At 74.6% G+C, this 52,960-nt stretch carries 39 protein-coding genes, 1 tRNA gene and 2 pseudogenes; 11 read left to right on the top strand and 31 right to left on the bottom strand.

Annotated elements, in window-relative coordinates:
• Together IE332_RS37355 and IE332_RS37350 are read left to right on the top strand one after the other, a co-directional pair.
• The coding region (locus IE332_RS37355; protein ID WP_189925539.1) for a type I polyketide synthase at nt 1-3,278 on the top strand (3,278 nt) is incomplete at its 5' end.
• A 555-nt stretch (nt 3,279-3,833) separates the two neighbouring features.
• Nucleotides 3,834-4,028: a hypothetical protein gene (locus IE332_RS37350; RefSeq protein ID WP_189925537.1), complete on the top strand. Its 195-nt coding sequence runs from the start codon at nt 3,834-3,836 to the stop codon at nt 4,026-4,028.
• A gap of 205 nt (nt 4,029-4,233) precedes the next feature.
• Here the strand turns inward: IE332_RS37350 and IE332_RS37345 are convergent.
• The 7 genes from IE332_RS37345 to IE332_RS37315 form a co-directional block, all read right to left on the bottom strand.
• Nucleotides 4,234-4,307 (bottom strand) — tRNA-Pro (locus IE332_RS37345).
• Between the two features lie 136 nt (nt 4,308-4,443).
• On the bottom strand, nt 4,444-5,802 hold the full coding sequence (locus IE332_RS37340; protein WP_189925535.1) for an MFS transporter: 1,359 nt from the start codon (nt 5,800-5,802) through the stop codon (nt 4,444-4,446).
• Between the two features lie 82 nt (nt 5,803-5,884).
• Nucleotides 5,885-6,673 (bottom strand): DUF1684 domain-containing protein, encoded by a 789-nt coding sequence (locus IE332_RS37335; RefSeq protein ID WP_189925533.1) that lies wholly within the window; start codon nt 6,671-6,673, stop codon nt 5,885-5,887.
• A 182-nt stretch (nt 6,674-6,855) separates the two neighbouring features.
• Nucleotides 6,856-7,725, bottom strand: a complete 870-nt coding sequence (locus IE332_RS37330) for an acyl-CoA thioesterase (protein ID WP_189925531.1) — start codon at nt 7,723-7,725, stop codon at nt 6,856-6,858.
• 239 nt (nt 7,726-7,964) lie between these two features.
• The gene (locus tag IE332_RS37325) at nt 7,965-8,576 is read right to left on the bottom strand and encodes an alpha-ketoglutarate-dependent dioxygenase AlkB (protein ID WP_229929223.1); all 612 of its coding nucleotides are present in this window, start codon (nt 8,574-8,576) and stop codon (nt 7,965-7,967) included.
• Between the two features lie 150 nt (nt 8,577-8,726).
• Nucleotides 8,727-9,164 (bottom strand): transglycosylase family protein, encoded by a 438-nt coding sequence (locus IE332_RS37320; protein WP_189925529.1) that lies wholly within the window; start codon nt 9,162-9,164, stop codon nt 8,727-8,729.
• Nucleotides 9,165-9,391: 227 nt separating this feature from the next.
• Nucleotides 9,392-10,183: a LysM peptidoglycan-binding domain-containing protein gene (locus tag IE332_RS37315; RefSeq protein WP_189925527.1), complete on the bottom strand. Its 792-nt coding sequence runs from the start codon at nt 10,181-10,183 to the stop codon at nt 9,392-9,394.
• Nucleotides 10,184-10,776: 593 nt separating this feature from the next.
• Between IE332_RS37315 and IE332_RS37310 the strand changes: the two genes are divergently transcribed.
• Nucleotides 10,777-11,622 carry a DUF8842 C-terminal domain-containing protein gene (locus IE332_RS37310; protein ID WP_189925524.1) on the top strand — a complete coding sequence of 282 codons (846 nt, stop codon included), beginning with the start codon at nt 10,777-10,779 and terminating at the stop codon, nt 11,620-11,622.
• A 271-nt stretch (nt 11,623-11,893) separates the two neighbouring features.
• Nucleotides 11,894-12,778: a hypothetical protein gene (locus tag IE332_RS42540; protein WP_189925566.1), complete on the top strand. Its 885-nt coding sequence runs from the start codon at nt 11,894-11,896 to the stop codon at nt 12,776-12,778.
• Nucleotides 12,779-12,947: 169 nt separating this feature from the next.
• Here the strand turns inward: IE332_RS42540 and der are convergent, their stop codons facing one another.
• The 3 genes from der to IE332_RS37290 form a co-directional block, all read right to left on the bottom strand.
• A complete protein-coding gene (gene der, locus IE332_RS37300; protein ID WP_189925523.1) occupies nt 12,948-14,399 on the bottom strand; it encodes a ribosome biogenesis GTPase Der in 1,452 nt (483 codons plus the stop codon).
• A 272-nt stretch (nt 14,400-14,671) separates the two neighbouring features.
• Nucleotides 14,672-15,385, bottom strand: a complete 714-nt coding sequence (cmk, locus tag IE332_RS37295) for a (d)CMP kinase (protein WP_229929220.1) — start codon at nt 15,383-15,385, stop codon at nt 14,672-14,674.
• A gap of 196 nt (nt 15,386-15,581) precedes the next feature.
• Nucleotides 15,582-16,667, bottom strand: coding sequence for a prephenate dehydrogenase (locus IE332_RS37290; protein WP_189925519.1), 1,086 nt, complete (start codon nt 16,665-16,667; stop codon nt 15,582-15,584).
• Between the two features lie 430 nt (nt 16,668-17,097).
• On the opposite strand from IE332_RS37290, the gene IE332_RS37285 reads away from it, so the two are divergent.
• From IE332_RS37285 to IE332_RS37275, 3 genes are all read left to right on the top strand, one after another.
• Nucleotides 17,098-19,398 carry a DUF4139 domain-containing protein gene (locus IE332_RS37285; RefSeq protein WP_189925517.1) on the top strand — a complete coding sequence of 767 codons (2,301 nt, stop codon included), beginning with the start codon at nt 17,098-17,100 and terminating at the stop codon, nt 19,396-19,398.
• Between the two features lie 2 nt (nt 19,399-19,400).
• Nucleotides 19,401-21,032 (top strand): DUF4139 domain-containing protein, encoded by a 1,632-nt coding sequence (locus IE332_RS37280; protein ID WP_229929219.1) that lies wholly within the window; start codon nt 19,401-19,403, stop codon nt 21,030-21,032.
• Between the two features lie 119 nt (nt 21,033-21,151).
• Entirely contained in the window at nt 21,152-21,514 is a 363-nt protein-coding gene (locus tag IE332_RS37275) for a DUF952 domain-containing protein (RefSeq protein ID WP_097235696.1), read from the top strand.
• Nucleotides 21,515-21,543: 29 nt separating this feature from the next.
• Here IE332_RS37275 and IE332_RS37270 read toward each other — a convergent pair whose 3' ends face one another.
• From IE332_RS37270 to pyrG, 10 genes are all read right to left on the bottom strand, one after another.
• Nucleotides 21,544-22,551: a helix-turn-helix domain-containing protein gene (locus tag IE332_RS37270; protein WP_189925515.1), complete on the bottom strand. Its 1,008-nt coding sequence runs from the start codon at nt 22,549-22,551 to the stop codon at nt 21,544-21,546.
• 318 nt (nt 22,552-22,869) lie between these two features.
• Nucleotides 22,870-24,159: a pseudouridine synthase gene (locus tag IE332_RS37265; RefSeq protein ID WP_189925513.1), complete on the bottom strand. Its 1,290-nt coding sequence runs from the start codon at nt 24,157-24,159 to the stop codon at nt 22,870-22,872.
• Between the two features lie 62 nt (nt 24,160-24,221).
• Nucleotides 24,222-24,815, bottom strand: a complete 594-nt coding sequence (gene scpB, locus IE332_RS37260) for an SMC-Scp complex subunit ScpB (RefSeq protein ID WP_229929222.1) — start codon at nt 24,813-24,815, stop codon at nt 24,222-24,224.
• 302 nt (nt 24,816-25,117) lie between these two features.
• Nucleotides 25,118-25,999, bottom strand: coding sequence for a segregation and condensation protein A (locus IE332_RS37255; protein WP_189925511.1), 882 nt, complete (start codon nt 25,997-25,999; stop codon nt 25,118-25,120).
• A 689-nt stretch (nt 26,000-26,688) separates the two neighbouring features.
• A complete protein-coding gene (locus IE332_RS37250; protein WP_189925502.1) occupies nt 26,689-27,234 on the bottom strand; it encodes a hypothetical protein in 546 nt (181 codons plus the stop codon).
• A gap of 41 nt (nt 27,235-27,275) precedes the next feature.
• Nucleotides 27,276-28,343 (bottom strand): ParA family protein, encoded by a 1,068-nt coding sequence (locus IE332_RS37245; protein ID WP_030245868.1) that lies wholly within the window; start codon nt 28,341-28,343, stop codon nt 27,276-27,278.
• 441 nt (nt 28,344-28,784) lie between these two features.
• On the bottom strand, nt 28,785-29,900 hold the full coding sequence (gene ald, locus IE332_RS37240; RefSeq protein WP_189925500.1) for an alanine dehydrogenase: 1,116 nt from the start codon (nt 29,898-29,900) through the stop codon (nt 28,785-28,787).
• Between the two features lie 259 nt (nt 29,901-30,159).
• Nucleotides 30,160-32,340 carry a tetratricopeptide repeat protein gene (locus IE332_RS37235; RefSeq protein ID WP_189925498.1) on the bottom strand — a complete coding sequence of 727 codons (2,181 nt, stop codon included), beginning with the start codon at nt 32,338-32,340 and terminating at the stop codon, nt 30,160-30,162.
• Nucleotides 32,341-32,686: 346 nt separating this feature from the next.
• Nucleotides 32,687-33,334: an NUDIX domain-containing protein gene (locus tag IE332_RS37230; protein ID WP_189925496.1), complete on the bottom strand. Its 648-nt coding sequence runs from the start codon at nt 33,332-33,334 to the stop codon at nt 32,687-32,689.
• 124 nt (nt 33,335-33,458) lie between these two features.
• Nucleotides 33,459-35,138: a CTP synthase gene (gene pyrG / locus IE332_RS37225; RefSeq protein ID WP_373313945.1), complete on the bottom strand. Its 1,680-nt coding sequence runs from the start codon at nt 35,136-35,138 to the stop codon at nt 33,459-33,461.
• 721 nt (nt 35,139-35,859) lie between these two features.
• Between pyrG and IE332_RS37220 the strand changes: the two genes are divergently transcribed.
• A complete protein-coding gene (locus tag IE332_RS37220) occupies nt 35,860-37,872 on the top strand; it encodes a glycoside hydrolase family 15 protein (protein WP_229929217.1) in 2,013 nt (670 codons plus the stop codon).
• A 15-nt stretch (nt 37,873-37,887) separates the two neighbouring features.
• Here IE332_RS37220 and IE332_RS37215 read toward each other — a convergent pair whose 3' ends face one another.
• The 3 genes from IE332_RS37215 to yczE all read right to left on the bottom strand — a co-directional run bounded on the left by IE332_RS37215 (nt 37,888) and on the right by yczE (nt 41,647).
• Entirely contained in the window at nt 37,888-39,066 is a 1,179-nt protein-coding gene (locus IE332_RS37215) for a glycosyltransferase family 4 protein (protein ID WP_189925494.1), read from the bottom strand.
• Nucleotides 39,067-39,279: 213 nt separating this feature from the next.
• Entirely contained in the window at nt 39,280-41,013 is a 1,734-nt protein-coding gene (gene recN / locus IE332_RS37210; RefSeq protein WP_189925549.1) for a DNA repair protein RecN, read from the bottom strand.
• A gap of 88 nt (nt 41,014-41,101) precedes the next feature.
• On the bottom strand, nt 41,102-41,647 hold the full coding sequence (gene yczE / locus IE332_RS37205; RefSeq protein ID WP_229929221.1) for a membrane protein YczE: 546 nt from the start codon (nt 41,645-41,647) through the stop codon (nt 41,102-41,104).
• A 294-nt stretch (nt 41,648-41,941) separates the two neighbouring features.
• Here yczE and yczR point away from each other — a divergent pair, with 294 nt between their 5' ends.
• Nucleotides 41,942-43,468: a MocR-like transcription factor YczR gene (gene yczR / locus IE332_RS37200; protein ID WP_189925492.1), complete on the top strand. Its 1,527-nt coding sequence runs from the start codon at nt 41,942-41,944 to the stop codon at nt 43,466-43,468.
• A gap of 53 nt (nt 43,469-43,521) precedes the next feature.
• On the opposite strand, the gene IE332_RS37195 is transcribed toward yczR, so the two are convergent.
• From IE332_RS37195 to IE332_RS37180, 4 genes are all read right to left on the bottom strand, one after another.
• Entirely contained in the window at nt 43,522-44,427 is a 906-nt protein-coding gene (locus tag IE332_RS37195) for an NAD kinase (protein ID WP_189925490.1), read from the bottom strand.
• 92 nt (nt 44,428-44,519) lie between these two features.
• Nucleotides 44,520-45,326 carry a TlyA family RNA methyltransferase gene (locus tag IE332_RS37190; RefSeq protein WP_189925545.1) on the bottom strand — a complete coding sequence of 269 codons (807 nt, stop codon included), beginning with the start codon at nt 45,324-45,326 and terminating at the stop codon, nt 44,520-44,522.
• Nucleotides 45,327-45,362: 36 nt separating this feature from the next.
• The gene (locus tag IE332_RS37185) at nt 45,363-45,587 is read right to left on the bottom strand and encodes a hypothetical protein (RefSeq protein WP_189925487.1); all 225 of its coding nucleotides are present in this window, start codon (nt 45,585-45,587) and stop codon (nt 45,363-45,365) included.
• Nucleotides 45,571-46,461: a hypothetical protein gene (locus tag IE332_RS37180; RefSeq protein WP_189925564.1), complete on the bottom strand. Its 891-nt coding sequence runs from the start codon at nt 46,459-46,461 to the stop codon at nt 45,571-45,573. The genes IE332_RS37185 and IE332_RS37180 overlap by 17 nt, the downstream gene beginning before the upstream one ends.
• Nucleotides 46,462-46,641: 180 nt before the next feature.
• Between IE332_RS37180 and IE332_RS37175 the strand changes: the two genes are divergently transcribed.
• Nucleotides 46,642-46,989: an SCP2 sterol-binding domain-containing protein gene (locus IE332_RS37175; protein WP_189925485.1), complete on the top strand. Its 348-nt coding sequence runs from the start codon at nt 46,642-46,644 to the stop codon at nt 46,987-46,989.
• A gap of 54 nt (nt 46,990-47,043) precedes the next feature.
• Here IE332_RS37175 and IE332_RS37170 read toward each other — a convergent pair whose 3' ends face one another.
• Together IE332_RS37170 and IE332_RS37165 are read right to left on the bottom strand one after the other, a co-directional pair.
• Nucleotides 47,044-48,081, bottom strand: a complete 1,038-nt coding sequence (locus tag IE332_RS37170) for an HAD-IIA family hydrolase (protein WP_189925483.1) — start codon at nt 48,079-48,081, stop codon at nt 47,044-47,046.
• A gap of 12 nt (nt 48,082-48,093) precedes the next feature.
• A complete protein-coding gene (locus IE332_RS37165) occupies nt 48,094-48,696 on the bottom strand; it encodes a tetratricopeptide repeat protein (RefSeq protein ID WP_229929216.1) in 603 nt (200 codons plus the stop codon).
• Nucleotides 48,697-48,787: 91 nt separating this feature from the next.
• Between IE332_RS37165 and IE332_RS37160 the strand changes: the two genes are divergently transcribed.
• Entirely contained in the window at nt 48,788-50,158 is a 1,371-nt protein-coding gene (locus IE332_RS37160; protein ID WP_189925475.1) for a DUF1015 family protein, read from the top strand.
• A gap of 370 nt (nt 50,159-50,528) precedes the next feature.
• Here IE332_RS37160 and IE332_RS37155 read toward each other — a convergent pair.
• A pseudogene (locus tag IE332_RS37155) lies at nt 50,529-51,246 on the bottom strand (tetratricopeptide repeat protein); the annotation flags it as partial.
• A gap of 288 nt (nt 51,247-51,534) precedes the next feature.
• A pseudogene (locus IE332_RS42535) lies at nt 51,535-52,410 on the bottom strand (tetratricopeptide repeat protein); the annotation flags it as partial.
• Nucleotides 52,411-52,960: the final 550 nt, after the last annotated feature.

The following is a 52,960-nucleotide window of genomic DNA, read 5'->3' as shown; positions in this document are numbered from 1 at the left end:
CCGAACAGCACAACCACCTCCTCACCCTCGTCCGCACCACCGCCGCCACCGTCCTCGGACACACGTCCGCCGACGCGATCGGCGCCCAGCAGTCCTTCACCGAAGTCGGGTTCGACTCCCTCACCTCCGTCGAACTCCGCAACCACCTCGGCACCGCCACCGGCCTACGCCTCCCGGCCACCCTGACCTTCGACTACCCGAACCCGACCGCGCTCGCCGGCTACCTCCAAGAGACGGCGCTCGGCGGCGCCCGTCCGGCGGCCGACGCCCCGGCGGCCACCGCCACCGCGGTCCCCGCCGAGGAGGCGATCGCCATCGTCGGCATGGCCTGCCGCTACCCCGGCGGCGTCCGCACCCCGGACGACCTCTGGCAGCTGGTCAGCGACGGCGTCGACGCCATCGGCCCCTTCCCGGCCGACCGCGGCTGGGACGTCGAGAACCTGTACCACCCCGACCCGGACCGCACCGGCACCACGTACGCACGCGAAGGCGGATTCCTCTACGAGGCGGGCCAGTTCGACCCGGCCTTCTTCGGCATCAGCCCGCGCGAGGCCGGCGCGATGGACCCGCAGCAGCGCCTGCTGCTGGAGACCTCCTGGGAAGCCCTGGAGCACGCCGGCATCGACCCGACCGCCCTGCGCGGCAGCAACACCGGCGTCTTCACCGGCATCATGTACGGCGACTACGGTGCCCGACTCGGCGGCGGTGACGCGGAGCTGGAGGGGTACATGGCCACGTCGATGTCCGGGAGCGTCGCCTCCGGCCGGGTCTCCTACACGCTCGGCTTCGAGGGCCCGGCGATGACCATCGACACCGCCTGCTCCTCCTCCCTGGTCGCCCTGCACCTCGCCTGCCAGGCCCTGCGCAACGGCGAGTCCGACCTCGCACTGGCCGGCGGCGTCACCGTCATGGCCAACCCGGGCGCCTTCGTCACCTTCTCCCGCCAGCGCGGACTCTCCGCCGACGGCCGCTGCCGGGCCTTCTCCGCCCAGGCCGACGGCACCAGCTGGGGCGAGGGCGTCGGCATGCTGCTCGTCGAGCGCCTCTCCGACGCCCAGCGCAACGGGCACCCCGTCCTCGCCATCGTGCGTGGCACGGCGATCAACCAGGACGGCGCCAGCAACGGCCTCACCGCCCCCAACGGCCCCGCCCAGCAGCGCGTCATCCGCCAGGCCCTCGCCAACGCCGGCCTCGGCACCGGCGACGTCCAGGCCATCGAGGCGCACGGCACCGGCACCACCCTCGGCGACCCGATCGAGGCACAGGCCCTGCTGGCGACCTACGGCCAGGACCGCGAACTCCCGCTCTTCCTGGGCTCCGTCAAGTCGAACATCGGCCACACCCAGGCGGCAGCCGGCGCGGCGGGCATCATCAAGATGGTCCAGGCCCTGCGCCACGCGGAACTCCCCCCGACCCTGCACGCCGAGGAGCCCACCGGGCACATCGACTGGGAGGCCTCCCCACTGCGGCTGGTAGGCGAGCGGACCCCCTGGCCGGAGACCGGCACCCCGCGCCGGGCCGCCGTCTCCTCCTTCGGCCTGTCCGGCACCAACTCGCACGTCATCCTGGAGCAGCCGCCGGCGGCCCCGACGACGGACGCGACCACGACCGCCCGGCCGACCGGTCCGCTGCCGTACCCGCTGTCGTACCCGCTGTCCGCGAAGACCGAGCCCGCCCTGCGCGAACAGGCCGCCCGCCTCCGCGCCCACCTGCTCACCCACCCCGACACCGACCTGGCCGACACGGCGTACACCCTCGCCGGCCGCACCGGCTTCGAGCGCCGAGCCGTCCTGCTCGCCGGCGACCGCGACCAACTCCTCGACCAGCTCGCCCGCCTGGCCCGGGGCGAGGACGTGCCGCCGGCCCCCGACCTCTCCCGCCCGGAGAAGCTGGCCTTCCTCTTCACCGGCCAGGGCGCCCAACACCTCGGCATGGGACAGGAGTTGTACGAGGCGTTCCCCGTCTTCGCCTCCGCCCTGGACGACGTCCTCGCACTCTTCGACGCCCCCGTCCGGGAGGTCATGTGGGGCGAGGACCCCGACGCGCTCAACCAGACCGGCACCGCCCAACTCGCCCTCTTCGCCTTCGAAACCGCCCTCTACCGACTCCTCGAATCACTCGGCGTACGCCCGGACTACCTCGCCGGACACTCCCTCGGCGAGATCACCGCCGCCCACGCCTCCGGCATCCTCACCCTCGACGACGCCTGCACCCTCGTCTCCGCCCGCGCCCGCCTCATGCAATCCCTCCCCACCGGCGGAGCCATGGCCGCCCTGCGCGCCACCGAGGACGAAGTCATCCCGCACCTGACCGACGACGTCACCATCGCCGCCGTCAACTCCGCCGACAGCGTCGTCATCTCAGGAACCGAAGCCGCCGTCGAAGCCGTGCTCGCCCACTTCTCCGACCGCAAGCACACCCGCCTGAACGTCTCCCACGCCTTCCACTCCCCCCTCATGGACCCGATCCTCGAAGACTTCAGGACGGCCGCCAAGAGCATCACCCACCACACCCCGACCATCCCGGTCATCTCCAACCTCACCGGCCAGCCCCTCACCGACGCCAACGCCGACTACTGGGTCAACCACCTCCGCGGCACCGTCCGCTACCACCACACCATCACCCACCTCACCACCCAAGGCGTCACCACCCACCTCGAAATAGGCCCCGACGCCGCCCTCACCCCCCTCACCGACAACACCACCCCCACCACCCGACGCAACCACCCCGAACCCCGCCAACTCACCACCGCCCTCGCCACCCTCCACACCCAGGGCATCCCCGTCACCTGGCGCGCCCTGCTCCCCGCAGACGTGCACCACACGACCCTTCCCACCTACGCCTTCCAGCACCAGCGCCTCTGGCTCGACCCCACCCCGGACGCCGCCGACCCCACCGCCCTCGGCCTCGCCCGCGACACCCACCCGATCCTCGCGACGTCCACCGCGCTCCCCAGCGGCGAGCACCTCTTCACCGGCACGGTCTCCCTCGACACCCACCCCTGGCTCGCCGACCACCAGGTCATGGACTCCGTCCTCCTGCCCGGCACCGCCGTCCTGGAACTCGCCCTCCACGCCGCCGCCACCACCGGCTGCACCGAGATCAGCGAACTCCTCCTGCTCGCCCCGATCTTCCTCACCCCCGACCAGCCCCTCACCCTCCACGTCCTCGTCGGCCTCCCCAGCCCCACCGGCCACCGCGACATCAACATCCACACCCGCCCCACCCCCCACTCCCCCTGGACCCACCACGCCACCGGCACCCTCGCCACCCCCTGACCCACCCCGCCCTGGGCCGGTCCCCCACCAGGGGCCCGGCCCAGGCCCCCAGTAGCTCCAGCACCCGCCGCCGGTGGTCAACCCGGTCGAACTCGGTCTCCGCCGCCGCCTTGTACTCGACCGCCTCGGTGCGCTGCCGCTCGGCCGGCGAGCGCGGAACCGTCCTCCCGGCGGTGCGTGGTGCGCCGACCAGGTCGAGATCGAGCTCGGTGATGATGTCCCGCAGCGCGTCGATGATCTGCAGCAACGTGCCCATCAGCGCCTGGGTGTCGCTCAGCTCCCGGCGGAGGCGGTCCCCGGTGCGATGCGCCCGTTCGAGGTCGAGCTGCGCCTGCAGCGTGGCGATGGCCGCCGCTGCGCTGGGCGGCTCCGGCTGGGAACGTGGTTGCAGCAGCGCCGCCGGGCGGGTCTTCAGCCGGCGGGCGATTGCCCCGAGCGGTCCTGGCCTGCCTCAGGTCGTCCCAGCGCGGGTTGGGGACAACGCCCACGCCGAGCACGCTGGCTGCGCGGTCGACGGCGGCCGTGAGGTGTTCCGAGCGGTGGAGGCGTACTGCGATGTCGACAGAGATCAGCGAGTCAGTCCAGGCGATCGGCGAGGAATGCGCCGGCCATCTGGGCGGCGTTCCGGAGTTGCTGGTGGCCGCAGTGCCGGAGTTCCTCGGCGGACTCGCGGTGGCGCTGGTCACCGCGCTGGCGGCCTGGGGCCTGCGCCGACGACGCGCCCGCCGGTCGCCCAACGACGCGCACTGACTCGGCACGATCCGAGAGGCCCTCGCGCCCACGCGATCCCAGGCCCGCGGTAAGCCGCAGCGGGGCCGCCGGCTCTCCGGTCCCCAGCTGGTCCCTGGCAAGATCACGGACCGGCCGCTCCAGCGCCGTGGACCACCTGTCGACCCATCAACAAAAAGGCCGCTGACCTGGGATTTCTCCCGGCCAACGGCCTTCCGACACAATGTCGGGACGACAGGATTTGAACCTGCGACCCCTTGACCCCCAGTCAAGTGCGCTACCAAGCTGCGCCACGTCCCGTGGTCTCGGTGCCTTCAGCGAGGGCCTGGGGGGCTCTGCTGTGGGCTTCTCGACCTTGTCTCCGGTTGTCCCGGCGACGTGGAAAACAATACAGCACGTCGGGGGGTGCTCGCTGCCAGGTTCGGGAGTGGTGGGGTCAGGGGGTGGGGTGGCGGGCGTCGTAGGCGAGGAAGGCGGGGCGGCGGGCGGCGAGGAGGAGGACGGCGGCGACGCAGGCGATGCCGCCGCTGATCACGGAGGTGGCGGGGTTGGTGAGGGCGGCGACGGTGCCGGACTCGAAGTCGCCGAGGCGGGGGCCGCCGGCGACGACGACGATGAAGATCCCTTGGAGGCGGCCGCGCATCTCGTCGGGGGCCGCGACCTGCATCATCGTGTTGCGGAAGATCATGCTGACGGTGTCGGCGCAGCCCGCGACCGCGAGCAGCAGGAGGCCTAGCCAGAGGTTGTGGAGGGCGCCGAAGGCGGCGATGGCGAGGCCCCAGGCGGCGACGGCGGCGAGGACGGCGACGCCCTGGCGGTGCACCCGGCTGACCCAGCCGGAGAAGAGCGCGCCGATCAGGGCGCCCACGGCCGGGGCGGAGACCAGGAGGCCGACGGTGCCGGCGTCGCCGCCGTAGAAGGTGACCGCGATGGCGGGGAAGAGGGCGCGCGGCATGCCGAAGACCATGGCGGCGAGGTCGGCGAGGAAGCTGGTGCGCAGGTTGGGCTGCTCGCGCAGGAAGCGGAGGCCGTCCAGGACGGAGGCGCGGCCCTTGCGTTCGCCGAGCGGGCGCATGGCGGGCAGGCGCCACATCGCGTAGAGGGTGCCGGTGAAGGCGACGGTGTCGAGCAGGTAGGCGGCCTGGGCGCCGTACGCGCCGATGAGGACGCCGCCGAGCATGGGGCCGACGGTGAGGCCGAGGTTCATGCTGACGGTGTTCAGGGCGTTGGCCGCCGGGAGCTGGTGGCCGGGCACCAGTCGCGGGATCATCGCGGAGCGGGCGGGTGAGCTGAGGGCGAAGAAGCCGGCTTGGACGGCGACGGCGACGTACAGGATGGCGACCGTGCCGAGGCCGGCCAGGGCCTGGGCGGCCAGCACGGCGGAGACGGCCGCCAGGCCGCCCGAGCCGATCAGGCCCAGTCGGCGCCGGTCGACGGTGTCGGCGATGGCGCCGCCGTAGAGGCCGAAGGCGACCAGCGGGACGAGGGAGAAGATGCCGACCAGGCCGGTGGCGAAGGCGGAGCCGGTCAGGTCGTAGACCTGGACGGAGACGGCGACGGCCGTCATCTGCTGGCCTATGGAGGAGACGGCCTGGCCGAACCAGACGCGGCGGTAGTCGGCGTTGTCGCGCAGCGGGCTGAGGTCGGCGAAGGCCTTCCGGTACCACGGTGCGGCGGTGGCCACCGGGTCCTCGGGTAGGGGGCCGGTGGATTCGCCCGCGGGGTCGGGTGCGGGCTCGGCGGCGGGTGGGGTGTCCGCCGACGCGGCGGAGGCGGAATGTTGATCGTTCGACATAGTTCCCCATGCTCCGCCCCGCCCCCGGCCGTCCCCGCACCGGGGGCCCGCACCCGCACTTGCCCGCCCGCCCCCGCGCCCGCTACCGGGTCAGCACCTGCTTCTCCCCCGCCTCCACCGCGAAGTCCAGCCGGTTGCCCGGCGGCGGGAACGGGCAGATGAAGTGGTCCGAGAAGGCGCACGGCGGCAGGTAGGCCCGGTTGAGGTCGAGGACCGTACGGCCGTCGGCGTCCGGCGCCGGCAGGGTGATGAAGCGGAAGCGGTAGGTGTCGATGCCGCTGCTCGCGTCCGCGATCACGCCGCTCAGGCGGTCGCCCGACCGGCTGACGGTGAGCGTGCGGTGCTCGCCGGCCACGGTGAAGGCGATCTGCCCGGTGACGGCCAGCGGGCGCTCCTTGCCGTCGGCGTTCGGGACCACGACCGACCGGGCCTCGCCGTCGAACGGGGTGAAGACGGCGGGCACGGCCCACTCGGGGGCGTACGGGTGGGCGGAGATGCCCGCGAAGGCCGTCCGGCGCTCCGAGGCCGGGTCGAAGACCCGCAGGGCCAGCTCGCCCTCCCGCTCGATGGGGACGAGCAACAGGTCGCCCAGGGTGGCGGTGTCGGCGGCCGGGTCGCTGTCCGGGCGGAGCAGCACCTCGCCGTCCACCGGCCCGTCGGCGCCGGCCACGGTGATGCCGTCGCCCGCGGTCGCCCGGACCCGGACGCCCTCGGCGTCGGCCCACCACTGCCCGGGCAGGCCGGGGATCCCGGCGGGCCCGGGCTCCAGCCAGTGCGTACCGGTGAGTGCGAGCTGGCCGTGCAGCGCGCTCACGGACGCCGCCCGCCCGTCGCTCCAGTGCTTCCAGTCCTCCGCGGCCGTCGCCGTCATCGGTCACCCTCCCGGTCGGTCCGCGGACGGCCCGCCGTTCGGGCCGCCCGTCTTGGTCATCCACAACACCGCCCGCTGGGACGGATCATTCCCGCCGGTCCGGAACCGCCGGAACCGCAATGCGGCGGCAACGCGCCGACACACCACTCAACACGGAGCACACACCACGGATAGCCCGGCGGCTACCCGTCCTGGCGCTTCAGCGGCCGGAACAGCCCCTCCTGCACCACGGAGACCACCAGCTGCCCGTGGCGGTCGAAGATCTGCCCCCGGGCCAGGCCGCGGGCGCCGTGCGCGATCGGGGACTCCTGCTGGTACAGCAGCCACTCGTCGGTCCGGAACGGCTGGTGGAACCACATCGCGTGGTCCAGCGAGGCCATGTCGAAGTGCCGGTCGCCCCACAGCGGCTCGACGGGGGCGCGGACGGCGTCGAGCAGCGTCATGTCGCTGGCGTAGGTGAGGGCGCAGACGTGGATCAGCGGGTCGTCCGGCAGCCGGCCGTTGGTGCGCAGCCAGACGCCGCTGCGCGCCTCGACACCGGCGAGCTCCTCCTTGGTCCAGCGCAGCCGGTCGACGTAGCGGATGTCGAAGGGCTGGCGGCGGCTGATGAACGGGGGCAGTTCGCCGAGGCGGGACCCGACCTCGTCCAGGGCGCTGGGCAGCTCCTCGGGGGCGGCGACCTCCGGCATCGGGTGCTGGTGCTCGATGCCGCCCTCCTCGGGTCTGTGGAAGTCGGCCGTGAGGGCGAAGATCGACCGGCCGCCCTGGATGGCGAGCACGCGGCGGGTGGTGAAGGAGCGGCCGTCACGGATCCGGTCGACCTGGTAGACGATCGGCACGCCCGGCACGCCGGGGCGCAGGAAGTAGGCGTGCAGCGAGTGGACGGGGCGCTGGTCGTCCACCGTGCGGCCCGCCGCGACCAGTGCCTGCCCGGCGACCTGGCCGCCGAACGTCCGCTGCAGCGCCTCCTCGGGGCTGCGCCCGCGGAAGATGTTCAGTTCGATCTGCTCGAGGTCGAGCAGATCGACAAGGTCGTCGACGGGGGTACCCATGAGCACGCTTCCTCTCCGGACTCCGCGCCTTCCGGGTGCGGACTCCGATCGAATTCTCCAGCTCACTCGAATTCTCCGGCGACCCGGGACATTCCCGCTCCTCGTGCCCGAGCACCCGGTTCACTCGAACGAGTGCTCGGGCGACGAGCGGACGAGCCAGTGAGTCAGCGAGTGGACAAGTCAGCGAGTGGACGAGTGGACGAGTGAGCGTGTCGACGGGTGAACGATCCGCCGACCGCTCACGCGCCCAGCCCGGACTCCCGCACCGTGATGTTGAGCCGCCCCACCAGCCCCAGCTCCGGCTCCGCCGTCCCCGGCAGCGTGCGCACCACCCCGTGGTACGCGAACCGGGCCGGACCGCCGAACACCAGCAGGTCCCCGCTGCGCAGCTCCAGGTCGGTCCACGGCCGGGTACGGGTCTCGGTGTTCCCGAGCCGGAAGACGCAGCGGTCGCCGAGCGAGAACGAGACCACGGGCGCGTCCGTCCGCTCGTCGCGGTCCTGGTGGAGGCCCATCCTGGCGCCGTGCGGGTAGTGGTTGACGATCGCGACGTCCGGCTCGTACGAGGCCGCGCCCGCGATCTCCGGCAACGCGTCCCCGTACGCCTCCGCGACGGCCCGCCGGGCGAGGCGGCCCAGCTCGGGCGGGAAGGGCTTGACGGGAGAGCCGTCCTCGGCGACCCGCCGGTACCCGTACGGGTACCAGTGCCGGCCCAGGCTGACCATCCGTACGGACATCGTCCCGCCGGTGGGCATCCGCACCGTGTGCAGGCCGGCCGGCGGCCGGGCCCACTCCCGGCAGGCCGCGATCAGGCGCAGTTGCGCGTCGAGGTCCAGCCAGCCGGGGAGCAGGACGGCGCCGGGGGCCGGCTCCTGGCGCCCTCGCGTACCCGCCCCGGGACTCCCGGAAGCGCCGGAGGCCTCGGCCGGATCGCCGAAGAGTTCGCCCTGGATCACCCCACCATCCTCCCGCACCACCCCGGCGCGGGACCCGTCGGAGGCTCACCCCGGACCTGCCGGGCCCTGCCCGAGCCCGGCCCGGTGTCCACCGGCCGCGCCGGACCCACCACCGAGAAGCCCCAACTCCCGGGCGCAGGACGGCCAGGCCTCCCACCCCTGCCGCCGGACGATCGCCTCGCCGACGGTGGTCTGCTCCCGTCGGCTCGCCCGGTCCGGGCGGTCGGCGAAGCGCAGGCCGTCGGACTCCGCCCAGGTGGACGGCTGGATCTGCAGCCCGCCGTAGTAGCCGTTGCCGGTGTCCGCCTGCCAGTCACCGCCGCTCTCGCAGTCGGCGAGTTCGTCCCACACCATGTCCGCGACCCGGGCGGCCGCGCCGGCCCGGCCCCCGCCCCCGCCCGTGGCAACGGCCAGCACCAGCACCACGGCGGTACAGGCCCGGACCACGACCCGGCGCCCGCCTTCATCACACGCATGCGGCATGGCAGCCGACCCTAGGCACGCCACGCGCCGGCCGCCACGGAACGCCGACGGCCGCTCCGCCACTCGGCGGAGGACCCGCGCGAGGGGAGGAGCGGCCGTGGAAGCCGGAGCCGGCGAGGACCCGAGCGGCCGTTGTCGGCCACTCGCGGGCCCGGCCGGCCCCAGGTGCTCAAGAGCTCAGGTGCTCAGGAGCTCAGGAGCTCAGGTGCTCAGCGAACTCGGGGGGTTCAGATGCTGAGGGTCTGACCCGGGAAGATCAGGTCCGGGTTGCCACCGATGACCTTGGTGTTGTTCTTGTACAGGTCGTGCCAGTCCAGGCCCTGCGCGGCGGCGATGGAGCTCAGGGTGTCACCGGACTTGACGGTGTAGTCGCCCTTGGCCGGCTTGGCGTCGTTCGAGCCGGTCCAGGTGTTGGCACCCTTGTCGGCCTTGGGAGCGTCGGCCTTCGGCGCGGCGGCGGCCTTGGGGGCGGCGTCGGCCTTGGGGGCGGCGGGCTTCGGGGCCTGCGCCGGCTTGGCGGCCGGGGCGGCCGGCTTCGCGGCGGGCGCCGCCGGGGCGGCGGGCTTCGCGGCCGGGGCGGCCGGCTTGGCGGCGGCCGAGGTGTCGACGGCGGCCGGGGCGCCGCCCTTGGTCAGGCCGGCCTTGACGGAGCAGACGGGCCAGGCGCCCGGGCCCTGCGAGGCGAGGACCTTCTCGGCGACGGCGATCTGCTGCGCCTTGGTCGCCAGGTTGGCCTGCGAGGCGTAGGCGGTGCCACCGAAGGCGGCCCAGGTGCTGGAGGTGAACTGCAGACCGCCGTAGAAACCGTTGCCGGTGTTGATGGCCCAGTTGCCACCGCTCTCGCACTGGGCGACGGCGTCCCAGGTGGAGACGGAGGCGGCGGAGGCCGAGGTGGCCGTGACGAGGCCGGCCACCGGCAGGGCCGCGACAGCGGCGCCCGCCACGACAGCCATCCGGACGCGGTTGCGCTTGGTGGCGGTGGAGGTGGTGGCAGCGGCGGTCTCGTTACGGAAAGTCATGAGGTTCCTCTCGACAGCCCCGGGGCGGGCATGCGGAACCAGACCCCGTGAGGGGCCGCTTTCGCCTGCCGCGTCCGTCGGACGGCCGTGCACGTATCGGACGTGCCGCTGCCGCCCCGGTCACCCAGCCACTCGCCGACGACCTGTTCGAGCGGTCGCGTCGGCGGGCACCTGCCACGCCCGGCGGACCGGGGGGCTGTGCGTCGGGGGTGAACCCGGGTGGCGCTGTTTGCGCCGACCAAGAAGCTACGAGCCGGTCGGCGGGGATTCCAAAACCCGGACGGTCTGCCCAGCTCAGCCAAGGGTTACCGGCGGTAAGGCCCGCACAATCTTGTCCGAAATGTCGGATTTAACCGTTGATTCCTAGATCAAACATCGTCGCCGCGTGACCCACCTCACGGTTTCATTCCGGCAGTCCCGTCACCGACATCGACAGATTGCGACCAGGAGAACACGCGGCGCGGTCGGATCCGGGGCAATTCCCGTCAGCCTCGACGAGCACCCGTGACGCCTGACACAAGGGCCCGTTGGTCATGTCGACCTCCCCGTGTCCGCCCCCGAAGACTCACCCGCACCCATCCGAGGAGACCCCTGTGCCGCGCATGCTCGACGTCAGCGACGAGGTCCGGTCCGAGATCGGCGACGACGAGGCCGACCGCCTACTGGGCGGCGACCGCGCCCCCGACAGCTACGAGTGCACCTCTTGCCGCACCCCCGGCGACACCCACGTGGAGCCGACCAGCACCGTGCTGTTCGTGGGCGACGAGACCGCCGTACTCGCCTTCGCCCACGCCCGCTGCATCCCCTCCCAGGTGGTGCCGGTCTCCGAGGAGCAGCTGGCCGGCGCCGTCCGCAGCATCAGCCAGTCCCAGACGGGTGCCCCGGACCTCGCCGTCCCCGCCCCCGCGCCGACCTTCCCGGCGCCCGCCCCGGCCGCCGGCTCCGTGACCCAGCCGACCGCCCCCGGCCAGGCCGCCATCCTCGGCATCACCTGCGGGCTGGTCCTGCACGGCAAGGTCGGTCACGCCTCGCTGGTGGTCGAGCCCACCGGGCCGGTCGGCCGTCCCGGCAGCACCTCGGGCGAGGACGAGTTCCTCGACCTCCTCCAGGACGCCGGCTTCCAGCCGGTCACCGACCTGGACGAGACCCCGGAGCAGCTGCCCGGCTGGTCCGTCCTGGTCGCGATGGGCAAACTGCACGCGATCCTGCAGCCCGCCGCGGCCGGCGGCAGCACCGGCTGGTGGCAGGCGCACCAGCCGCTCCAGGTCACCGACGCCTGGCGGATGGCCGCCAGCCAGCTCTCCGAGGTGACGATGTACGCCGTCCCGGCCGGCATGGTCGGCCGCCAGCCCCGCGAGGACCTGCTGCGCCAGGCGCTCGAACGGGCCGTGGCGCTCGGCCAGGTGGTCGCCGCCTCCCTCCCGCTCGCCGGCACCTGATCCGCGCTCCCCGCCCGTACGCGCCGGAAGGCGGCCTCCCCTCCACCCCGGGGGCCGCTTCCGGCTCGGGCCGGCACCTCACCGGCGGCCGACATGAGCCCCGCTCATGGGCACCGACCGATGAGCGCGGCTCATGAGACCCGCTCATGAGACCCGCTCATGAGCAGCACCCATGAGCTCCTCTCATGACGCCGCCCATGAGTCCCTCTCATGACCACCACCATGAGCCCCGCTCATGACCACGCCCATGAGTTCCTCTCATACCCCCGTCATGAGCCCCACGCATGGGCGCGCCCCCGTGAGCGCCCCGCATCCCCCGTCCCTCTCGCTCGTTGGCCCCTACGTGTACAGCTACGACGTCTCTGCGTCCCCCGGCCGCTCCGCCACCGCTCCCCGCTCCATCCCGGGCATGCGCCCGTCGTACGACGCCGAGCACCCGCACTCCACCACGCCGATCTACGACGAGCTGTACTCCGAGTACCGGCGCCTCTTCCGTGCCCTGCCCGGCGACCGCTCGGGCGAGGAGGACCTGGTGTTCACCGGCTTCGCGGTCCGTGACAACTACCCCCTGCTGGGCGAGCAGCGCTCGTACCCGCCCCAGCACCAGGCCTTCCACACCCTCGCGGGCCAGACGCCGGGCCTGCCCCAGTTCATGTCGTCCCAGCCGCACGGCACCGGCTCGGCCCCCGGCCACCCGCACGGGCACCACACAGGCCATCCCGGACACACCAGTCACACCGGCCATGCGGGCCACACCCCTCAAACGGGCAGCCACCAGCACGGCCACCCCCACCACACCGGCGCCCACCACCACCCCGTCCACCACACGGCCGGCCACCACACGCCCCACCCCGGCAGCCACCCCGAGCCCACCGCCGTCGCCAGCGACGGTCACGGCCACTCCGCCTCCGTCCCGCCCCCGGCCCAGCCCGTGGGTGCCGGAGCCCAGTTCACCAACGGCCAGGGCTGGGTGGCGGCCGGCTACCTCGGCGCGGTGCCGCAGGCGATGTCCGTGCCCGCGCCCGCCCCGCCCGCGCCACCCGCCCCGTCCCCGGTGATGGGTACGGCCACCGGTCTCGCCACCGCCCCGTCCACCGGCGGCCGCCACCGCCAGATGCTCTCCCTCCCCCCGGGCCGCAACGGCGACCTCCACTGACGCCCACCGAACATCCGCCCCACCGAACATCCGCCCCACCGAACACCCCACCACCCGCGCACCCGCGCACCCGCCCGGCGGAAACGCCGGAGGGCCCCGCCACCACCGTGACGAGGCCCTCCGACCGTGAGCCGGTCGCCCGGCTCCTCCTTACTACTACGTCCCGCGACTACTTCTTCTTGCGCTTCTCCCGGACCCGCACCGAGATCGAGATCGGCGTCCCGACGAACCCGAACTCCTCGCGCAGACGGCGCTCGATGAAGCGCCGGTAGCCGGCCTCCAGGAAGCCCGAGGCGAAGAGCACGAAGCGCGGCGGACGGATGCCGGCCTGGGTGCCGAACAGGATGCGCGGCTGCTTGCCACCCCGGATCGGGTGCGGGTGGGCGGCCACCAGCTCGCCGAGGAAGGCGTTCAGGCGCGCGGTCGTGACCCGGGTCTCCCAGCCCGCCAGCGCGGTCTCGATCGCCGGGACGAGCTTCTCCATGTGCCGGCCGGTCTTGGCCGACACGTTGACCCGCGGGGCCCACTGCACCTGGACGAGGTCGCGCTCGATCTCGCGCTCCAGGTAGTAGCGGCGCTCCTCGTCCAGCTGGTCCCACTTGTTGTAGGCGACGACGACGGCGCGCCCGGAGTCGACGGCCATCGAGATGATCCGGGTGTCCTGCTCGGCGAGGGTCTCGCTGGCGTCGATCAGGACGACCGCGACCTCGGCCTTCTCCAGGGCGGCGGAGGTACGCAGCGAGGCGTAGAAGTCGGCGCCGGCGGTCAGGTGGACGCGGCGGCGGATACCGGCGGTGTCCACGAACTTCCAGGTCTTGCCGCCGAGTTCGATCATCTCGTCGACCGGGTCACGGGTGGTGCCGGCCAGCTCGTTGACGACCACCCGCTCCTCGCCGGCGACCTTGTTCAGCAGGCTGGACTTGCCGACGTTCGGCCGGCCGATCAGCGCGATCCGGCGCGGGCCGCCGGGGGCGGCGTCGCCGAAGGTCTGCGGCGGGGCCTCGGGCAGCGCGTCCATGACGGCGTCCAGCAGGTCGCCCGAGCCGCGGCCGTGCAGGGCGGAGACCGGGTAGGGCTCGCCCAGGCCCAGCGACCACAGGTAGGCGGCCTCGGCCTCGGTGGACGGGCCGTCGACCTTGTTGGCGCACAGGACGGTCGGCTTGCCCGCCCGGCGGATGATCTTGATCAGGGCCTCGTCGGTGTCAGTGGCACCGACCGTGGCGTCCACGACGAACAGCACCGCGTCGGCCTGCTCGATGCCCAGCTCAGCCTGGGCGGCGACCATGGCGTCGATGCCGAGGACGTCGATCTCCCAGCCGCCGGTGTCGACCACCTTGAAGCGGCGGCCGTTCCAGCTGGCCTCGTAGGTGACCCGGTCGCGGGTGACGCCGGGCTTGTCCTCGACGACGGCCTCGCGGCGGCCGATGATGCGGTTCACGAGGGTCGACTTGCCGACGTTCGGGCGGCCGACCACGGCCAGCACCGGCAGTCGGACGAGCTCGGTGCCGTCCTCGGCGTCGAAGCCGTCGACGTCGAAGCCCTCTTCGGCAGCGAGGGCCATGAACTCGGCGTAGTCGGCGGCGTCCAGCCCACCGTGCTCGGCGGAGTGCTCTGCGGTCATGTTCGTCTGTTCCGTTTCCCGGCCCGGCCCTTCCCAGGGGCGTGCCGTGCGTACCTGCCCCGCTCGGGGCAGCGCGATGGTTGTCTCCGCGGCGCCTCGGCGGCCCGCGGTTCACTCAATAGTGGCCGGTCCCGGCGCCAGCCGGACCGACCAGGGCCGACCAGCCGCAGCCGTACAGCCACGCCCGCCCGACCAGCCACGGCCGGACCGACCAGGACCGACCGGCCACACCGGCCGACAGCAGCCATGCCGCCGGTCAGCCGGTCAGCCGGTCAGACCGACGACAGCCCGGCCCGGTCCTCCACCAGCCCGGCGATCCGGTCGATCACCTGCTCCAGGGTGAGCTCGCTGGTGTCCACCAGGACGGCGTCCGCGGCCTGGGCCAGCGGGTCCGTCTCCCGGGAGGAGTCGGCGGCGTCCCGGCGGGCGAGGTCGGCGGCCATCGCGGTGATGGTCGCCTCGTCGACGCCCTTGGCGCGCAGCTCGGCCGCCCGACGGGCGGAGCGGGCCTGCTCGGAGGCGGTCAGGAAGACCTTGACGGTGGCGTCCGGGAAGACCACGGTCCCCATGTCCCGGCCCTCGGCGACGATGCCGCGCTCGGCGACCTCGCCGCAGCCGCGCTGCAGCTCCACCAGCCGGGCCCGTACCGCCGGCACCGCGGCCACGGCGCTGACCTGCGCCGTCACCTCGGGGCCGCGGATCGGTCCGGAGACGTCCTGGCCGTCCACCGTGATGGTGGGGCCGTCGGCGTCCGTGCCCGACACGATCACCGGCTTGCCGCAGGCGACGGCGACGGCTTCCGGGTCGGTGACGTCGACGTCGTTGGCCAGCATCCACCAGGTCATCGCCCGGTACATGGCACCGGTGTCCAGGAAGCTCAGGCCCAGTCGGGCGGCGACCGCCCGCGAGACGGTCGACTTGCCGGAGCCGGAGGGTCCGTCGATGGCGACGACGACCGGGGCGTGCGCTCGGTCGGCAGTGTCCACGGGAGCGAACCTCTCTCTGAGCATGGGAGCCGAAGCCTGCGCAGGCGGACGGCCGGGGATTGTCTCCCTCAAGGTTAATGGACCGCCGCCGTCCCGGACTCCGCCGGACGCCAGGCCCCGCCCCCGCCCCTCCCCCGCCCCGCGGCGGGCCCGCCCCCGTGCTCGGCGACGGGCCCGCTCCCAGGGCCCCGAAACCTCAGTCCCGCACGCTCCACCCACTCGCCCGCAGCGCCTTCACCAGCCGCTTGACGGCCGTCGGCGCCACCGACAGCTGGACGAAGCCGACCTGCTGCCCGGTGGAGTGCTCGATCACGACGTCCTCGATGTTGACCCCCGCGTCGCCGACCTCCCCGAAGAGCCGGCCCAGCTCACCGGGCTGGTCGCCGAGGACGACCGCGACCGTCTCGTACCGGGTGGGCGGGGCGCCGTGCTTGCCGGGGATCCGGGCCTGGCCGGTGTTGCCGCGCCGCATGACCGCCGCGATCCCGGCCGCGCCGGCCCGTCGCTCGCCCTCCTCGGCGGCCTCCATGGCGCGCAGCGCGGTGACCGTACGGCCGAGGTCGACGGCGACCTCGTCCAGGATGTCGGCGACCGCGCCCGCGTTGGCGGAGAGGATGTCGACCCACATGCCGGGGTTGGAGGCGGCGATCCTGGTGACGTCGCGCACGCCCTGGCCGGAGAGCCTTATGGCGGTGTCGTCGGCCTTCTCCAGCCGGGCCGCGACCAGCGAGGACACCAGCTGCGGGGCGTGCGAGACGAGGGCGACGGCCCGGTCGTGCTCGGCGGCGTCCATCACGATCGGCATGGCGCCGCAGAGCGCGACCAGCTCCAGGGCGGCGTTGAGCGTCTCGGTGTCGGTGTCGGCGGTCGGGGTGAGCACCCAGGGGCGGCCCTCGAAGATGTCGGCGCGGGCGGCCAGCGGGCCGGAGCGCTCGCGGCCGGCCATCGGGTGGCTGCCGATGTAGTGGGCGGTGTCGCAGCCGAGCGCGGCGATCTCGCTGCCGGGGCCGGCCTTCACGCTGGCGACGTCGGTGTACCAGTGCGCGAGGTTGCGGCGCTGGCAGTCGGCGAGCACCTTGCCGACCAGAGCCGGCGGGACGGCGATGATCGCCAGGTCCACCGGGCCGTCGACCGGGTCGGTGGTGCCCGCGCCGAGCGACTCGGCGGTGCGGGCGGCGTCCGGGTCGGCGTCCTCCAGATGGACGGTCAGGCCGCGAGCGGTCAGGGCGAGCGCGGCGGAGGTGCCGATCAGTCCGGTGCCGACGACGACGGCAGTGCGCATGGCGGGTCGCTCTCCTCATCACGATTGCTCGACAGGTGCCGGGAACCGTCCGGGAGCACCCGCGCCCCATCCTCCCTCATCGGCGGTGCCGAAGTCCCCACCTGCCACCCGGCAACCACGAGGGCAGCTTCCGGCAGCTCCCGGCACCGGCAACCGCGAAGGCCCCGCCCCCGTCCCCTCCAGTGCACACGCCGTACCCGGGAAATCCGGCGACGCCCGCACCGAAGCCGGGCAGACTGGCCGCCCGGGGAAGGCACGACGAGCAGCCGAGCGGGTACGGGCGGCGCGGACGTCCGAACCGCCGGCACAACAGGCCGAGCGGGCCGGACAGGGCCGAGCGGAGTCGAGCGGATCCGAGCGGCCGAGCGGGCGATCCGCGTGCCACGAAGAGCGGCACGCGGCAGGCAACACGCGAACGAAGGGGTTGCGCATGGACGATCAGCACAGCGGCCGGAGCGGGCAGGCGAAACCGCCGGCCGTACCGGCTCACCCGTCGGTCCTGGACTCCGTGGTGGTGTACGCGGAGGGTGCGGTGTGCCGCCGCCGGGCCACCGTCCCGGTTCCGCCCGGCGGGCGGCTTCGGCTGACCGGCCTGCCGGTGTCCCTGGACGGCCGTTCGCTGCGCGCCCGGGTGCTCTCCGGGCCGGCCGGCACCGCGGTCACCGAGGCCCGGCTGGAGCAGCTCGCCGAACTCCGCGCCCCCGAGGAACTCCCCGATCTCCAGCGGGAGTTGGACGAGGCGACGGAGCACCGCAGCATGCTCGCCGAGCGTCGCCGGCTGGTGCTCGCCGCGATCGCCGACACCGCCGCGCTGCGTGCCGTACCGCCGCAGCACCGGCCCGAGGAGCCGCTGCGGCGTACACCCGCGGACGCCTGGCTGGAGCTCGCCGACTTCGTCGACGAGCGGCTGGCCCGGCTCCAGCAGCGCGCCGAGGAGCTCAACCAGGAGATCGAACTCGCCGACCATGAACGGGACTTGGCCGCCGACCGACTGGACCGGGCGTCCACCGCCGTACGGGCCGAGCCGGTCGCGACCGCCGCCACCGTGCTGCTCACCCTCACCACGGCCCACCCCGAGCACCCCACCGCCACCCCCACCGCCGAACCCACCACCCTCGACCTGGAGCTGGAGCTGGAGTACGGCGTCCCCGCCGCCCGCTGGGTGCCCGCCTACCGCCTGTCGTACCGCACCGGCTCCGACTCCGGTCACCTCGTCCTGCGGGCGAGCGTCGCCCAGCGCACCGGCGAGGACTGGACGGGCGTGCGCCTCGCCCTCTCCACCGCCGACCTCGACCGCCGCACCGACCTGCCCAAGCTGGCCTCGCTGCGGATCGGCCGCAGCCAGCCCGCCCCGCCGCCCTCCGGCTGGCGCGAGCCCCCGGCCGGGCTGTCGGACCTCTTCACCGGCTACGACGCGGCCGGAGCCGACGCCCCGGCCACCCGCCGCCGGGGCGTCGGCGGGGAGCCCCGCAGGGCCGCCGTCCCGCCTGCGGTCCCGCCTCCGGTGCCGCCGGGCGCCGCCCGGCTGGCCGGGCCCGGATCGATCGGTCCCTCCCGTCTCGGCGGTGCCCGCCCGGCCGGCCCGCGCCCGGCCGGCCCGCGCCCCGAGGCCTTCGCCGCGGCGGAGGACGCCGCTCCGGCCTCCGGAGCCCCGTTCGGTGGCGGCGGCAGCCTGAGCGCCGACGAACCGGTGTCCGCGTCCCCGCCCGCCCCCGGAGCCCCGGGCGGCTTCGCCGGCTACGGCGGCCCGCCGCAGCCCGCCATCACCACCGCCCCGGTGGCCCCGCTCCCGAAGGCCCCGGGCGGCCAGGCCCCGGGCGGCGCTCCGCGCGAGGCCTTCCGGGCCCGCCGGAGCCGGCTCGCCGCCCCGCCGCAGGCCGTCGGCATGGCGCCGGACGCCACCCTGCTCGACTACCCCGACCTCGTCCTGACCGGCCCCGACGGCCCCAGCACCCGGCGCGGCACCCTGCGCCCCCGCCCCGAGCGGATCGAGCGCGAGGAGCTGGACTGGACCCTGCCGGGCGGCAACCCGGGCGAGCAGATCCGCCGCCTCGTCCTCCCCCGCCACGCCGTCCCGCCCCGCGAGTCGGCCGGCTCCTTCGACCACCGCTTCGACGCCGTCGCCCCCGCCGACATCCCGTCCGACGGCACCTGGCACACCGTCACGGTGGACGGGATCCCGCTCACCGTCCGCCCCGAGTACGTCACCGTCCCCGCCGTCGAGGAGAAGGTGTACGCGACCCTGGTGCTCGCCAACCGCACCGACCGCGCCGTGCTGGCGGGCCCGGTGGAGGTCACCGTGGACGACGAGTTCCTGCTGACGGCCGCCCTGCCGACGCTGGCGCCCGGCGGCGTGCGGCGCCTGGGCATCGGCGTCACCGAGAGCATCGAGGTGGCGCGCCGCACCGAGCTGCGCGAGTCCGCCACGGGCATGCTGAAGGGCAACAGCACCGTGCTCGACCACCGGGTGCACGTCCGGCTCGCGAACCGGCTCGGCCGTGCCGTCACGGTGGAGGTCCGCGAACGCGTACCGGTCACCTCCGACGCCGAGATCCGGATCGAGGAGCGGGCCGACTGGCAGGCCCCGACCGTCTCCACGCCGGAGTGCCCGCCCAGCACCCGGCTCTGGCGGGTCGACCTGCCGCCGGGCGGCCGGACCGAGCTGGACGGCGGCTACCTGATCAAGATCCCGGCGGGTAAGGCCGTCGTCGGCGGAAACCGGAGGAACTGACCATGACCGGAGACATGACCGGGCCCGCATCCGCACCGGGGACCGCAGCCGCAGCCACAGCCACGACCACACCCACCACCGGAGACCGGACCGGGACCACCACGGCCCTCCCCGTCACCGCCGTCACCTGCCTGGAGGACCGCAGCCAGGTCGAGCGCACGACGACGGTCGGACTCACCGCGGGTGTCCAGCGGCTGCGCCTCGGCCCGCTCACCGCCCTCGCGGTCGACCGCACCCTGCGCGCCGAGTCCGCCACCCCCGGGGTCCGCGTGCTGGACGCCCGGCTGGTGCGCTCCTGGGCCCCGCGCGCCCCGCTGCCGCCCGGCCCGGACGACTCCGGGCTGCGCCACCGGCTGCACCGGCTGGACACCGAGACCCGCCTGGCCGACCAGACCCGCGCCCGCCTGGAGGCCCGGCTGGCCCTGCTCGCCCAGCTCTCCGCCGACCTGCTGCGCGAGATCGGCGAGGGCGCCGGCGTCGGCGAGCTGGAACGCACCCGCTGGGCCCGCGAGCTGAACCGGGTGGACGCCGAGCGCGAGCGCTACGGCGAGGAGCTGCGCACCACCCACTCCCGGCTTCGCCGCCTGGAGCAGGAGCGCTCACAGGCCCTGATCGCCCTGGACCAGGCCGAGGAGGACCCGGCCGAGCTGACCGCCCACCTGGACCTGACCGTCGAGGCCGCGCAGGCCGGTCCGGCCGAACTGACCGTCTCCCACCTGGTCCCCTGCGCGCTCTGGCGCCCGTCCTACCGGGCGACCCTGGACGGCGGCGACCTGCGCCTGGAGTCGGAGGCGGTGGTCTGGCAGCGCACCGGCGAGGACTGGAGCGGCGCCCGGCTCACCTTCTCCACCGCCCGGTCCGCACTCGCCACCGACCCGCCGGCCGTGGCCGAGGACGTCCTGATGCTGCGCGAGCGCACCGACGAGGAGCGCCGCACGGTCGAGGTCGAGCTGCGCGAGGAGGCGATCAGCGAGCTCGGCCCGGGCGCCGGGGTCCCGGGCGTGGACGACGGCGGCGAGGTCCGGGTGCTGCCCGCCCCCGCCCCGGCGACCGTGCCCTCCGACGGCCGGGCGCACCGGGTGCCGCTGGGCGCCTTCACCGGGCCGGCGAGCAGCGAGTACGCCTGCGCCCCGGAGCTGTCCCCGCTGGTCACCCAGGTGGTCCGCTTCCGCAACGCGGCCGGGCACCCGCTGCTGGCCGGCCCGGTCGAGCTGGTCCGCGGCAGCGGCTTCACCGGCCGCGGCGAGCTGCGCTTCACCGCCACCGGCGCCGACGCCGAACTCTCCTTCGGCAGCTCGGACGGCTACCGGGTGGTCCGCGAGACCGAGCAGCGCCAGGCCACCGCCGGCCTCACCGGCCGGCAGACCACCACCCGCACGGTGCGGCTGCACCTGTCCCGGTTCTCCGGCCCGGAGGAGCACGACGAGCGGATCGTCACGGTGCGCGAGCGGGTGCCGGTCTCCGAGGTGTCGGCGGTCGAGGTCCGGCTGCGCAAGGAGGAGTGCTCCCCGGCGCCGGACGCCTTCGACGCCGAGGGCATCGTCCGCTGGGACGTCCCGCTCGGCCCGGGCGCCCGCCGCACCCTCACCCTGGTGTACGAGATCTCCGCCTCCGCCAAGGTGGCCGGGCTCTGAAAGCCCAGGGGCCTCAACGGCCCCGAAGGCCCCACCGACCCCAACGGCCCCGGACACCGACCGCCCGTCGATGACGACCGCTCAGCACCAAACCGGAGACAACGGGTAGAAAAGGAAACATGATCCTCCACCTCGCCCCCCTGGACGACTGGCTGGCCGACCCCGGCCGCCCGTACGCCACCGCCTCGCTGCTCACCGACGGGTTCATCCACTGCTCGGCGGACGAGCAGACGGCGCTCGCGGTGGCCAACGCCTTCTTCGCCGACACCCCCGACCCGCTGATGGTGCTGCTGATCGAGGAGTCGCTGGTGGAGCCGATGGTCAAGTGGGAGGCCCCGCACGGCGCACCGCCGCCCGGGGCCACCCCCGACGTCCTGTTCCCGCACATCTACGGGCGGCTGAACCGCTCGGCCGTGGTCGGCCTGGAGAAGGTCGAGCGCGGCCCGGACGGCCGGTGGGCCTCCCTCACCCCCTGGAGCTGACCCACCGGGCTCACCGGGCTCACCGGCGCCTACAGCCACCCCCGCTCCCGGGCCGCCATGCCGGCCTGGAAGCGGGTGGTGGCGCCCAGTGAGCGCATCAGGCTCTGCAGCCGCCGCTGGGTGGTCCGGGCGCTCCAGCCGAGCGAGCGGGCGATCGACTCGTCGGTGAGCCCGGCCGCCAGCAGGCCCAGCAGCTTGCGGTGGTCGGCCTCCGGTCCCAGGGACGCGTCCCCGGTGCCGATCGCCGCCTGCAGCTGCACGGCCCGCTCCCACTCCGCCTCGAACAGCGTGTCCAGCGCCTGGAGCAGCGCCGAGGGGTGGATCACGTAGGCGGCGTCCAGCACGCTGTCGCCGACGCTGATCGGAATGATCGCCATCCGGTCGTCCGAGATGATCATCTTCATCGGCAGCGTCGGCCGGACCCGCGCCTCCTCGCCGTCCGCGACCCCGACCAGGATGTTCTTCTCCAGCCGCCCGGGCCAGGCCACCGCCTCCCGGTCGTAGACCGTCCGGAACTTCACGCCCTCCCGCAGCCGCCGGCGCTGCAGCGCCATCGGCGCCACCGGGTCCTGGATGTACGGCGGGCGGTCGAAGCCGCGCACCTGGTACCGGCTGGTCTCGGTGATGTGCTCCAGCCGCTGGGCGATCGCCTCGCCGCCGGTCAGCACCTCCACCGAGTGCGCCGGGTCGGTGTAGCGCGAAGCCTCCCGGAAGGCGTCCATCAGCCGGTGCATCTCGGCCCGGGCCTGCCGCAGCTCGGACTCCCGGTGGCCTATCAGGGAGCCGATCGCGACGTCCGGGGCGACCGCCAGGAAGCGCTGGCGGTCCACCGGCGCCCGGGTGGCCATGCCTTGCTGGGCCAGCCGTTCCAGGGCGCGCACGCCCTGCTGGAGGGTCAGGCCGCAGGCTTCCGCCAGCTCCTCCGCGGTGGACTGCGGATGGGCCACCAGCGCCGCGTACAGCTGCCCGTCCGGCTCGGCCAGCCCCAGTGTGCCCAGGGCCTGTCCGCTGGCCCGTCCCAGTGGTGCATCGGACACGACGCCGTCTCCCCCTGTTCGCCCCTGATCCGGCCACCGGCACTCCGCACTGGCGCGGTCCCGCCACCCGGCGGGGTGGTGGCCAGGTGGCCATCCTCGGCCACGGATCATGGCACTGACAAGGCCGTGACCAGCGGTTGCGTCCCGGGTCACAGGACCCGCACACCCCGTACACCCCGCACGGCGTCGGGCCCCGCCCGGCGTCGGGCCCCGCCCGGCTACGCGCGCCGCCCGGCGAAAGGCCCGACACGGCGAAGGGCCCCCGGCCGCACCACGGCGACCGGGGGCCCTTCAACGGGACGGGCGGACGAGCACGGCCTACAGGCCGACCTCGCGCATCAGCTGGCCGACCTCCGGGTTGGTCAGGCGGCGCAGCCAGCCCGACTTCTGGTCGCCCAGGGCGATCGGGCCGAAGTGGGTGCGCACCAGCTTCTCGACCGGGAAGCCGGCCTCGGCCAGCATCCGGCGGACGATGTGCTTGCGACCCTCGTGCAGGGTCACCTCGACCAGGTAGTTCTTGCCGACGTTGGAGATGACCTTGAAGCTGTCGGCACGGGCGTAGCCGTCCTCCAGCTCCACGCCCTTGGCCAGCTGCTTGCCCAGGTCGCGCGGGATCGGGCCCTGGATGGCGGCCAGGTAGGTCTTGGTCACGCCGTAGCGCGGGTGGGTGAGGCGGTGGGCCAGCTCACCGTGGTTGGTGAGCAGGATGATGCCCTCGGTCTCGGTGTCCAGCCGGCCGACGTGGAACAGCCGGGTCTCCCGGTTGGTCACGTAGTCGCCCAGGCACTGGCGGCCGTCCGGGTCCTCCATGGTGGAGACCACGCCGGCCGGCTTGTTCAGCGCGAAGAACAGGTAGGACTGGGTGGCGACGGTCAGGCCGTCCACCTTGATCTCGTCGTTCTGCGGGTCGACCCGCTTGCCCTGCTCGGTGACGCGCTTGCCGTTGACCTCGACGCGGCCCTGCTCGATCAGCTCCTCGCAGGCGCGGCGGCTGCCGACGCCGGCCCGGGCCAGCACCTTCTGCAGACGCTCGCCCTCGGGCTCGCCGAAGGTCTTGGGCAGCTTGACGGCCGGCTTGTCGTGCCGGGCGAGGACGGCGTCCTCGATCTTGGCCTGCAGCTCGCGCGAGCGCTGCGGCTGGCGGCGCGGGTCGCCCGGGGCGGGCTGGCCCTCCCGGCGCGGACGCGGGGCCGGGCCGGGGCGCCGGCCGGAGTAGCCGCCGCGGGCCGGGGTGGCGTTGGGGCCGCCGCCGTACTCGGGGCGGTCGTACTTGCGCTCCTCGGGCCGCAGCGGGCGGTCCGGGTAGCGACGGTCGTCCCGGCGGTCGTCGCGCCGGTCGTCCCGGCGGCCGCCGTCCCGGCCGTACGAGCCGGAGCCGCCGCGCGAGCCCGCACCCGAACCCGAGCCCGAGCCGCCACGGCCGCCGCCGCCCCCGTAGGAGCCGCCGCCGTACGAACCACCGCGCGAGCCGGAGCCCGAGCCGGAGCCCGAGCCGCCGCGACCGCCTCCGCTGCCGCCGCCGTAGGAGCCGCCGCCCCGGCCCCCGCCCTGTCCGCCTCGACCGCTCCCGCCGCCGCTGCTGTTCCTGCCGTTGCCACTGCTACGCATCAAAGTGTCCGTACGTCGTTCCGTCTGGGATGTGCGGTCGTTTCGGCCGACCTCACCGCCCCCTACCGATCGGGCCCGGCCCGACCGGCCTCGCCACTGCCGTCCGCGGCCTGCGCGGCAGCGGCGGCGACCGCCTCCGCGATCATCGTGCCCTCCAGGGACTCCGCTTCCACGTCGTCGACCTCGGGCAGGAAGGGAGCGAGCTCCGGCAGCTCGTCCAGGCCGCGGAGCCCCATCCGTTCCAGGAAGTAGTTCGTCGTCCGATACAGGATCGCACCTGTTTCGGGCTCGGATCCGGCCTCTTCCACCAGTCCTCGCTGTACCAGGGTACGCATCACGCCGTCACAGTTCACACCGCGGACGGCGGAAACCCGGGATCTGGACACCGGCTGCCGGTAGGCGACCACCGCCAGGGTCTCCAGTGCGGCCTGGGTGAGCCGGGTCTGCTGGCCGTCCAGGAGGAACCGGTCGACGGCCGCGGAACAGGTCTCCCGGCTGTAGAACCGCCAGCCGCCGGCCACCAGCCGCAGGTCGAAACCGCGCCCCTGGGCGGTGTACTCGGCGGACAGCTCGCCGAGCGCGGCGGCCACCTCGGCCCGGGGCCGCTCCAGCACCCCGGCCAGCCGCTCCTCCGGCACCGGTTCGTCGACGACCATCAGGACCGCCTCCAGCTCGGCCCGGAGCACGGCGTCCGCCGGAGCGTGGGCGCCGGAAGTCGGCGGGGCCGACTTCTGGTGCACCACCCGGGCCTCCGCCCGCACCGGCTCGACCGGCCGTACGGGCTCCGCCGGGTCCACGGGCCCTACCGGCTCCACGAGCACCACCGGGTCCACGGGCACCACGGGCTCCACCGGGTCCGGCAGCAGCTCGAAGGCCGGCTCCAGCCACTCCTCGGCCCGCGGCCGCCCTGGCAGCCCCAGCGGGCGCCGGACCGGCCGGCCGCCCTCGTTCCCGCCGCTCATCGCCGCTCCTCCCGCTCCTCCGCCTCGCCCGGGGCCTCTCCCGCCGGCCGGTCGAACTCGTCCGTCACCTCGACCGCACCCCGGCCCTCCTCCGCCACCCAGCGCACCCGCAGCTCACCGAGCGCCTCCGGCTGTTCGAAGTCGAGCACCCGCTCCCGGTACAGCTCCAGCAGCGCCAGGAAGCGGGCGACCACCACCAGGGTGTCCGGGGCGTCCGCCACCAGCCGCTGGAACGAGGCCTCGCCCAGCTCGCTGAGCAGCCCGACCACCAGCCCGGCCTGCTCCCGCACGCTGACCGGCGGGGAGTGGATGTGGTCCACGTACACCACCGGCTTCGGCTTGGGCTCCATCGCCTTGGCCGCCAGCTCGGCCAGCCGCTGCGGACCGACGGTGATCACCACCTCCGGCAGCAGCTCCGCGTGCCGGGGCTCCAGCCCGACGGTCCGGGGGCGCCGCAGCAGCTCGGCGGCCCAGCGTTCGCCGAACAGCGCCGCGGCCCGCTTGTACGCCCGGTACTGCAGCAACCGTGCGAACAGCAGGTCACGGGCCTCCAGCAGGGCCAGGTCCTCCTCGTCCTCCACCTCCGCCGCGGGCAGCAGCCGGGCGGCCTTGAGGTCGAGCAGGGTGGCGGCCACCACCAGGAACTCCGTCGCCGCGTCCAGGTCCCAGTCCGGGCCCATCGCCCGGATGTGCGCCATGAACTCGTCCGTGACGGTGGCCAGCGCCACCTCGGTGACGTCCATCTTGTGCTTGGCGATCAGGCTGAGCAGCAGGTCGAAGGGGCCCTCGAAGTTGTCCAGCCGCACCCGGAAGCCGCCCCGCGACCCGTTCTCGGTCGCGTTCGCGGCGGTTTCTGCTGGTTCGGCGGTGCTCGGCATGACGGTCCATCTTCACCCGTCCCCGCCGCCCGCCCCGTCCCGGGCCCCCCGACACGCCGCCTGCTGGGCTGCGCGGCGGCCTCGCCGCCCGTCGGACCCCCGGGTACGGCCCCACCACCCCGGGAACGGCCCTCCAGCGCCCGTCACGGCCCGACCTCCCGCCCGAGGGCCCGGGACCCACCCGGATCGACGATCGGCCCCACAACGGCCGACAACGCGCCTCGCCCGAGATGCCCCCTCATGAGCGCGGCTCATACCCCTCGACCCGGGGCGGCCACCCCATGAGTTCACCTCATGACCCTCGGTACCGGACCCCACGGCCCGCGCCCCGGGGCGACGCCCCCATGAGCGCGGCTCATACCCCTCGACCCGCGGCGGGGCCCTCATGAGTCCACCTCATGAGCTCGCCTCATGAGCCGCCCATGAGCTCACCTCATGAGCGAACCCATGAGCCCGCCTCATGTCCGTCTGCACCCGAGCGCCCACCGGCCGGTCCACCGGCCACCCGCCGGCTCCCCCGGACGCCGGGCCCGAAGGCCTCACGACGCCCCTGCCGGGCTCCCCCGGCCGTCTTCCGACCGCCTGGCCACACCCGGCCGCCTCACCCCGCCCGGCAGCCTCACCCCGCCCGGCAGCCCCGGCAGTCCACCCACCCGGCGAACCACCCGGCGGTCCAGCCGCCGACCGTCCTACCGTCCGCGCAGGCGCCGGACCAGGATGGAGGCCTCGCCCCGCTGCTCCAGGTCCGCCAGGACGACCGCGATGGCCTCCCGGACGATCCGGCCGCGGTCCACGGCCAGGCCGTGCTCGCCGCGCAGCACCAGCCGGGTGTGCTCCAGGTCCATGAGCTCCTCGGCGGACACGTACACGGTGATCTTCTCGTCGTGCCGCTCGCGCCCGCTGGGCCGGCGCGGCGCGCGGCCGCGCGGCCGGGCGCGCCCGGCGGCACCGGCCTGCTCCTCGGCGGCGCCGGCGTGCGTCCGGGCCGCCGGCGCGGTGGCGGCGCCCCGGCCGGCGGGCACGGTCTGGGCCCCGCCCGGCCGCTGGACGGGCGGCTGCGCGGGCGCCGGCACGGCGGCGGTCCCCTGCTGCTCCGACGTCAGCTGCCGGTCGTCCTGGGCGCTCTGGGCGGACTCGGCACCCTCGGCGCCGTCCGAGCCGTTGACGGCCCGCGAGGTCTCCGGTCTGGATGCCTCGGCGGCCGGACGCGACGCGAGGGAGGGCGACAGCGCCATCCCTCCCGTGGTCCGGAACAGCTCGTCGGCACCCGGGAGACTCACTCGGCGGGGCGGCACCGGTCGAGCACCTCCCTGGCGAGCTGGCGGTAGGCGGCGGCGCCGACCGAGTTGGTCGCGTACGTGGTGATGGGCTCGCCGGCGACGGTGGTCTCCGGGAAGCGCACGGTACGGCCGATGACGGTGTGGAAGACGTGCTCGCCGAACGCCTCGACGACCCGTGCGAGCACCTCGCGGCTGTGCACGGTGCGCGAGTCGTACATGGTCGCGAGGATGCCGTCCAGGCGCAGCTCGGGGTTGAGCCGCTCGCACACCTTCTCGATGGTCTCGGTCAGCAGAGCGACACCGCGCAGCGCGAAGAACTCGCACTCCAGCGGCACGATCACGCTGTGAGCGGCCGTCAGCGCATTGACCGTCAGCAGGCCCAGCGAGGGCTGGCAGTCGATGATGACGTAGTCGTAGTCGGGCAGCAGCGGCTTCAGGGCGCGCGCCAGCGCGGACTCCCGGGCCACCTCGCTGACCAGCTGCACCTCGGCGGCGGAGAGGTCGATGTTGGACGGCAGCAGGTCCATCCCGGGGACGGCCGTCTTGAGGAGCACCTCATCGGCCGTCAGCCCCCGCTCCATGAGCAGGTTGTAGACGGTGACGTCGAGCTCCATCGGGTTGACGCCGAGGCCGACCGAGAGCGCGCCCTGCGGGTCGAAGTCGACGAGCAGCACCCGGCGGCCGTACTCGGCCAGCGCCGCGCCCAGGTTGATGGTCGACGTGGTCTTGCCGACGCCGCCCTTCTGGTTGCACATGGCGATGATCTGGGCGGGGCCGTGCTCGGCGACCGGCGCGGGGATCGGGAAGTACGGCAGCGGACGGCCGGTCGGGCCGACCCGCTCGCGGCGCTGGCGCGCGGCGTCGGGGGCCAGCGTGGCGGCGTACTCCGGGTCCGGCTCGTACTCGGCGTCCGGGTCGTCGTAGGCGCCGTAGGCGAACTCGCCGTAGGCCAGGCCGTAGGCCGCCAAGTCGGCGTCGTGATCGGTCACCGTGGTCACCTGTGCTGTGTTCTGGCGTGCTTCGAAGGTGCGGAGCGCGACCGAGCCGACCTCGGCCGAACCCACGGAGGGCTGCCGGGCCCCGGGCTCCACACTCGGCTGGCCGGCGATGTGCTCCGCCAGTCCTGGCTGACCACCCCCGGGAGCAATTGTCGACTCATTCACAAGTCGTCTTACCTCCTTGGGCATCCAGGACTCTATGTCGATTCGTCAGCGTGGCAGCATGCCGACGGTTTGCGACTCTAGGCCGTTCAAGGCGTTCGCAGCAACACAATCCACGGTAGTCGGCAGGATGTGTCGACTATCAGGCGGGCTGCTGTCAAGGGTTGAGTGGGTCGCTGACCCCATCGTTTCCGCGGGCGGGTGACGTGACCGACCGGAATTGACGACAGAGCGACCAACCCGGTCCGCCCGCCGTTCACGGGCACGGCGAAGCCCCCGGCCCGAAGCAATCGGGTCGGGGGCGAACGAGCGCCGTGGCGGAAGACCGCCGGGCGGTCAGGGGGTTCAGGCGAGCACGCTCTCCAGGGAGACCGACTCCAGGCCGAAGGCCTCGGCGACGGCCGGGAAGGTGATCTGGCCCTCGTGCACGTTCAGGCCCTTGGCGAGCGCGGCGTCGCGGCGCAGCGCCTCCTTCCAACCACGGTTCGCCAGCTCGATGACGTACGGCAGCGTGGCGTTGGTCAGCGCGTAGGTGGAGGTGTTCGGGACGGCGCCCGGCATGTTGGCCACGCAGTAGAAGACCGAGTCGTGGACCTGGAAGGTCGGGTCGTCGTGCGTGGTCGGGCGCGAGTCCTCGAAGCAGCCGCCCTGGTCGATGGCGATGTCGACGAGCACGGAGCCCGGCTTCATGCGGGAGACCAGCTCGTTGGTGACGAGCTTCGGGGCCTTGGCGCCCGGGATCAGCACGGCGCCGATGACCAGGTCGGCCTCGAGGACGGCCTTCTCCAGCTCGAAGGAGTTGGACATGATGGCCTTGATCTTCGTGCCGAAGATGCGGTCGGCCTCGCGCAGCTTGTTGATGTCGCGGTCGAGCAGGGTCACGTCGTAGCCCATGCCGATGGCGATGGTGGCCGCGTGCCAGCCGGAGACGCCACCGCCGATGACGACGGCCTTGGCCGGGTGGGTGCCGGGCACGCCGCCGGGCAGCACGCCGCGGCCGCCGGCCGGACGCATCAGGTGGTACGAGCCGACCTGCGGGGCCAGGCGGCCCGCGACCTCGGACATCGGGGCGAGCAGCGGCAGCGCGCCGTTGCCCAGCTGGACGGTCTCGTAGGCGATGGCGGTGGTGCCCGAGGCGATCAGCGCGTCGGTGCCGGCCCGGTCGGCCGCCAGGTGCAGGTACGTGAAGACGGTCTGGCCCTTGCGCAGCCGGTGGTACTCGGAGGCGATGGGCTCCTTGACCTTCAGCAGCAGGTCGGCGGTGGCCCACACCTCGTCGGCGGTGGGGAGGATGGTGGCGCCGGCGGCCACGTACTCCTCGTTCGGGATCGAGGAGCCGAGACCGGCGTTGTCCTCGATGTAGACCTCGTGTCCGTTGCGGACCAGCTCATGCACGCCGGCGGGCGTGATGGCCACGCGGTACTCGTGGTTCTTGACCTCGCGGGGGATGCCGACCTTCACGACTGAACACGTCCTCTTGCCATGGGGGTCCCGACCGGAGAAGACCGGTGGGCGACGCGCACGTGGGGAAGCCTCCGGGCAGCCCGGGGCGGGATCGCTGCGCGACTACGTCCGAGTGTAATGAAGCCCAGTCGGCGTGTCAGCCTTCCAAAGTGAATAAATTTCCCGCACACATTGGCAGGTTCGTAGGCTTCCCTCGCGACTTACCCACCAAAGACGTCGTAACCGGGCATCTTCGACAATACCTCCGAAACGCCCGTCACCACCCGGCGTCGACGCGTTCCCGCAGGTCCGCGAGGGCCGCGCCGACGGTCTCCCGGCCGCGCTCGTCGCCGATCCTGCGCAGCACCGCGAGGGCCGCCCGGTACTCGCGGTCCGCCTCGTCGAAGCGGCGCTGGGCGGTGTGCGCCTCGGCCACCCGGGCCAGCAGCCGGGCCTCGGCCGCGTGGTCCCCGAGGGACTGCCGCAGCCCGAGCGCCCGCCCGTACCAATCGGCGGCGCGCACCGCGTCGCCGAGCGCCCGGTGGCAGCCGGCCGCGCCCTCCAGGGCGCGCGCGCAGAGCGGCTCGTCGTCCGCCGTCCGGGCATGCTCCAGGGCGGCCCGGTAGTGCGCGGCGGCCTGCTCCCAGCGGCCGGCCGAGACCTGCAGGTCGCCCAGGTTGAGCAGGGCGGCCGAAGCCCGGCGCGGCCGGCGGTTGCGCTCGGCGACGGTGAGCACCAGCTCGTGCAGCCGGTAGAGGTCCGCGGGGGCGGCGGCACCGGTCAGCGGCAGCGCCCGCAGCAGCGCGGTGACCAGCCGCCCGGCCGAACCGTCCAGGTCGCCCTGGCCGATCGCGTCGGCCACCGCGCCCAGCAGCAGCTCCCGCTCGCCGAGCAGCCACGCGCGGGCGTGTTCGGCCGAGCGCAGCCGCAACGCGGCCGGCAGCGCCTCGGGGGCCGGACCGCCCTCGGGGTCGAGCAGGGCGCGGGCGGACTCGGTGAGCCGGACCAGCCGCTCCAGCAGCCGGGCCCGGGCCAGTTCGGTCTCGGCGGGCCGGTCCTCCTGCTCGCGCAGCCGGACCAGCCGGGGGTAGAGCCGCCCGGGCACCCGGTAGCGCGGGGTGCCGTCGGCGGCCGGCGCCTCCTCGCCGAGCAGCTCCCGCTCGGCGAGGGCCGCCAGCGTCGCCGCCGCGTCCGGCACCGGGCAGCCGACCAGGGCGGAGGCGGTGCGCGGATCGGCGGTCTGCGCGGGGGCCAGGGTGAGGGTGCGCAGCATCCGCGCCTGGGCGGCCGGCAGCCCCCGGTACAGGAGGGTGAACGCCCCGAGCAGCGGGTCGTTGTCGGGGACGGGCACCGGCTCGGCCGGCTCCGGGCCCGGCTTCACCCAGGCCGCCGGATCGCCCGCCGACGCGACCTCGGGAGCGGCCGCGCCCTCCCCCTTCTTCTTGGACGCCTTCCCGGGCTCGTTCCCCGACGACCGGCCCGCCGGTTTCCCCGACGGAGCCGCCTGCCCCGCCCCCGCCGTCCCGGCCGCGCCCGTCCTCGCCGAGCCCTTCTCGGAAGCCTTCGCCGAGCCCTTCGCGGACCCCTTCGCCGAGCCCGGCTCCGCCCCGTTCGTCACACCGCCCGTACCACCCGCACCACCCGTGGCGTCCGGGACGGACCCGGCGCCGGCGGCCGGGTCCTCCCCCACCACCCGCTGGAGCTCGCGCGCCGCGTCGGTGACCGCGGTCTTGGCGCTCCCCCGCAGCCACCCCGCCATCAGCCGCAGCGCGGCGGGCCGGGCGGCGCAGGCCTCGGCCAGGTCGGCCGCGCCGACCGGGTCGCAGGAGACCCGGGTGCCGCCGACCAGGTCGGCCAGCAGTTCGCCGGAGGCGGTCCGGTCCAGGCCGCCCAGGATCACCGGGTCGATGTCCTCGATCCCGGTGAGCGGCCCGGCGGTGGTGGCCAGCACCAGGCAGCCGGGTTCGTCGGCGAGCAGCGGCCACACCTGCCCGGCGTCCCGCACGTCGTCCAGGACGAGCAGGACCCGCAGTCCGGCCAGGGCCTCGCGCAGCGCCACGCAGCCCGGCTCGTCGCGCCCGTCCTCGACCGCGCCGGGCAGCGGCACGGCCGCCTCCGGGTCGAGCTGCTCCAGCAGCAGCCGGGCGGCCCGCGCGGGCGGCACCCGGCCGCCGTCGGGGGCGGACAGCCGGGCGAACAGCACGCCGTCCGGGTAGTCGGCGGCGACGGTACGGGCGAAGCGCGCGGCCAGCGCGGTCCGGCCGGAGCCGGGGCGCCCGGCCAGCACCAGGACCGGGCAGCGGCCGCTGGCCGGACGGGCGGCGGCCGCCCGCAGTGCGGCGAGTTCGGCGCGCCGTCCGACGAAGAGCGTGGGCCCGGCCGGCAGCCGCTCCAGTCCCGGGACGGCCCCGGCGGGCGCGTCGGGGCCGGGGTCCGTCGTCGCCGTCTTCCTCGCCACCCGTGCCACTCCCGACGTCATCCCGCGCTCGGCATCCGGCGCTCGGCGTTCCGCGCTCGGTATCCCGCGCTCGGCACCCGGCGCTCGGCACCCGGACGAGGCGTCCGGTGCTCAGCGGGGGCGCCGTGGACGGGCGCCCTGTCTGCGAAGCGTAGTTCGACCGCCCGGTTCAGCCGAGGTGACATCCGGTCGTACGAACCGTCGAATCACCCGGGCGAATCAACCGGGTCACCCGCCCGCGCCCCGAACGGCCGGGCCGCCGGCTCCCGGGCGCCCTCTCGACGACCGCCCCCACCGACCCGGGCCCGCAGCCGCAGCCCCGCCGGCCGGGCCCGGCCCGCCCCGCTCAGGCCTCGAAGGGCCGGGCCGGCCAGGGCGAGTCCGCCGGGCGCAGCGCGTCCAGCCCGTCCGGGCCGGTGAGCGCGGCGTGCACGGCGAGGGTGCCGGTGACCAGGGTGGGGTTGTGCAGGTGCCCGGCCTGGATCAGCCGGATCAGTTCGGGCACCGGCACCCAGGCGACCTCGATCTCCTGCTCCTCGCCCTCGGCCGCGTAGCGCTCGCCCTCGGCCGGCGACAGGCCGGTGGCGAGGAACATCCGCAGCGCCTCGTCGGTGCCGCCCGGGGAGGTGTAGTAGTCGGCGAGGATCCGCCAGGTGTCGGCCTTGCAGTGCGCCTCCTCGTACAGCTCGCGCTGGGCGGCGTGCCACGGGTTCTCGCCGGGGACGTCGAGCAGGCCGGCCGGCAGCTCCCAGAGCCGCTGGCGCACGGGGTGGCGGTACTGGCGCAGGATCAGCACCCGCTGCCGGTCGTCGAGGGCGAGCACCGAGACCGAGCCGGGGTGGGTCTGGTAGTCGCGGCGGGCCCAGCTGCCGTCGGGCATCCGGACCTCCTCGCTGCGCACGCCGGTGACCTTGCCCTGGAACGGTGTTCCGGTCGCCCGGACCTCCCACTCCTCGGCCACGTCGGTGATCAGCAGGTCGCTCTGCTCGTCCATCGCTCTCCCCTTTTCGTCAGTACGACACAATCTAACGCCGAACGGCGGCCCCGCGGGAATCGCGGGGCCGCCGTCCGGTGAACGACCGAGGCCGAGGAGGCGACCCGGGCCGAGGCGCGGAGACCTACTCGGAGACCGCGGTCTTGATCTCGATGGCGGCCTTGACCAGGCCCGCGAACAGCGGGTGCGGGCGGGTCGGGCGGGACTTCAGCTCCGGGTGGGCCTGGGTGGCCACCAGGTAGGGGTGCACCTCGCGCGGGTACTCGACGTACTCGACCAGGTCGCCCTTCGGGGAGAGGCCGGAGAACTGCAGGCCGGTCTTCTCCAGGTCCGCGCGGTAGGCGTTGTTGACCTCGTAGCGGTGGCGGTGGCGCTCCTCGACGTACTGCTCGCCGCCGTAGACCTCACGGACGATCGAGCCCTCGGCGAGCTTGGCCGGGTAGAGGCCCAGGCGCATGGTGCCGCCCAGGTCGCCCTTGCCGTCGACGATGGCCAGCTGCTCGGCCATGGTGGAGACGACCGGGTGCTTGGCGGCGGCGTCGAACTCGGTGGAGTTGGCCTCGGGCAGGCCGGCCAGGTTGCGGGCGGCCTCGATGACGACGCACTGCAGGCCCAGGCACAGGCCCAGCAGCGGGACCTTGTTCTCGCGGGCGAAGGTGATGGCGCCGACCTTGCCGTTGACGCCGCGGTCGCCGAAGCCGCCGGGGATGCAGATCGCGTCCACGTCGCCGAGCTGCTCACGGGCGCCCTCGGGCGTCTCGCAGTCGTCCGAGGTGACCCACTTGATCTCGACCCGGGCGTTGTTGGCGAAGCCGCCGGCGCGCAGCGCCTCGGTCACCGACAGGTAGGCGTCGGGCAGGTCGATGTACTTGCCGACCAGGGCGACCTTGACGATGTGCTGCGGCTCGTGGACGCGGCGCAGCAGGTCGTCCCAGGTGGTCCAGTCCACGTCGCGGAACGGCAGGTCCAGGCGGCGCACCACGTAGGCGTCCAGGCCCTCGCCGTGCAGCACCTTCGGGATGTCGTAGATCGACTTGGCGTCGATGGCCGCGACCACGGCCTCCTCGTCCACGTCGCACATCAGCGAGATCTTGCGCTTGATCGCCTGCGGGACCTCGCGGTCGGCGCGCAGCACGATGGCGTCCGGCTGGATGCCGATGTTGCGCAGCGCGGCGACGGAGTGCTGGGTGGGCTTGGTCTTCAGCTCGCCCGAGGGGCCGATGTACGGCAGCAGGGAGACGTGCACGAAGAAGACGTTGTCCCGGCCGACCTCGTGGCGGACCTGGCGGACGGCCTCCAGGAACGGCAGCGACTCGATGTCGCCGACGGTCCCGCCGACCTCGGTGATCACCACGTCGACGTCCTCGGTCGCCATCCGGCGGATCCGGGACTTGATCTCGTTGGTGATGTGCGGGATGACCTGGACGGTGTCGCCCAGGTACTCGCCGCGGCGCTCCTTGGCGATGACGGTCGAGTACACCTGGCCGGTGGTGACGTTCGCCGAGCCGTGCAGGTTGGTGTCGAGGAACCGCTCGTAGTGGCCGATGTCCAGGTCGGTCTCGGCGCCGTCGTCGGTGACGAACACCTCACCGTGCTGGAACGGGTTCATGGTGCCCGGGTCCACGTTGAGGTACGGGTCGAGCTTCTGCATCGTCACGCGCAGGCCGCGGGCCTTGAGCAGGGCGCCGAGGCTGGAGGCGGTGAGCCCCTTGCCGAGCGAAGAGGCGACACCCCCGGTGACGAAGAGGTGCTTGGTCGTCACGGCGCGGCCGTTCGCTGCCTTGCCGGAATGGGGCTGTGCCAAGAGGGGGCTCCCGTGGGTCGCTTGTCGAAGGTGACGTGGGCGGGAGGCTCGGGGTTCGCCGGGCGGCGTGGGCGGGTGGGGTGCACCTCGCTCGATGGGTCGCCGGTTCGGCTGGTCCGGGGCGTTTTGATCCCGCCGGTCCACGGGATACCAGGGTAACAGTGACGCGACGGGGACGCCGTACGGGCCGCGCGCGCCACTCCAGGGGCGCGCGCCCGGCGCACCACCGGCGCACCATCCGCCGCACCCGTCCCACCGGTCGCACGACCCGCCGGACCGGGCCAGCCCGGGGTTTCCGTCCGGGCCATCCGGGCTCCTCCGTAACGACCACCCGGAGGTGATCCTTCCGGACCATCCTTCGCCGCGCCTCCGCGATGCACGGCATTTCCGCCGAATTGCGGCGCCACACCGGGCTGCGCCCGCGTGCTTCGCCCCTTTCGTCCGTCGTAAGCTGCTCGGACGCATCGCCGACAGCACGAGCACGCGGAGGGCGTGGGAGGTCAGGACACTCCCGGTCCCCGATGCGCGACCGGACCTCCCCGTATTCCAGCTCCTCCCCACCCACTCCAGGGGCTCGACCGAGCCCCGCGCGGACACTCCAGCAAGGCCTGCCACCACCCCCCGGCAGACCGGACGTCCCGGGGTGGACCTCCGGCCCCGCAGACCCGCTCGCTCTCTCCGCTCGCCGATGCCCTGACCACATTGCGAACTGGAGATCCACGTGGCCGGCCGTATCGAGGACTACGCACTCATCGGGGACATGCAGACCGCTGCCCTGGTCAGCAGGGACGGGGCGGTGGACTGGCTCTGCCTCCCCCGCTTCGACTCGCCGGCGGTGTTCGCCGGCCTGCTCGGCACCGATGAACACGGTTTCTGGCGGATCGGCCCGGCCGAAGCCGTCCTGACCGAGGTCCCCGCCCCCGCCGCCGCCACGCCCCCCGCCACCACGGGCCGGGTCCGCGTCGCCGACACCGCCGACCTCCGGGTGCCCCCGCCCACCGCCGCCGCCCCCGCCGTGCCCGCCGACCGGCGCCGCTACCGGGGCGACTCGCTGGTCCTGGAGCAGGAGTGGGACGCCCAGGGCGGCACCGTCCGGGTGATCGACTTCATGCCGCCCCGCCCGCTGGCCGGCAAGGACGCCGTCCCCCAGGTGATCCGGATCGTCGAGGGCGTGGCCGGCACCGTCCGGATGCGCTCCGCGCTGCGGATGCGCTTCTCGTACGGCCGCATCGTGCCCTGGGTGCACCGCGTCGAGCAGGCCGACGGCGGCCACCGCACCGTCGCCGTCGCCGGGCCGGACTCGGTCTGGCTGGACGGCGTCTCGGAGACCTACGGCCGCGACCTCACCACCTACGCCGACTTCACCGTGACCGCCGGCGAGCGGATCGCCTTCGCCCTCACCTGGCAGGCCTCCCACCTGGAGGCGCCCAAGGCCCCGGACGCCGAGGCGATGCTCGACGCCACCGCCGACTTCTGGCACGAGTGGGCCGAGCAGTGCACCTACCAGGGCCCCTACCGCGAGGCCGTGATCCGCTCCCTGATCACCCTCAAGGGCCTCACCTACGCCCCCACCGGCGGTATCGTCGCCGCCCCCACCACCTCGCTGCCCGAGGACATCGGCGGCGAGCGCAACTGGGACTACCGCTACACCTGGCTGCGGGACGCCGCGATCACCCTCTCCTCGCTGCTGCGCACCGGCTACCGCGACGAGGCCAAGGCCTGGCGCGAGTGGCTGCTGCGGGCCGTCGCCGGCGACCCGGAGAACCTGCAGATCATGTACGGCATCGCGGGCGAGCGCGAGCTGACCGAGTCCTCACTGGACTGGCTGCCCGGCTACGAGGGCTCGCAGCCCGTCCGGATCGGCAACGGCGCCGCCGGGCAGCTCCAACTCGACGTCTACGGCGAGGTGGTGGAGGCCCTGCACCTGGCCCACATGACCGGCCTGGTCCGCAACGACCACGCCCACCACCTCCAGCTGCGCCTGATCGACTACCTGGAGGAGCACTGGCAGGAGCCGGACGAGGGCATCTGGGAGGTCCGCGGCCCGCGCCGGCACTTCGTCCACTCCAAGGTGATGGCCTGGGTCGCCGTCGACCGCACCATCAAGCTGCTGGAGCAGACCCCCGAGGACGCCCCCGGCGACGCCCCCGCCGACGGCCACCTGGAGCGCTGGCGCGAGCTGCGCGACACCATCCACCGGGACGTCTGCGAGAAGGGCTACGACCCGGAGCGCAACACCTTCACCCAGTACTACGGCGGCAAGGAGCTGGACGCCTCGCTGCTGCTCATCCCCCAGGTCGGCTTCCTGCCGCCGGACGACAAGCGGGTGATCGGCACCATCGAGGCGATCCAGCGCGAACTGTCCACCGAGGACGGCTTCGTGCTGCGCTACCCGACCCACGACGAGTCCGGCAACAACGTCGACGGGCTCTCCGGCCACGAGGGCGCCTTCCTGGCCTGCTCGTTCTGGCTGGCCGACGACCTCGCCATGATCGGCCGGGTGCAGGAGGCCCGCGACCTGTTCGACAAGCTGCTCTCGCTGCGCAACGACATCGGCCTGCTCGCCGAGGAGTGGGACCCGCGGCTCAAGCGCCAGGTCGGCAACTTCCCGCAGGCCTTCAGCCACGTCCCGCTGATCGACACCGCCCTGCGGCTGACCGCCTGCGGCGCCGCGTACCTGTCGGCCCAGCCGGACGGCCCGGCGGCCGACCGGGTCGAGCAGGCGACGGTCTGACCCGCAGGACGGGCCCTAACCGCGCTGGACCAGCTCGTCGTAGGTGCTGAGCACCTGGGCGACGGTGGCGGCCTCGTCCGGCCAGGTCTCGGCCTGCTGCCGGCCGGCCGCCACCAGCCGCTCGCGGCGGTCCGGGTCGGCCAGCAGGGCGCGCACCGCGGCGCCGAGCGCGACCGGGTCGCCGGGGGGCACCAGGACGGCGGCGTCGCCGACGAGTTCGGGGACGCCGCCGACGGCGGTGGACACCACCGGCACGCCGGCCCGCATCGCCTCCTGCACCACCAGCGAGCGGGCCTCCCAGCGGCTGGAGACGACCACCACGTCGGCGGCGGCCAGCAGGTCGGGCACGTCGGTGCGGTAGCCGAGCAGCCGCACCGGCAGCTTCTCGGCGGCCACCCGCTCGCGCAGCGGCCCCGCCTCCGGGCCGTCCCCGGCGAGCAGCACCAGCGGCTCCGGGGCCGGCTCGGCGAACTCCCGGGCGGCGTCCAGCAGCAGCCCGAAGGCCTTCTGCGGGACGAGCCGGCCGACCGCCAGCACCAGCGGGCGGTCCGGTCCGTCGCCGAGCAGGGCGGCCCGCGCCTCGGCCCGGTCGAGCCGGCCCTCGGGCATCGGCGGGGCGGCCACCGGGCCCAGCCGGGCGTCGGTGGCGCCCAGTTCCCGGGCCCGGGCGACCAGGTCGGAGGAGGCGCCGAGGACCAGGTCGGCGGCGCGGGCGACCCGGCGCTCCATCAGCCGCTGCAGCCGGCGCTCCATGCCGGTGGCCAGCAGTGCGTGGTGCGAGGTGACCACCAGCGGGGTCTCCGGGCGCAGGCCGGGGAAGCGGCCCGCGGTGCGCAGCGCGAGGTCGGAGAGCAGCCCGGCGCGCAGCCCGTGGGCGTGCACCACGTCGGCGCCGGTGAAGGCCCGGCGCAGTTCGCCGATCGCGGTGGCGTCGCTGCGGGCGCCCGCGGTGGGGGTGATGTCGACGGTGTGGAACCGGGCGCCCGTACGGGAGAAGCCGAACAGCGCGTCCGTGCCGGCCGGTGCGCAGACCGTGACGGTCACTCCGTGCGCGACCAGGCCCTGGGCCAGGGAGCGCACGTGCGCACCGATGCCGCCGGTGCTGGCGGCCAGGACGAGTACCACGTGCAGCTGCCCCGGTTCCGGGGCGGCCGCGGTGGCCCGGGCGGCGGAATGGTCCACGTCGTCTCGCATCCGACTCGATCAGGTTCGCGCGCCGCTTCGCGAGGATTGCCCGCCCGGCGGCGCTCGGGGCTGGGAAGCCAGTGTCCAGCGGCCACCATGCCAGGTCGGCGGCCCTCTTGGACAGTCGACGCCACCCGGGGCGCGTCGCCGACGGTCCGCGGGGCCGCCGGCGCCGGCCCGGGTGCGTCCCGCGGACGCCCTCGGGCCCGTCTTCAGGCGCGCCTAGGGGTGGCGCGGGGTCCGGGCGGCGGCCAGCAGTTCCTCGGCGTGGGCGCGGCCCAGCTCCGAGTCCTCCAGTCCGGCCAGCATCCGGGAGAGTTCGCGCACCCGCTCCTCGTCGTTCAGCACCTTGACACCACTGCGGGTCACGGTGCCGTCGTTGGTCTTCTCCACCACCAGGTGCCGGTCCGCGAACGCGGCGACCTGCGGGAGGTGGGTGACCACCACGACCTGGGCGGATTCGGCCAGTTTGGCCAGCCGGCGGCCGATCTCGACCGCGGCCTTGCCGCCGACGCCCGCGTCCACCTCGTCGAACAGGTAGGTCGGGACGGGGTCGGCGCCCGCGAAGACGACCTCGACGGCGAGCATCACGCGGGACAGCTCACCGCCGGAGGCGCCCTTGGCGATCGGGCGGGGCTGGGCGCCCGGGTGCGGGGCGAGCAGCACCTCGACCTCGTCCACGCCGTGCGGGCCGTACGCGACGGTGCGGCCGCCGACCTCGATCCCGGCCAGGTCGTCGACCTGGCTGATCGCGAAGGTCACCCGGGCGTGCGGCATGGCCAGTTCGGCGAGTTCGGCGGAGACGGCCCCGGCGAAGCGCCCGGCCGCGGCCTGCCGGGCCTGCGACACCTCGGCCGCGAGTTCGGCCAGCTCGGCCCGCAGCTCGGTCTCCCGGGCGCCGAGCTCGTCGATCCGGTCGTCGTCGCCGTCGAGTTCGGCGAGCCGGGCGGCGCCGGCCTCGGACCAGGCGATCACCTCGGCGAGGGTGTTCTCCTCGCCGCCGTACTTGCGCAGCAGTTGGGCCAGCACGGCCCGGCGGTCCTCGACGGCGGCCAGGCGCACCGGGTCGGCGTCCAGGTCGTCCGCGTACCCGGCCAGGTCGCCGGCCACGTCGGCGAGCAGGTAGCCGACCTCGTTGAGCCGGTCGGCGAGCGTGGCCAGGCGCTCGTCGTGGTGGCGCACGGCGTCCAGGGCGCGGCGGGACTGTGCGAGCAGGGTGCCGGCGTCCAGGGCCTCCGGGTCGGCCGGGTCGCCGGCCAGGGCGGCGTGGGCGAGGGTCGCGGCGGAGGAGAGCGCGTCGGCGTGGCCGAGCCGCTCGGCCTCGGCGGAGAGCTCGGTGTCCTCGCCGGCCACCGGCTCGGCGGCGGCGATCTCGTCCAGGCCGAAGCGCAGCAGGTCGGCCTCCTGGGCGCGTTCGCGGGCCCGGGTGGTCAGTTCCTCCAAGGTCGCGGAGACCTCGCGCAGCTGCCGGTAGGTCTCCCGGTAGCGGGCCAGCGGCTCGGCCACCGCCGCGCCCGCGTAGCGGTCCAGGGCGCCGCGCTGGCGGGCCGGGCGCAGCAGGCGCTGCTGGTCGGTCTGGCCGTGCACCGCGATCAGGTCCTCGCCGAGTTCGGCGAGCAGCCCGACCGGGACGGCCCGCCCGCCCACGTACGCCCGGGAGCGGCCCTCGGCGGAGACGGTCCGGCTGATCAGCAGGGCGCCGTCGTCCAGTTCGGCCCCGGCCTCGACCGCCCGGGCCGCCACGGGCGAGTCGGCGGGCAGTTCCAGCCGGCCCTCGACCACGGCGCGTCCGGTGCCGTTGCGCACCAGGCCCGGGTCGGCGCGCCCGCCGAGCAGCAGGCCGAGGCTGGTGACGACCATGGTCTTGCCCGCACCGGTCTCACCGGTCACGGCGGTGAAGCCGGGGGCGAGTTCGACCACCGCGTCGTCGATGACCCCAAGATCCCGTATCCGCATCTCGTCCAACACGGAGACGACCTTACGGGGGTCCGCCCCCGGCGCGCGACGAGCGGCAACGGCGCGCGGCAACTCCGTGCCCCGAAGTTCATCCCTTCCGGGGGTTTCGTACCGGTGCGGGCGCGGTGCACCAGGGCAGGAAGAATTGCACCAGCGGGCCGATCGCCAGTGCGTACGCCACGGTGCCGACCCCGGCGGTGCCGCCCAGCAGCAGGCCGGCGGCCAGCACGGCCAGTTCGATGCCGGTGCGGATCAGCCGCAGCGAGCGGCCGGTGCGCCGGTGCAGGCCGGTCATCAGGCCGTCGCGCGGGCCGGGGCCGAACCGGGCGCCGATGTAGAGGCCGCTGGCCAGGCCGTTGAGCACGATCGCGGCGGCCGTCACGGCGATCCGGGCGGGCAGGGCCTCGAAGCCGTCCACGAACCGCAGCGTGAGGTCCATCGCCGCGCCGATCACCAGGACGTTGGAGACGGTGCCCAGGCCCGGGCGCTGGCGCAGCGGTATCCAGAGCAGCAGCACCAGGGCGCCGCAGATCGTCACCCAGGCGCCGACCGAGAGGCCGAGGCTGCGCTGCAGGCCCTGGTGCAGCACGTCCCAGGGGTCGAGGCCGAGGCCGGCCCGGAGCATCAGGGCCATGCTCACGCCGTACAGGGCGAGGCCGGTGAACAGCTGCGGGAGGCGGCGGGCCAGGCCGTGGGTGTCGCCGAGGAACCGCGCCGCGAGGCCGGCCGGACGGGCGGCGGGTGCCGCGGCGGCGGTCGTGGTCGCTGTGGTCGGGGTCGAGGTGGCCAAGGGTGCTCCCGGTGTTCCCGTGGTGGTGCTGCACCTCCGGGTGGCCCGGCGGTGGCGGACGATGAGGCCGCCCTGTCATGATGGCCAGGCCAAAGCAGACCCCTCCAGGGCCAATCACGAGCAAGTGGACTGATCGCCATGGCCGACTGGCACACCACCGTCACCCCGCCCGCGCTGGCCCGGCTGCTCACCACCGCCCGGCTCCCCGAGTCGGCCGCCACCCGCCGCCCCGCCTACCGCACCCTCGCCGGGCAGATCCGGCTGCTGGTCACCGAGGGCCGGCTGCCGGTCGGCGCCCGGCTGCCCGCCGAACGCGAGCTGGCCACCGCCCTGGAACTGAGCCGCACCACCGTCGCCACCGCGTACGAGACGCTGCGCGGCGACGGCTACCTGCGCAGCCGGCGCGGCGCGGGCAGCTGGACCGCCCTGCCCGAGGGCGCCCCGCCGCCCGGCGACGCCCTGCACCCCGTCCCGCCGGACGAGCAGGGCCACACCCTGGACCTCGGCGTCGCCGCGCTGCCCGCCCCGCAGCCCTGGCTCGGCGCCGCCGCCGCCCGGGCCGTCGAGCAGCTGCCGTACTACGCCGCCGGACACGGCCACTACCCCACCGGCGTCCCGGTGCTGCGCGAGGCCGTCGCCCGCCGCTACACCGAGCGCGGACTGCCCACCACGCCCGACCAGATCCTGATCACCACCGGCGCTATGGGCGGCCTGCACCTGGTCCAGCGGGTACTGGTCGGCCGCGGCGACCGGGTCGCCGTCGAGGCGCCCAGCTACGCCCATACCCTGCAGGCGCTGCGGCTCTCCGGCGCGCGCCTGGTCCCGGTGCCGTACGCGTACCGCCCCGGGCCGACGGGCACGCCCGCGCCCCCGCGGCCGCGGTGGGACCAGGACGAGTGGCGGCGGGTGCTGCGCGGCGCCGCGCCCAGGCTCGCCTACGTGATCCCGGACTTCCACAACCCGACCGGCGCCCTGATCGACGAGGAGCAGCGCCGCGAGCTGCTGGCCGCCGCCCGGGCCGCCGGCAGCATCGTGCTGGTGGACGAGACCACCGCCGAACTCGGCTGGGGCGTACCGGAGTCCGTGCCGCTGCCGCGCCCGGTCGCGGCGCTGGACCGGGCCGCCCAGGTGGTCACCGTCGGATCGGCCGGCAAGCTGCTCTGGGGCGGCCTGCGGATCGGCTGGGTGCGGGCCGCACCCGCGCTGGTGCGCCGGCTGGCCGGCGAGCGGGTCTACAGCGACGTCGGCACCCCGGTGCTGGACCAGCTGATCGCCGCCGAACTGCTCGGCGAGCCGCTGCCCGCCGTCCGGGCCCACCAGCTGGACCGGCTGCGGGCCACCGCGCACGCCTTCGCCGCCGCGCTGCCCGAGCACCTGCCCGGCTGGAGCTTTCCGATGCCGACCGGCGGGCTCGCCCTGTGGGTCTCCACCGACGGGGTGTCCGGCGCGGCGCTGGCGCGGGCCGGGGAGCGCGCCGGGGTGCGGATCGCCTCGGGCAACCGCTTCGGTTCGGACGGCGCCTTCGAGCACCACGTCCGGATCCCGCTCACCGTGCCCGCCGCGACCGTCCAGGACGCCGTCGAGCGGCTCGCCGCGCTGACCGAACGCGCGACGGCCGGCGGCCGGCTCGGCCCGGCCGACGAGGACCAGCCGCTGGCGGTCTGACGCCCGCGGTCCGACGCCCGCCGGCCGGTCCCGCCGGCTCCGTCCGGGCCCTCCTAGTGGTGGTCCGCCCGGCCGCGCCAACCCGTCACCGGCAGCGCGAACTTGGCGACCAGCCGGTCGGTGAACGGCGCCCGGTGCAGTCTGGCCAGCCGCACCGGCGTCCGGCCCCGGCGGACCTCCACCCGCGCCCCGGCGGGCAGTTCGACCGAGCGCCGCCCGTCGCACCAGAGCACGCCGTGCGGGGTCTTCGGCTGCACCTCGACGGCCAGCACCGACTCGGGCGAGGTCACCAGCGGGCGGGCGAACAGCGCGTGCGCCGAGATCGGCACCATCAGCAGCGCCTCCACCTCCGGCCACACCACCGGCCCGCCGCCGGAGAACGCGTACGCGGTGGAACCGGTCGGCGTCGCGCACACCACGCCGTCACAGCCGAAGTTGGAGACCGGACGGCCGTCCACCTCCGTCACCACCTCCAGCATCCGCTCCCGGGCCGCCTTCTCGATCGAGGCCTCGTTCAGTGCCCAGTCCTCGTGCACCACGTCGCCGTTGGTGCGGACGATGACGTCGATCGTCATCCGCTCCTCGACCTCGTAGTCCGCGTCGACCACCCGCTCGACCACCACGGCCAGGTCGTCCCGCTCGGCCTCCGCGAGGAAGCCCACCCGGCCGAGGTTGATCCCGAGCATCGGCAGGCCGTGCGAGCGTGCCAGCTCGGCACCGCGCAGCAGCGTCCCGTCCCCGCCGGCCACCAGGATCAGCTCGCAGCCGTCCGCCGCCCCCGGGCCCTCGGCCACCTTCTCCACGCCGTCCGGCAGGTCCAGGTCGACCGCCTCGGCCTCCAGCAGTCTGATCCGGAGCCCGGCCTTCAGCAGCCCGTGCACCAGGCCCTCGACGCTGCGCAGCGCCGCCTCCCGGCCGGTGTGCGCGATCAGGAAGACCGTACGTGCTTCGTCGCTCATGCCGCTGCCCTCTCCCTAACGCCTGCCGGGTCGCCTTCGGCCCCGGTGCGGCCCGTCACACAGCATGACGGGCCGGACGTCCGCCCAGCACCCTACCGGGGCCCCTCCGCCACGGCCCGGTCCGCCTCCGCGGGGTCCAGCCGCGGGGCGTCCCGGCGCAGCCAGAGGAAGTACTCCACGTTGCCGGACGGTCCCGGCAGGGGGCTCGCGGTGACGGCGCGCACGCCCAGCCCGAGCTCCCAGGCCTGCCCGGCCACCTGGCGCACCATCTCGGCGCGCAGCTCCGGGCTGCGCACCACCCCGCCGCTGCCCAGGCGCTCCTTGCCGATCTCGAACTGCGGCTTGACCATCAGCACCAGGTCCGCGTCCTCGGCCGCGCAGGAGGCCAGGGCGGGCAGCACCAGGCCCAGCGAGATGAACGACAGGTCGCCCACCACCAGGTCCACCAGGGTGCCGCCGATGAGCTCCGGGGTCAGCTCGCGGACGTTGGTGCGGTCCATCACGGTGACCCGCTCGTCGCTCTGCAGCGACCAGGCGAGCTGCCCGTAGCCGACGTCCACCGCCAGCACACCGGCCGCGCCGGCCCGCAGCAGCACGTCGGTGAACCCGCCGGTGGACGCGCCCGCGTCCAGCGCCCGGCGGCCCTCGACGACCAGGCCCTGCGGCACGAAGGCGGCGAACGCGCCGGCGAGCTTGTGCCCTCCGCGCGAGACGTAGTCGGGGTCGTTGTCGTCCTTGGCCACCACGACCGCCGCCGAGGTCTCCACCTGGGTGGCCGGCTTGGTCGCGGTGGTGCCGCCGACGGTCACCCGGCCGGCCGCGATCAGCTCGGACGCGTGCTCGCGCGACCGGGCCAGCTTGCGGCGGACGAGCTCCGCGTCGAGTCGGCGTCGTGCCACTGCCACTGGTGTTTCAGCTCCTACGGGTCCTGCGGATCATTCCTGGTCGAGCGCGGCCAGCGCGTCGGCGAACCGCTGGTGAACATCTTCGTACACCGCGACGTGCGCCTCGGCGGGGACCCCGTCCAAGGCCTCCAGCCGGGCCAGCCCGGCGTCCACCACCGGGTGGCCGGTGGGCAGCAGTTCCACGCCGAGCGGCTCGACCCGCCGCCCGGGGGCGGCCGGGTCGGCCGTCGTGCTCGGTTCACTCGTCCCGGGCATCGGGCTTCCTCGTACTGGTCGCCTTGCGGACGGTGGTCTTCTTGGTCGCGGTCCGCTTCGCGGGGGTCTTGGGCTGGTCGGCGGCCTGCTCGGCGGCGGTGGCCCGCTTGGCGGTGGCGCTCTTCTTGACGGTCGTCGTCTTCTTGGCGGCGGCCTTCGAGCCCGTGGCCTTCTTCGCCACCGCCTTCTTCGCGGCCGCCTTCTTCGCGGCCGTCTTCTTCGCCGCGGCCTTCTTCGCCGCGGTCTGCGCCGGCTCGGCCTGCGCCGGCTCGGCCCGCTCCGCCGCCGTCTTCCGCACCGGAGCCTTCCGCGGCTCGGCCTTCGGCTCCCGCTCCGCCGGCGCCTCCGGGGTGCGCGGACCGACCGGGGGGACCGGCGGGTCGAACTCGACCGGCTCGTCCACCTCCACCCGCTCGGCGACTATCGGCTCCCCCGCCGGCCGGAACGCCGACCGCTGCTCCTCGTCCTCCCAGCCGCGCCCGAACAGGTCGTCCGCCCGCGGCGCCGGCACCGGCTCCTCGTCGTACGGACCCTCACCGGGCCCCGCGGCCGGAGCCTCCTCCTCGACCTCGCGCAGCTTGGTCTCCAGGTACGCCAGCACCACGCCGACCTTGGTGACCTGGTCGCCGACCTTCTCGAAGACCTTCTCGGCCTCGTTGCGCGCCACCCCGACCGCCAGGTCCACCCCGGCCCGCCCGGCGGTGACCGCCTCCTCCGCCAGCGTCTGCAGCGTCTTCGCGGACGGCGGGAACTGCCCGCCCAGCCGACGCTCCACCTCGGCGACGTCGACCCCGGCCTTCTCCAGGATCGAGGCGGCCGTCACGACGACCCGCTTGCCCACCTCCTCGACCACCACGGCGGCGGTCTCCACCACTCCCCGAACCGTCCTCGGCAGCATCCGGGTGCCTCCCAATCGCCTACGCGCGTCGCTCCGTCGCCCTCAGTACCCGGGCCGTTTCCGGGCACCCCACGGACGACGCTACCGCCAAAACCCCGCTGAGGTACCGTGGCCCGCAGTCCGCACCGTAGCGACCGGGGGAGGGGGCCGCCGCCCATGGCGAACGCCGAGGAGTGCCGGGAGGCACTGGAGCAGCTCAGCCGGAACATGGCGAAGTCCACCGGCGACGTCCGCACGGCCGCGTCCCTCGACCGCTCGCTCAGCTGCCGGATCACCGACCTCGACCTGACCTTCGCCGGTCAGCTGCGCGACGGCCGGATCCAGGACGTGGTCGCCGCGCCCGGCCCGCCCGCCGGGAAGGCCGACATCCGGCTCACCATGAGCAGCGACGACCTGGTCGCCCTGGTCGGCGGCCGGCTCAACTTCGCCTCCGCCTGGGCGAGCGGCCGGGTCCGGCTGGAAGCGGGCTTCCGCGACCTGCTGCGGCTGCGCACCCTGCTCTGACGCCCGGGCCCACGGGTCCCCGGCACCCCGGGGACCCCGCCGGCCCGCCCCTGCTCAGAAGCCCAGCTCGGCCAGCGCCTTCCGTCCGTCCACCGGCGCGCCGTCCGCGTCCAGCGCCGTCCACGCCGCCGCGCACAGCGCCCGCAGGCCGTCCCAGCGGTCCCCGGCCCCGGTCAGCCGCAGCACGCCGCCCTCGACGCCCGCGACCCAGCCGCCGCACGCGAAGCCGTCGGCCCCGGCCGTCACCGCCGGGTGCGGGACCAGCAGACCGCGCAGGTCGGCCGCCAGGTAGGTCGGCCGGTGCTCGACCGGCGCCGCCAGCAGCAGCTCGGGGGTGGTCACGCCGGTGAAGACCAGCAGGCTGTCCACCCCGCCGTTGAACGCGCCCTCGATGTCGGTGTCCAGCCGGTCCCCGACCACCAGCGGCCGCTCGGCACCGGTGCGCAGGACCGTCTCCCGGTGCATCGGCGGCAGCGGCTTGCCCGCCACCTCCGGCTCCACCCCGGTCGCCGCCCGCACCGCCGCCACCAGCGTGCCGTTGCCCGGCGCGATGCCGCGCGCCCGCGGCACGGTCAGGTCCAGGTTGGACGCCACCCACGGCAGCCCGCTCTGCACCGCGTACGAGGCCTCCGCCAGGTCCGTCCAGCCCACCGACGGGTCGAAGCCCTGGACCACCGCCACCGGCCCGTCGGCCAGCGAGCGGACCGCGACCAGCCCCCGCTCGGCCAGCGCCTCCTCCAGCCCCAGGCCGCCCACGACCAGCACCTTCGCCCCGGCCGGCAGCTTCTCGGCGAGCACCCGGGCGGCCGCCTGGGCCGAGTTGATCACGTCGGTCGGCTCGGCCGGGACACCCAGCTCGGTCAGGTGCTCGGCCACCACGCGCGGCGGGCGGGAGGCGTTGTTGGTCACGTACGCCAGCCGCATCCCGACCGTGCGGGCGGTGTCCAGCGAGGCCACCGCGTGCTCGATCGCGTGCGCGCCCGCGTAGACCACGCCGTCCAGGTCCAGCAGGGCGGTGTCGTACGCCTCGGTCAGCGGCCGCTCGCTGCCGCCGGGGGCGGTCCGTCGCACGGGGGTGGCCGTCTCGGTCATCGCTGCGCTACCTCATTCACTCGCGTCGTCGTTCACTGGACCCTCGGCCCCGGGTGGCGGTGCCAGGTACCCGGGAGCCCCGGGCTGCAGCGGGCCGTACGCCCCGGCGCGGGCCGCCAGCGTCGCCCGGGTCTGCCGCAGGGCCGCCCGGTAGTGGTCGGCCTCCGGCCGCATCGCCACGGCGAGCGCCAGGTGCTCGGCGGAGGTCTCGAAGTCGCCCAGCCGGGCCGCCGCGACCCCCCACCCGAACTGAGCGTAGTCGTCCGCCGGGTCGGCCAGGGCCACGGCCCGGAAGTTCTCCAGTGCCGCCGCGTACGAACCCGCGTCGAACTGGGCCCTGGCCAGCGCCTCCCGGATGCTGCGCGAGTGCGGCTCGGCCGCCGCCGCCCGGGCCAGCAGCTGCTCGGCGGCCGCCGGATGGCCCTGCGCCAGCAGCTGCGCGCCCCGGCGGAACCAGTCGTACACGTCGCCGGTGGGCTCCCCGGAACGGCTCTGCGACGGGATCCCGCCGACCGGCCCGCCGCCGCCCGCCGGAGCGCCCCCGCCGGCGGCACCGGCCGGCCCGCCCGACCCGGCCGGGCCAACGCCGTCCACCCGTTCCTGCCCGTCGTCCATGCCGTACCTCGCCCTCGGTCGCACACCCGCGGCACAGGTCGGCGCGGGATTCCGATCTCTCAACAACGCGTACCCGATTACGATGCCCAGAATGAGCACACCCAGTGCAGAAGACGGAGTCGAGACTCCCGAGGGCGGCCCCGGCGATCCCGGGCACGTCGCCACCGCCGGCCTGTCCCTGTCCCCCTTCCGCGGCCTGCGCTACGTCCCCGACCGGGTCGGCGCCCTGGCCGCGGTGATGTCCCCGCCGTACGACGTCGTCGACCCGGGCCGCCGGCTCGACCTGGAGACGGCCGACCCGCACAACGTGGTCCGGCTGATCCTGCCCAGGCCCGAGCCCGAGGACGCCGGCGACCGCCCCGACCGCGACACCCGCTACCGGCACGCCGCGCGGCTGCTGGCCGCCTGGCAGCGCGAGGGGATCCTCGCCGCCGACCCGGACCCCGCGCTCTACGTCTACGAGCAGCGGGTGCCCGCCACCGCGGACTCCCCCGAGCTGCTCCAGCGCGGCCTGATCGGCGCCCTCGCGGTCAGCGGCCGCGAGACCGGCGTCGTCCTCCCCCACGAGGACGTGATGCCCCGGCCGGTCGCCGACCGGGTCGGCCTGATGCGCACCACCCGGGCCAACCTGGAACCGCTGCTGCTCACCTACCGCGGCGACGGCGGCGCCTCCGGCGTGATCGAGCGGACGGTCGAGGGCGAGCCGCTGCTCTCCACCGCCACCAGCGACGGCACCCACCACCGCCTGTGGGCCGTCACCGACCCGGCCGAGATCGCCGAGATCAGCCGCGACCTGGCCACCTGCCGGGCCCTGATCGCCGACGGCCACCACCGCTGGGAGATGTACCTGCGCCTCCAGCGCGAGCACCGCCACCTGCCGCGCAGCCCCTGGGACCGCGGCCTGGTGCTCCTGGTCGACACCGCCCGCTACCCGTTGCGGGTGCGCGCCATCCACCGCGTCCTCTACCGGCTGCCGGTGGCCGAGGCGCTGGAGAAGATCGGCGACCAGTGGAAGGTCAAGGAGGTCCCCGGCCCGCTGCCGGCCGCGCTCCAGGCCCTCGCCGAGCAGAAGCGGCACGGCGGCAACGGCTTCGTGCTGACCGGAGGCGACGGCGTCTACTGGCTGCTCGGCGAGCCCGAGGAGGCCCTGCTGGACGCCACGGTGCCGCAGGACCGGCCCGAGGAGTGGCGCCACCTGGACGCCACCGTCCTGCACGCCACCCTGCTCGACCGCACCTGGCACGTCCCCGACGGCCCGGACGACATCGGCTACCTGCACACCGCCGTGGCCGCCGAGCGGGAGGCCGCCCGTACCGGCGGCACCGCCGTCCTGCTGCACCCGGTCCGGGAGAGCGTGGTGCGCCGGCTGGCCGAACAGGGCGTCACCATGCCGCGCAAGTCCACCTCCTTCGGGCCGAAGCCGGCCACCGGACTGGTGCTGCGCAACCTCTCCCTGGGCTGACCCCGCGCCGGGCCGGCGCCGCGCCGTGGCCCCGGACGCCGTGAGGCCCTGCCGTTCCCGGTGGATCCCGGGGAACGGCAGGGCCTCACGGCGTTGCGGAGGGGGGCTGATCAGCCCTTGGCCTCGTCCTTGTCCTCGACCTTGGCGTCGGAGTCGGAGTCGGCGGCGGCGTCCTCGGCCTTGGCGGCCTTCTCCACCTTCTCGGCCTTCTCAACCTTCTCGGCCTTCTCGGCCTTGGCACGCTCGGGCACCACGCCGTCGAAGTCCTCGTCGATCTCGAGGTCGTCCTCGTCGTAGTACTCCTCGACGTCCTCCTCGTCCTCGAAGATCACGCGGTCGTCGGAGACGTCGCCGCCGCGCTTCTTCGCCGGGGCCTCGGCCTGCTCGTCCGCGTCCTCGGCCAGCTCCGGGTCGAGCGCGTCGGTGAACTCCACGCCGTCGATCTCGGCGAGGCGCTCGGAGGCGTTGGTGGTGCCGTCGGTGTCGGCCTCGGCCGCCTTGGCGAACCAGTCACGGGCCTCGTCGCCACGGCCGGCCGCGATCAGCGCCTCGGCGTAGGCGTACCGCAGACGCGCGGTCCACGGGTGCACGGCGCTGGAGGCCAGCTCCGGGCTCTGCAGGGTCACCACGGCGGCGTCGAACTGCTCCATGTCACCGCGGGCACCCGCGGCCACCAGGCGCATCTCGACCTGGCCGGCCTTGTCCAGCTGCTTCACCTCGGGCTCGCCGGCCATCGCCAGCGCCCGCTCCGGACGGCCCAGACCGCGCTCGCAGTCGGCCATCACGGGCCACAGGTCCACCCGGCCGGTCATCCGACGGGCGGCGCGGAACTCGGTCAGCGCCTCGGAGTAACGCTGGGTCATGTACGAGGCGAAACCGGCCGCCTCGCGCACGGCCGCGACGCGGGAGGCCAGACGGAGCGCGACCCGCGAGTACTGGTACGCCTCCTCCGCCTCGCCGTCCAGCAGCCGGGCCACCATCACCAGGTTGCGGGCGACGTCGTCCGCGAGGGTCTTGGGCAGGCTCTTGAGCTCCTGGCGCACGTCCGCGTCCAGCTCGAAGCCGGTGACGTCCTCGGGGATCGGCAGGCGCTTGACGGGCTCGTAGTTGCCACGGCGGTCGTCGTAGTCCCGGCCGCCCCGGTCGTCACGGCGGTCGTCGCGGCGGTCGTCGCGACGGAAGCCACCACCCTGGCGGTCGTCACGGCGGAAGCCGCCACGGTCGCCACCGCGGTCGTCACGGCGGAAACCACCGCGGTCGCCGCCACGGTCGCCGCGGTCACGGTTGAAGCCGCCACCGGACGGGCGGTCGTCGCGGCGGAAGCCGCCACGGTCGCCACCGCGGTCGTCACGGTCGCGGTTGAAGCCGCCACCGGAGGGACGGTCGTCACGACGCGGACGGTCGTCACGGTCATCACGACGGAAACCGCTCGGACGGTCGCCGCGGTCGCGGTTGAAACCGCCGCCGGACGGACGGTCGTCACGACGGAAACCACCGCGGTCATCGCGGTCGCGGTTGAAGCCACCGCCGGACGGACGGTCGTCACGACGGAAACCACCGCGGTCATCGCGGTCGTCACGACGCGGACGGTCGTCACGGTCACGGTTGAAACCACCGGAGGGGCGGTCGCCGCGGTCGCGGTTGAAGCCACCGCCGGACGGGCGGTCGTCGCGGCGGAAGCCGCCACGGTCGTCACGGTCGCGGTTGAAGCCACCACCGGAGGGACGGTCGTCACGACGCGGACGGTCGTCACGGTCATCACGACGGAAACCACCCGAGGGGCGGTCATCGCGCCGGAAGCCGCCGCCGGAGGGACGGTCGCCGCGGTCGCGGTTGAAGCCACCACCGGACGGACGGTCGTCGCGGCGGAAGCCGCCACGGTCGCCACCGCGGTCATCGCGGTCACGGTTGAAGCCACCACCGGACGGGCGGTCGTCACGACGCGGACGGTCGTCACGGTCGTCACGACGGAAACCGCTCGGACGGTCGTCACGACGGAAGCCGCCGCCACCACCCGGACGGTCGTCACGGCGGAAGCCACCGCCGCCCTGGCGGTCGTCGCGGTCACGGCCGTAGCCGCCGCCGGACGGACGGTCGCCACGGTCGCGGTTGAAGCCACCACCGGACGGACGGTCGTCGCGGCGGAAGCCGCCACGGTCGCCACCGCGGTCGTCACGGTCGCGGTTGAAGCCACCGCCGGACGGGCGGTCGCCACGGTCGCGGTTGAAGCCGCCACCGGACGGACGGTCGTCGCGGCGGAAGCCGCCACGGTCGCCACCGCGGTCATCGCGGTCACGGCCGTAGCCACCACCGGACGGGCGGTCGTCACGACGCGGACGGTCGTCACGGTCGTCACGGCGGAAACCACCCGAGGGGCGGTCGTCGCGACGGAAGCCGCCGCCGCCGGACGGACGGTCGCCACGGTCGCGGTTGAAGCCACCGCCGGACGGACGGTCGTCGCGACGCGGACGGTCGCCACGGTCGTTCGACCAGCCTCCGCGGGACCGGGGCTCGTAGCCGCGGCCGTCGTCCGATCGACGCTCGGGACGGTCCTGGGGCTGGTTCGACATCGTGGTGACTCCTTCTGCTGCTTCAGCTTCTCCGCGCGGGCTGTTGGTGCAACTCCGCAGCCACCACGCGGTTTCGGCGCCGGCCTCCCTGGCCCGCGCACCTTCTCCATTGTCCGACATGCCGGGATCCTCCGCGTCTGGGCGGAAGTCCCGTCCTGCCGGACTCCTTCTTCTTCACGTTCGCAAAACACAAAAAGGCCGCGGCCCCAGCGAATCGCTGGGGCCGCGGCCT

The sequence above is a fragment of the Kitasatospora xanthocidica genome (assembly GCF_014656195.1).
Classification (GTDB): domain Bacteria; phylum Actinomycetota; class Actinomycetes; order Streptomycetales; family Streptomycetaceae; genus Kitasatospora; species Kitasatospora xanthocidica.
This window is presented reverse-complemented; position numbering and strand designations above follow the sequence as displayed.

Coding starts and splice junctions, on each gene's coding strand:
- IE332_RS37350 (WP_189925537.1), top strand. CDS start 3,834: ATGTCGACAGAGATCAGCGAGTCAGTCCAGGCGATCGGCGAGGAATGC.
- IE332_RS37340 (WP_189925535.1), bottom strand. CDS start 5,802: ATGTCGAACGATCAACATTCCGCCTCCGCCGCGTCGGCGGACACCCCA.
- IE332_RS37335 (WP_189925533.1), bottom strand. CDS start 6,673: ATGACGGCGACGGCCGCGGAGGACTGGAAGCACTGGAGCGACGGGCGG.
- IE332_RS37330 (WP_189925531.1), bottom strand. CDS start 7,725: ATGGGTACCCCCGTCGACGACCTTGTCGATCTGCTCGACCTCGAGCAG.
- IE332_RS37320 (WP_189925529.1), bottom strand. CDS start 9,164: ATGCCGCATGCGTGTGATGAAGGCGGGCGCCGGGTCGTGGTCCGGGCC.
- IE332_RS37315 (WP_189925527.1), bottom strand. CDS start 10,183: ATGACTTTCCGTAACGAGACCGCCGCTGCCACCACCTCCACCGCCACC.
- IE332_RS42540 (WP_189925566.1), top strand. CDS start 11,894: ATGAGCCCCACGCATGGGCGCGCCCCCGTGAGCGCCCCGCATCCCCCG.
- der (WP_189925523.1), bottom strand. CDS start 14,399: ATGACCGCAGAGCACTCCGCCGAGCACGGTGGGCTGGACGCCGCCGAC.
- IE332_RS37290 (WP_189925519.1), bottom strand. CDS start 16,667: ATGCGCACTGCCGTCGTCGTCGGCACCGGACTGATCGGCACCTCCGCC.
- IE332_RS37285 (WP_189925517.1), top strand. CDS start 17,098: ATGGACGATCAGCACAGCGGCCGGAGCGGGCAGGCGAAACCGCCGGCC.
- IE332_RS37280 (WP_229929219.1), top strand. CDS start 19,401: ATGACCGGAGACATGACCGGGCCCGCATCCGCACCGGGGACCGCAGCC.
- IE332_RS37275 (WP_097235696.1), top strand. CDS start 21,152: ATGATCCTCCACCTCGCCCCCCTGGACGACTGGCTGGCCGACCCCGGC.
- IE332_RS37265 (WP_189925513.1), bottom strand. CDS start 24,159: ATGCGTAGCAGTGGCAACGGCAGGAACAGCAGCGGCGGCGGGAGCGGT.
- scpB (WP_229929222.1), bottom strand. CDS start 24,815: ATGGTCGTCGACGAACCGGTGCCGGAGGAGCGGCTGGCCGGGGTGCTG.
- IE332_RS37255 (WP_189925511.1), bottom strand. CDS start 25,999: ATGCCGAGCACCGCCGAACCAGCAGAAACCGCCGCGAACGCGACCGAG.
- IE332_RS37250 (WP_189925502.1), bottom strand. CDS start 27,234: ATGGCGCTGTCGCCCTCCCTCGCGTCGCGTCCGGCCGCCGAGGCATCC.
- IE332_RS37230 (WP_189925496.1), bottom strand. CDS start 33,334: ATGGACGAGCAGAGCGACCTGCTGATCACCGACGTGGCCGAGGAGTGG.
- IE332_RS37215 (WP_189925494.1), bottom strand. CDS start 39,066: ATGCGAGACGACGTGGACCATTCCGCCGCCCGGGCCACCGCGGCCGCC.
- recN (WP_189925549.1), bottom strand. CDS start 41,013: ATGCGGATACGGGATCTTGGGGTCATCGACGACGCGGTGGTCGAACTC.
- yczE (WP_229929221.1), bottom strand. CDS start 41,647: ATGGCCCTGATGCTCCGGGCCGGCCTCGGCCTCGACCCCTGGGACGTG.
- yczR (WP_189925492.1), top strand. CDS start 41,942: ATGGCCGACTGGCACACCACCGTCACCCCGCCCGCGCTGGCCCGGCTG.
- IE332_RS37195 (WP_189925490.1), bottom strand. CDS start 44,427: ATGAGCGACGAAGCACGTACGGTCTTCCTGATCGCGCACACCGGCCGG.
- IE332_RS37185 (WP_189925487.1), bottom strand. CDS start 45,587: ATGCCCGGGACGAGTGAACCGAGCACGACGGCCGACCCGGCCGCCCCC.
- IE332_RS37175 (WP_189925485.1), top strand. CDS start 46,642: ATGGCGAACGCCGAGGAGTGCCGGGAGGCACTGGAGCAGCTCAGCCGG.
- IE332_RS37170 (WP_189925483.1), bottom strand. CDS start 48,081: ATGACCGAGACGGCCACCCCCGTGCGACGGACCGCCCCCGGCGGCAGC.
- IE332_RS37165 (WP_229929216.1), bottom strand. CDS start 48,696: ATGGACGACGGGCAGGAACGGGTGGACGGCGTTGGCCCGGCCGGGTCG.
- IE332_RS37160 (WP_189925475.1), top strand. CDS start 48,788: ATGAGCACACCCAGTGCAGAAGACGGAGTCGAGACTCCCGAGGGCGGC.